At 61.3% G+C, this 50,047-nt stretch carries 47 protein-coding genes, 2 tRNA genes and 1 riboswitch; of the genes, 24 read left to right on the top strand and 25 right to left on the bottom strand.

The annotated features are described in order from the left end of the window. Together BUE21_RS10355 and BUE21_RS10350 are read left to right on the top strand one after the other, a co-directional pair. The coding region (locus BUE21_RS10355) for a transposase (RefSeq protein WP_200796724.1) at positions 1-296 on the top strand (296 nt) is incomplete at its 5' end. Continuing rightward, entirely contained in the window at positions 293-634 is a 342-nt protein-coding gene (locus tag BUE21_RS10350) for a conjugal transfer nickase/helicase domain-containing protein (RefSeq protein ID WP_073356593.1), read from the top strand. The genes BUE21_RS10355 and BUE21_RS10350, both read left to right, overlap by 4 nt. Positions 635-908: 274 nt before the next feature. On the opposite strand, the gene BUE21_RS10345 is transcribed toward BUE21_RS10350, so the two are convergent. From BUE21_RS10345 to BUE21_RS10335, 3 genes are all read right to left on the bottom strand, one after another. Further along, positions 909-985 (bottom strand) — tRNA-Met (locus BUE21_RS10345). Positions 986-1,037: 52 nt separating this feature from the next. Next, entirely contained in the window at positions 1,038-2,060 is a 1,023-nt protein-coding gene (gene galE / locus BUE21_RS10340; RefSeq protein WP_073356601.1) for a UDP-glucose 4-epimerase GalE, read from the bottom strand. Between the two features lie 29 nt (positions 2,061-2,089). Beyond that, positions 2,090-3,970 carry an extracellular solute-binding protein gene (locus tag BUE21_RS10335; protein ID WP_084523166.1) on the bottom strand — a complete coding sequence of 627 codons (1,881 nt, stop codon included), beginning with the start codon at positions 3,968-3,970 and terminating at the stop codon, positions 2,090-2,092. 124 nt (positions 3,971-4,094) lie between these two features. On the opposite strand from BUE21_RS10335, the gene fabI reads away from it, so the two are divergent. Then, a complete protein-coding gene (gene fabI / locus BUE21_RS10330; RefSeq protein ID WP_073356592.1) occupies positions 4,095-4,877 on the top strand; it encodes an enoyl-ACP reductase FabI in 783 nt (260 codons plus the stop codon). An 18-nt stretch (positions 4,878-4,895) separates the two neighbouring features. Continuing rightward, on the top strand, positions 4,896-5,441 hold the full coding sequence (locus BUE21_RS10325) for an AAA family ATPase (RefSeq protein ID WP_073356591.1): 546 nt from the start codon (positions 4,896-4,898) through the stop codon (positions 5,439-5,441). Here BUE21_RS10325 and phaR read toward each other — a convergent pair. The 4 genes from phaR to BUE21_RS10305 form a co-directional block, all read right to left on the bottom strand. Further along, the gene (phaR, locus tag BUE21_RS15185; protein ID WP_084523164.1) at positions 5,410-6,321 is read right to left on the bottom strand and encodes a polyhydroxyalkanoate synthesis repressor PhaR; all 912 of its coding nucleotides are present in this window, start codon (positions 6,319-6,321) and stop codon (positions 5,410-5,412) included. The genes BUE21_RS10325 and phaR overlap by 32 nt on opposite strands. A gap of 33 nt (positions 6,322-6,354) precedes the next feature. After that, a complete protein-coding gene (locus tag BUE21_RS10310; protein WP_234971121.1) occupies positions 6,355-6,753 on the bottom strand; it encodes an HIT family protein in 399 nt (132 codons plus the stop codon). Between the two features lie 30 nt (positions 6,754-6,783). After that, positions 6,784-6,887, bottom strand: a tRNA-Val gene (locus BUE21_RS14710). Between the two features lie 85 nt (positions 6,888-6,972). Then, a complete protein-coding gene (locus BUE21_RS10305; RefSeq protein WP_073356589.1) occupies positions 6,973-7,719 on the bottom strand; it encodes a helix-turn-helix domain-containing protein in 747 nt (248 codons plus the stop codon). A gap of 169 nt (positions 7,720-7,888) precedes the next feature. Here BUE21_RS10305 and BUE21_RS10300 point away from each other — a divergent pair, with 169 nt between their 5' ends. From BUE21_RS10300 to BUE21_RS10290, 3 genes are all read left to right on the top strand, one after another. After that, positions 7,889-9,859, top strand: a complete 1,971-nt coding sequence (locus BUE21_RS10300) for an MFS transporter (protein ID WP_073356588.1) — start codon at positions 7,889-7,891, stop codon at positions 9,857-9,859. A gap of 122 nt (positions 9,860-9,981) precedes the next feature. Next, positions 9,982-10,692, top strand: a complete 711-nt coding sequence (locus BUE21_RS10295; protein WP_073356587.1) for an SIR2 family NAD-dependent protein deacylase — start codon at positions 9,982-9,984, stop codon at positions 10,690-10,692. After that, positions 10,689-11,072, top strand: coding sequence for an MAPEG family protein (locus BUE21_RS10290; protein ID WP_073356586.1), 384 nt, complete (start codon positions 10,689-10,691; stop codon positions 11,070-11,072). Before BUE21_RS10295 ends, BUE21_RS10290 begins: the two co-directional genes overlap by 4 nt. Here BUE21_RS10290 and BUE21_RS10285 read toward each other — a convergent pair. After that, entirely contained in the window at positions 11,044-12,396 is a 1,353-nt protein-coding gene (locus tag BUE21_RS10285; protein WP_073356585.1) for a sensor histidine kinase, read from the bottom strand. The genes BUE21_RS10290 and BUE21_RS10285 overlap by 29 nt on opposite strands. Then, positions 12,393-13,121 (bottom strand): response regulator transcription factor, encoded by a 729-nt coding sequence (locus tag BUE21_RS10280; protein ID WP_073356598.1) that lies wholly within the window; start codon positions 13,119-13,121, stop codon positions 12,393-12,395. The genes BUE21_RS10285 and BUE21_RS10280 overlap by 4 nt, the downstream gene beginning before the upstream one ends. A 182-nt stretch (positions 13,122-13,303) precedes the next feature. On the opposite strand from BUE21_RS10280, the gene BUE21_RS10275 reads away from it, so the two are divergent. From BUE21_RS10275 to BUE21_RS10260, 5 genes are read left to right on the top strand one after another with little or no spacing between them, the layout of a single operon-like run. After that, positions 13,304-14,158, top strand: coding sequence for a TonB-dependent receptor (locus tag BUE21_RS10275; protein ID WP_084523160.1), 855 nt, complete (start codon positions 13,304-13,306; stop codon positions 14,156-14,158). A gap of 38 nt (positions 14,159-14,196) precedes the next feature. After that, entirely contained in the window at positions 14,197-14,877 is a 681-nt protein-coding gene (locus BUE21_RS10270) for a Fe2+-dependent dioxygenase (RefSeq protein WP_073356584.1), read from the top strand. 10 nt (positions 14,878-14,887) lie between these two features. After that, entirely contained in the window at positions 14,888-15,325 is a 438-nt protein-coding gene (locus BUE21_RS15015) for an alpha-hydroxy-acid oxidizing protein (RefSeq protein ID WP_234971120.1), read from the top strand. After that, the gene (locus BUE21_RS15010) at positions 15,270-15,818 is read left to right on the top strand and encodes an alpha-hydroxy-acid oxidizing protein (protein ID WP_234971119.1); all 549 of its coding nucleotides are present in this window, start codon (positions 15,270-15,272) and stop codon (positions 15,816-15,818) included. Before BUE21_RS15015 ends, BUE21_RS15010 begins: the two co-directional genes overlap by 56 nt. Then, on the top strand, positions 15,815-16,333 hold the full coding sequence (locus BUE21_RS10260) for a Fur family transcriptional regulator (RefSeq protein WP_073356583.1): 519 nt from the start codon (positions 15,815-15,817) through the stop codon (positions 16,331-16,333). Before BUE21_RS15010 ends, BUE21_RS10260 begins: the two co-directional genes overlap by 4 nt. 10 nt (positions 16,334-16,343) lie before the next feature. Here the strand turns inward: BUE21_RS10260 and BUE21_RS10255 are convergent, their stop codons facing one another. The 3 genes from BUE21_RS10255 to BUE21_RS10245 all read right to left on the bottom strand — a co-directional run bounded on the left by BUE21_RS10255 (position 16,344) and on the right by BUE21_RS10245 (position 18,459). Continuing rightward, complete coding sequence (locus tag BUE21_RS10255) at positions 16,344-17,213, bottom strand: porin (protein ID WP_327068959.1); 870 nt, start codon at positions 17,211-17,213, stop codon at positions 16,344-16,346. Positions 17,214-17,246: 33 nt separating this feature from the next. After that, entirely contained in the window at positions 17,247-17,585 is a 339-nt protein-coding gene (locus BUE21_RS14535) for a hypothetical protein (protein WP_234971118.1), read from the bottom strand. Positions 17,586-18,003: 418 nt separating this feature from the next. After that, complete coding sequence (locus tag BUE21_RS10245) at positions 18,004-18,459, bottom strand: type II toxin-antitoxin system RatA family toxin (protein ID WP_073356597.1); 456 nt, start codon at positions 18,457-18,459, stop codon at positions 18,004-18,006. 294 nt (positions 18,460-18,753) lie between these two features. On the opposite strand from BUE21_RS10245, the gene smpB reads away from it, so the two are divergent. The 5 genes from smpB (at position 18,754) to pnuC (ending at position 24,998) form a co-directional block, all read left to right on the top strand. Continuing rightward, complete coding sequence (smpB, locus tag BUE21_RS10235; RefSeq protein WP_073356579.1) at positions 18,754-19,236, top strand: SsrA-binding protein SmpB; 483 nt, start codon at positions 18,754-18,756, stop codon at positions 19,234-19,236. Between the two features lie 39 nt (positions 19,237-19,275). Beyond that, positions 19,276-19,725 (top strand): GatB/YqeY domain-containing protein, encoded by a 450-nt coding sequence (locus tag BUE21_RS10230; RefSeq protein ID WP_073356578.1) that lies wholly within the window; start codon positions 19,276-19,278, stop codon positions 19,723-19,725. Between the two features lie 70 nt (positions 19,726-19,795). Next, positions 19,796-21,883 carry a heavy metal translocating P-type ATPase gene (locus BUE21_RS10225; protein WP_073356577.1) on the top strand — a complete coding sequence of 696 codons (2,088 nt, stop codon included), beginning with the start codon at positions 19,796-19,798 and terminating at the stop codon, positions 21,881-21,883. Positions 21,884-21,943: 60 nt separating this feature from the next. Next, a riboswitch (TPP riboswitch) is annotated at positions 21,944-22,060 on the top strand. 89 nt (positions 22,061-22,149) lie between these two features. Further along, positions 22,150-24,357, top strand: coding sequence for a TonB-dependent siderophore receptor (locus BUE21_RS10220; protein ID WP_073356576.1), 2,208 nt, complete (start codon positions 22,150-22,152; stop codon positions 24,355-24,357). 2 nt (positions 24,358-24,359) lie between these two features. Next, complete coding sequence (gene pnuC, locus BUE21_RS10215; protein WP_073356575.1) at positions 24,360-24,998, top strand: nicotinamide riboside transporter PnuC; 639 nt, start codon at positions 24,360-24,362, stop codon at positions 24,996-24,998. A 136-nt stretch (positions 24,999-25,134) separates the two neighbouring features. Here pnuC and BUE21_RS10210 read toward each other — a convergent pair whose 3' ends face one another. The 7 genes from BUE21_RS10210 to BUE21_RS10180 form a co-directional block, all read right to left on the bottom strand. Beyond that, positions 25,135-26,988, bottom strand: a complete 1,854-nt coding sequence (locus BUE21_RS10210; protein WP_073356574.1) for a hypothetical protein — start codon at positions 26,986-26,988, stop codon at positions 25,135-25,137. Further along, positions 26,985-28,157, bottom strand: a complete 1,173-nt coding sequence (gene dapE, locus BUE21_RS10205; protein WP_073356573.1) for a succinyl-diaminopimelate desuccinylase — start codon at positions 28,155-28,157, stop codon at positions 26,985-26,987. The genes BUE21_RS10210 and dapE overlap by 4 nt, the downstream gene beginning before the upstream one ends. Further along, the gene (locus BUE21_RS10200) at positions 28,154-29,323 is read right to left on the bottom strand and encodes a PilT/PilU family type 4a pilus ATPase (RefSeq protein ID WP_073356572.1); all 1,170 of its coding nucleotides are present in this window, start codon (positions 29,321-29,323) and stop codon (positions 28,154-28,156) included. Before BUE21_RS10200 ends, dapE begins: the two co-directional genes overlap by 4 nt. Before the next feature lie 103 nt (positions 29,324-29,426). After that, positions 29,427-30,260, bottom strand: a complete 834-nt coding sequence (gene dapD, locus BUE21_RS10195; protein ID WP_073356571.1) for a 2,3,4,5-tetrahydropyridine-2,6-dicarboxylate N-succinyltransferase — start codon at positions 30,258-30,260, stop codon at positions 29,427-29,429. Positions 30,261-30,314: 54 nt separating this feature from the next. Beyond that, on the bottom strand, positions 30,315-31,529 hold the full coding sequence (gene dapC, locus BUE21_RS10190; protein WP_073356570.1) for a succinyldiaminopimelate transaminase: 1,215 nt from the start codon (positions 31,527-31,529) through the stop codon (positions 30,315-30,317). 34 nt (positions 31,530-31,563) lie between these two features. After that, positions 31,564-32,454, bottom strand: coding sequence for a UTP--glucose-1-phosphate uridylyltransferase GalU (gene galU, locus BUE21_RS10185; protein WP_073356569.1), 891 nt, complete (start codon positions 32,452-32,454; stop codon positions 31,564-31,566). A 93-nt stretch (positions 32,455-32,547) separates the two neighbouring features. Beyond that, positions 32,548-35,487: a valine--tRNA ligase gene (locus tag BUE21_RS10180; RefSeq protein ID WP_073356568.1), complete on the bottom strand. Its 2,940-nt coding sequence runs from the start codon at positions 35,485-35,487 to the stop codon at positions 32,548-32,550. Positions 35,488-35,621: 134 nt separating this feature from the next. Here BUE21_RS10180 and nth point away from each other — a divergent pair, with 134 nt between their 5' ends. After that, the gene (nth, locus tag BUE21_RS10175; protein WP_073356595.1) at positions 35,622-36,308 is read left to right on the top strand and encodes an endonuclease III; all 687 of its coding nucleotides are present in this window, start codon (positions 35,622-35,624) and stop codon (positions 36,306-36,308) included. On the opposite strand, the gene gltS is transcribed toward nth, so the two are convergent. Together gltS and BUE21_RS10165 are read right to left on the bottom strand one after the other, a co-directional pair. Beyond that, positions 36,262-37,488: a sodium/glutamate symporter gene (gltS, locus tag BUE21_RS10170; RefSeq protein ID WP_234971117.1), complete on the bottom strand. Its 1,227-nt coding sequence runs from the start codon at positions 37,486-37,488 to the stop codon at positions 36,262-36,264. The genes nth and gltS overlap by 47 nt on opposite strands. A 58-nt stretch (positions 37,489-37,546) precedes the next feature. Then, the gene (locus BUE21_RS10165; RefSeq protein ID WP_073356567.1) at positions 37,547-38,245 is read right to left on the bottom strand and encodes a TetR/AcrR family transcriptional regulator; all 699 of its coding nucleotides are present in this window, start codon (positions 38,243-38,245) and stop codon (positions 37,547-37,549) included. 193 nt (positions 38,246-38,438) lie between these two features. On the opposite strand from BUE21_RS10165, the gene BUE21_RS10160 reads away from it, so the two are divergent. Genes BUE21_RS10160 through BUE21_RS10140 form a run of 5 tightly spaced genes read left to right on the top strand, consistent with a single transcriptional unit; the run spans position 38,439 to position 45,639 of the window. Next, entirely contained in the window at positions 38,439-39,905 is a 1,467-nt protein-coding gene (locus tag BUE21_RS10160) for an efflux transporter outer membrane subunit (protein ID WP_084523170.1), read from the top strand. Between the two features lie 13 nt (positions 39,906-39,918). Continuing rightward, a complete protein-coding gene (locus BUE21_RS10155) occupies positions 39,919-40,992 on the top strand; it encodes an HlyD family secretion protein (RefSeq protein ID WP_073356565.1) in 1,074 nt (357 codons plus the stop codon). A 26-nt stretch (positions 40,993-41,018) separates the two neighbouring features. Beyond that, positions 41,019-43,778: a ribosome-associated ATPase/putative transporter RbbA gene (rbbA, locus tag BUE21_RS10150; protein ID WP_407656061.1), complete on the top strand. Its 2,760-nt coding sequence runs from the start codon at positions 41,019-41,021 to the stop codon at positions 43,776-43,778. Positions 43,779-43,781: 3 nt separating this feature from the next. After that, positions 43,782-44,480, top strand: coding sequence for a hypothetical protein (locus BUE21_RS10145; protein ID WP_143164496.1), 699 nt, complete (start codon positions 43,782-43,784; stop codon positions 44,478-44,480). A 25-nt stretch (positions 44,481-44,505) separates the two neighbouring features. Further along, a complete protein-coding gene (locus tag BUE21_RS10140) occupies positions 44,506-45,639 on the top strand; it encodes an ABC transporter permease (RefSeq protein ID WP_073356563.1) in 1,134 nt (377 codons plus the stop codon). Between the two features lie 108 nt (positions 45,640-45,747). Here the strand turns inward: BUE21_RS10140 and BUE21_RS10135 are convergent, their stop codons facing one another. Beyond that, on the bottom strand, positions 45,748-46,491 hold the full coding sequence (locus BUE21_RS10135; RefSeq protein WP_073356562.1) for a hypothetical protein: 744 nt from the start codon (positions 46,489-46,491) through the stop codon (positions 45,748-45,750). 193 nt (positions 46,492-46,684) lie between these two features. Continuing rightward, positions 46,685-47,789 (bottom strand): peptide chain release factor 2 gene (prfB, locus tag BUE21_RS10130; protein WP_143164495.1). Its coding sequence is split into 2 segments (ribosomal slippage): positions 46,685-47,707 and positions 47,709-47,789, totalling 1,104 coding nucleotides; the frame shifts between segments, so codons are not numbered across the junction. A gap of 143 nt (positions 47,790-47,932) precedes the next feature. Here prfB and BUE21_RS10125 point away from each other — a divergent pair. Then, positions 47,933-48,964 carry a metal-dependent hydrolase gene (locus tag BUE21_RS10125; protein ID WP_073356561.1) on the top strand — a complete coding sequence of 344 codons (1,032 nt, stop codon included), beginning with the start codon at positions 47,933-47,935 and terminating at the stop codon, positions 48,962-48,964. Between the two features lie 31 nt (positions 48,965-48,995). Here BUE21_RS10125 and BUE21_RS10120 read toward each other — a convergent pair whose 3' ends face one another. Continuing rightward, on the bottom strand, positions 48,996-49,535 hold the full coding sequence (locus BUE21_RS10120; RefSeq protein ID WP_073356560.1) for a YaeQ family protein: 540 nt from the start codon (positions 49,533-49,535) through the stop codon (positions 48,996-48,998). A 244-nt stretch (positions 49,536-49,779) separates the two neighbouring features. Further along, positions 49,780-50,047 (bottom strand): integrase core domain-containing protein (locus tag BUE21_RS10115; protein WP_234971116.1); only part of this gene is annotated, 268 nt, incomplete at its 5' end.

Below are 50,047 nucleotides of genomic sequence, written 5' to 3'. Positions count from 1 at the left end.
GCAAGGTGTTTCTGATCCTGGACAACCTGGGTGTGCATCACTGCAAGCCGGTCAAGGCGTGGCTGGCCGAGCACGTTGATGCAATCGAGGTGTTCTACCTGCCCAGCTACAGCCCGGAGCTCAACCCCGACGAGCGCTTGAATGCAGAGCTCAAGCACGTGATCGCCAGCAAGGTGCCCGCACGCACCAAGGCCAAACTGCGCGTTGTCACCAACGAGCACATGTCCCAACTGGAGCAGCAGCCCGAGCGCGTCAAAGCTTACTTCCGAGACCCACGAATCAAATACGCGGCTTGAGACTATTTGAGGGCCGGATCAATAAGTACAACGAAACCGGGGCACTGGTGCATTTTGTGCCCGAGGGAATGGCTTTGGTGTCGCCAGTGGTTTTCAAGCATTACGCTTCGACGCTGACAGTGGATGCGCAGCGCATCAACGAGTTAGGTATGCAGGTGCAGAAAGCGGTCATCAAAGCTGGCTGGCATCTGGAGGGGGCGAACAGGCAAAACATTGTGAAGTATGCGGTGCGCAAAGGCGAGCAGGAAGTCAGCAGGCTGTCAGCGGTAGTGCTGGAGATGCCATCAAGGTGGGTGCAGCCGGTGCCGCCAAGCAACCCGGTGCTGAAGTTGTTGTGAGGGCAGGTGTTTTGGTGGGCTGAAAGTTGACACCACAGTATTCCGTGGTAAATTCGGGGCGTGTGTAAACGGATAGGCACAATTAACAGGCTCATTAAAACCATCTCAATGTCATAGAAATCAAGCAGTTCAATGTCATAGAAATCAAGCAGTTGCGGCTGCTTTTTGCCGCCGTCAATTGCTAGATACGATGTATATTATGTTTAATAATTTATATACCTTCAAATTCACTGCTAAAAAAAGCCCTGTAAAATTTGCAGGGCTTTTTTATATTTGGTGGCGCATCAGGGATTCGAACCCCGGACCTGCGGATTATGATTCCGTCGCTCTAACCAGCTGAGCTAATGCGCCAAAGAGAAGATTATATGATGTTTCTTAATGGCTGAAAGTAAAAATGGTTATTTCAGGAAATTTTTTTCACAAAACCATCAGGATGGAGTGACTGCCAGTGCCAAGCATCGCGCAGCATATCTTCCAGGGATCGAGCAGCCTGCCAACCCAATGTTTGAGCTGCTTTGCTGGCATCGGCCCAGAAGGCTGGCAAATCGCCCGCACGCCGAGATGCAATGATGCAGGGAATGGTCTGTCCGGTAACGCGCTCAAAGGTCTGCACTATTTGCAAGACTGAAACTCCCTGCCCTGTCCCAAGGTTGAATGCCTGCAAGCCTGGCTGGGTCAATACATCCAGTGCCTTGAGGTGTCCCAGTGCCAGGTCACTGACGTGCAGGTAATCGCGCACGCAACTGCCGTCTCGGGTGGGATAGTCGTTACCAAATATCGACAGGGCATCACGTCGTCCGACGGCCACCTGGGTAATGAAAGGCAGCAGATTGTTGGGAATGCCGCTGGGGTCTTCGCCAATCAGGCCACTGGGGTGTGCGCCTATCGGGTTGAAGTAACGCAATGCCGCCACCGCCCAGCGGCTATCACTGTGGCAAAGGTCGGCCAGCAGTTGCTCCACCATGATCTTGCTGGTTCCGTAGGGATTGGCAGCACGCCCCAATGGCATGGTTTCGCGGTAAGGCACTGGTGCATCCAGTCCATAGACGGTCGCCGAGGAGCTGAACACCAGCCGGAATACACCCGCACGCTGCATGGCCTGCAACAACTGGATGGAACCGCTGACATTCGTGTCGTAGTATGCCAACGGTTTCTGGACGCTTTCGGCCACGGCTTTGAGGCCCGCGAAATGGATGACGGCATCGATGCTATGAGCTGCAAACAGCGCGTCAAGTGCAGCAGCATCACGCACATCGGCCTGTATGAAACGGGGTGTGCGTTGTGTGATCTGTGCAACCCGCTCCAGTGCCACAGGACTGCTGTTGCAGAGGTTGTCGAGTACCACGACTTCATGGCCTGCTTGCAGCAGCTCCACAACGGTATGCGAGCCGATATAGCCCGCGCCTCCAGTGACCAGTATTTGCATGGCGCGATTGTAGAACAGCAGATTGCGTTTCAGGGCCGGGCATCGGCAGACCACCAATACGACATGACCCAGTTCTCCACATGGCGGCCTACCGGCGTGTACGGTGGCATGGGTGACTGGTGACGCAAGCGGTGGGCGTTGTAGGCAATGCGGTAAGTGCTGGCGTACCACTGGGGAATCAGCACCCGTTCACTCACGATGACGCGCTCCAGCGCGCGGCAGGCTGTGTTGAAGTCATCTACGGTGTTGGCTTGCACCATCTGCTCGATCAAGGCATCGACCGCCGGGTTTTTCAGGCCCGTATAGTTGCTGGAATCGGGCTGGTCGGCCGCCGCACTGCCGAATAGCTGGGCGTATTCCTGACCGGGGTTGTGGGTTCCCTGAAGGTTGAGGCTGATGATGTCAAACTCGAAGTTGCGCATGCGTTGCAGATAGACAGCGAAATCCACCGAACGAAAACGCAGGTCAATGCCGAGTTTTTCCAGATTGCGCATCCACGGCGAGACGGTGCGGATGCTGGCCTCGCCACTGGTGAGGTATTCCAGCACCATGCGCTGGCCCTGGGCATTGCGCAGCTGGCCGTTCTGCACCTGCCAACCGGCTTCGGCGAGCAATGCGCTGGCCTGGCGCAGATTGTCGCGCAGGCTGTGTGTGCCATCGGTGCGTGGAGGTGCTTCAATGGGGGCGAAAACCGCAGGCTGAACCTGTTCGCGCCACGGCTCCAGCAAGGCCCGCTCCTTTTCTGACGGTGCTCCCTCTGCATGACAGGCGGTGTTGCCGAAAATGCCCTGCACACGCCGGTAGGCGTTGTAGAACAATCGCTGGTTCATCCACTCATAGTCCATTGCCAGCGACAAGGCCTGGCGCACCCGGACATCCTGCAACAGCGGGTTGCGTACATTGAGCAGGTAGCTCTGGAAGCCTGTGGGGTTGCTGTGTTCGAATTCGGTTTTCACCAGTTCCCCGCTGTCGAATCTGCGCCCCTTGACGCGACGTGCCCAATCGCCTGCGCTATGGAACTGCATGAGGTCGAATTCACCGGCCTTCAGGGCTTCCAGTCTGGCCGTGTGGTCCTGGTAGATGGGAATGTGGATGCGGTCGAAGTTATGACTGCCTCGATTGACGTTCAGGTCTGCGCCCCAGTAGTCCGGGTCGCGTACATAGGTGACATCGCGGCCAAAGACCACCGGGCCGATGCGGTAGGGGCCGCTGCCAATCGGAATATCGGTGATGACGGCATCAAATGGTTTGGCCTTGCCATCCACCACGCCCCAGTCGCGGCTGAAGATCGGCAGACTGCCGACCAGCAAAGGCAGTTCACGATTGGGCTGGCGAAAGTGAAAGCGAATGGTGCGTTCGTCCACTACGACGGCACTTTCCACATCGGCCAGCACGGTAGCATAGGCGGGCATGGCCTGGGGGCTTATCAGGGTTTCGTAGCTGTGACGCACGTCTTCGGCCAGCACGGGTTTTCCGTGGTGAAAACGTGCTTGCGGGCGCAGGCGGAAAGTGGCTGACAGGCCATCGGGTGCGACTTCCACGGATTCGGCCAGCAGTCCGTAGCCGGTGGCCGTTTCGTCCAGACTGCCGGTGAGCAGGCTCTCGAACAGCAGGCTTTCCAGATAGGCGGGTGCCGAGCCGCGTATGGTGAACGGGTTGTATTTGTCGAACGTGGAACTGCGCAGGTTGCTGACCAGCCGCAATTCGCCTCCCTTGGGTGCGTCGGGGTTGGCGTAGTCGAAATGGCTGAAGTCTGCCGGGTATTTGGCCTCTCCCCACAGTGCATAGGCGTGGCGCACTCCAGAATCTGCCCACGCCGGAAGGCTGGCAAGCAAACCGAATGCCAGACGGATGCAAAGCTGCTTCAGGATGGCAGGTTGTGGCTGGCGGGATGGCTGTGGGTGTGGCATGGGAGGTGGCAGAGACATGCGACAATTGTCGCACCAGTGTGAGACAGGCACAGGCATGAGGATATGACCTGTGTGGCTGTTCGCCCGCAGTATCGATCAACCAAAATTCCAACAGGAGTCCAGAATGGGTTTTCTCAACGGCAAAAAATTGCTGATTACCGGTGTGCTTTCCAACCGTTCCATTGCCTATGGCATTGCCAAGGCCTGCCATGAGCAAGGAGCTGAACTGGCGTTCAGTTATGTCGGGGAGCGTTTCAAGGGGCGCATCAGCGAGTTTGCCGCCGAGTTCAATTCCCAACTGGTGTTCGACTGCGATGTGTCGGACGATGCCCAGATCGAGAGGTTGTTTGCTGATTTGTCGGCCCACTGGCCGCAGTTCGATGGCTTTGTCCACAGCATCGGCTTTGCCCCGCGCGAGGCGATTGCCGGCAATTTTCTCGATGGTCTGAGCCGCGAGAATTTCCGCGTGGCACACGACATCAGTGCCTACAGCTTCCCGGCACTGGCCAAGGCCGCCCTGCCCTTGCTGCGCCCGAATGCCGCACTGCTGACACTCTCCTATCTGGGCGCGGTGCGCTCCGTGCCCAACTACAACACCATGGGCCTGGCCAAGGCGAGCCTGGAAGCGAGTGTGCGCTATCTGGCCGAGGCCGTGGGGCCACAGGGCATTCGCGTCAATGGCATCAGTGCCGGCCCGATCAAGACACTGGCAGCCAGCGGCATCAAGGACTTCGGCAAGCTGCTGTCGAATTTTGCCGAAACCTCGCCATTGCGCCGCAACGTGACCATCGAGGATGTCGGCAATGCCGCCGCCTTCCTGCTGTCCGATCTGGCAGCGGGTGTGACATCAGAGATCATGTACGTCGATGGTGGCTTCAGCCAGACCATCGGCATGCCTGCTCCCTGATTGCTTCGCGCCGCAGTCATGGCCACTTCGCCGCGTCTGGTCGCCATCCTGGGAGCCGAAAGCAGCGGCAAGACCACGCTGGCACAGGCTTTGGCGCGGCATTTCGATTGCCCCTGGGTTCCTGAATACCTGCGTGCATTCACGCAGTTGCAGGGGCGCACTCCGCAGAGGCAGGAACAGCATTCCATTCTGCAAACCCAGGTTGCCAATGAAGATGCCGCGCTGGAGCGGGCGCGGCAAAATGGCAGTGCATGGGTTTTCTGCGACACTGCTCCACTGCTGACGGCTGTGTACAGCGAACTGGTGTTTGGTGACCGCAGCTTGTACGCGATGGCAGCCTCATTGCAGCAGCGTTATGCGCAGACGCTGCTGCTCAACAACGATGTGCCCTGGCAGGCCGATGGACTGCAACGCGATGGCGCGCATGTGCGAGGGCCGGTGCTGGCCTTGCTCCAGCAGCATCTGACGGCATTCCACGCGCCTTTCGCGCTGATTGCTGGCCAAGGCCCACAGCGCATGGCCCACGCGCTGGCTATTTTGTGCCCCGAAAGCCAAACAGGTTGAGAAACTGCTCGGTCTGGAGCCGTACCTGTTCCTGCATCTGCTCCTGCATGGCCTGAACGGTCTGGCGGGATTGCTCGGTGTAGTCTTCCATCACATTCGGCAGAATCGGTGTGCTCAGGCCGGGAAACTGCTGCCAGAATTCCGGTGGCATGTGCTTGGTCTGCTCGACCCACTGCGTCTGCATTTCCGACATGGCCTGGATGTTCTTCTCGATGTAGGCTCCCATGAAACCCTGCATCGTGTGGCCATAGAAGCGGATGATGTTGGCCAGAACCGCTTCGGAAAAAATCGGTGAACCGCCCACCTCCTCTTCCAGAATGATTTGCAGGAAGATGCTGCGGGTGAGGTCTTCGCCGGTCTTGGCATCGATCACCTGCACCGGTTCGCGCTCCAATACCAGTTGCTTGACATCGGTCAGGGTGATGTAGCTGGAGCTGACCATGTCGTAGAGGCGACGATTGGGGTATTTCTTGATGACCCGCCCTGTCGGCTGGACGGGTTTGGTGGTTTTTGTCGCCTTGGTGGACTTCGCTGTTTCAGACCCGGTTTTTTGGGGGCTTGTCGTCATTGCCAGATGGAACAGGTACTGCCAACTGAAGATGCCGCTGGCATGGCCATCGTCGAAAACCGGTTTGATGCCATAGTGGCCTACCGGCTCCAGGCTGACAATATCCACCCCGCGCTTGCCGGTCTGGAGCACTTCCTGCCCTGCACCATGCCCCTGCACTTCGGCAGAAGGCGAATGCACCCGCAGAAACTCGAATGGCAGGCGGAACTGTTCGCCGGTCGCAAAGTGGATTTCCAGCACCCGAGACTGGCCATGCAGCACGATCTGCGTGGGCACGACCTCGGCACCGGCCAGTGAATGACGAAACTCCATGAACACCGCCCTTTCAGAAACAAGAAAACCTGCTCAAAAACCCGCCGCCTGTAAAGCCTGGCGCAGACGATCATGCAAGGCCGGAAGCTGCTGTTCCAGAGCCTGAAGCCGAACGTTGTTCTGTGACTCTTGTGCGTCTGCACGGGATTGTGCCCAGACTGGCGCGGGGAAATGGCTGTCCCAGTCGAAACGGGCAATCACATGCCAATGCAGGTGCGCCACCATATTGCCCAGACTGGCCAGATTGATTTTCTGCGGTTGCAGGCACTCGCGCAGCACCCGCTCGACCACTACCACAGCATCCATGCAGTATGCCCGATCCTGTGCCGACAGGTCTGACCATTCGGCCACATGGGCATTCCAGATCACCCGGTAAAATGCCGGAAATCCTGCTTCATGGGCGTGAATCACCCGCAGTTGCGCATTGCGCAAGACCAGTTCTCCGCCATCGTGCTGGCACAGCGGGCAATCAGACTGGAACGCTGGGCTGGCAGCCTCGCACACATGTGTCATCTAAAAAAACCCTGCCGTGTGAAGGCAGTGCTCTACCACTGAGCTAACTGCCCAAATTTGGTTTGCTTTGTGCAGAAAGCGAAAGTATAGCATTTTCTTCAGGGCGTTTTGGATTGGCAAATGTTTTTTTATCCAAAATCATGGGCGGGCCGTGGTGCGGCGCAGTGCTGCAAACGCGGCGAACTCCCAGCGGCGCAGCCCGAGCACCAGCGTATAGCCCTCGCGTTCAGTGGCGGGCAAGTGCTGGTCGGTCAGGTGCTGGCGGGCAAAATCCTGGCCGGTTTTCTGCAAGCGTTCCAGCAATTGTGTGGCGGCGGCCCGGCTGACCGAGCCATGTACCAGAAACAGGCCTTCATCGTCATAGGCGAATGAGCCACCGAAATAGTCCAGCACTACGTTATCGCGGAAGAACTGCATGACCGGGCCATTGGGTCGCCAGCGGAAGGTCTTGGCCAGCTTGAGGTGGTAGCGGTTGAGCGGGCGCAACTCCAGGATGCCGATGCGGTCGAGTTGTGCCAGATAGCGGATGCACTCGGCTTCGCTGAGGCGGTAGGTCTGGGTCATCTGCTCCACCGTCCACAGGCTCATGGCATTGATGGCCACCAACAGCAATTTGGGGTCGGCCACCACGGCACTTTCCTGCGCTGCGGTCAATTGCGTGAGCATGGGGCGTTCGTCGGCCACGCGCCGCGCCATCTCGGCAAAGTCCGTGCCCAAGGCCTGGCAGATGGCATCGACGCGCGAGAGCGGCATATCGCCCTTGGCCAGCATGCGCTTCACGCTGGATTCTGCCATGTCCAGGGCACTGGCCAGATCGGCGTAGGTTTTGTGCTGAACTTTCAGTTCTTTCTTGATGGCCTGAACCAGTTCCTTGGTCGTCGTCATGGGTGTCCTCTGCAAGGGAAGGTCTGCAAAACACATGATAACGGTATCGTCTGTAGATACCATTCAGGCATCATCCATAGACCCGACATTCATATCATGCCGGTGTCGCGGTTTTCCCCGCACACTGCACACATTCGCTATTCGTTCGCACTGTTGTTCCTTTTCCATCATGAATGAACTCCACTCTCCTTCTCACGCCACCCGTGACCCGCAGCTTGCCACGGCACAGGTCAATCAGTTCCGCCTGCTGGGGCAACAGCGTTTTGCCTGGTTCTTCTGGACGCAGTTCAGCGGTGCGGCCAACGACAACCTGTTCAAGTTTGCCCTCACCGTGATGGTGACCTACCAGTTGCAAAGCGGCTGGCTGCCCGCCGAACTGGCCGGGCTGGTCATCGGCGCGGTGTTCATCCTGCCTTTTCTGCTGTTCTCGGCCACCGCCGGGCAACTGGCCGACAAGTTCGAGAAACGCCGCATCATCACGCGCCTGAAATGGCTGGAGGTTGCCATCATGGCCGTGGCGGCACTGGCCTTCTGGAAACAGCAGGTGGCGGTGCTGCTGGGCTGCATCTTCTTCATGGGGCTGCAATCGACGCTGTTCGGGCCGGTCAAATACTCATACCTGCCCCAGCACCTGCACCCAGCGGAACTGACCGGCGGCAATGGCATGGTGGAAATGGGCACTTTTGTGGCGATTCTGCTGGGCAGCCTGGCCGGTGGCGCGCTCATCAGCGTACCAGAGGTAGGGCGGCTGCACGTCGCGCTGGCCTGCCTGGTGGTGGCCGTGCTGGGGCTGTGGGTCAGCCACCGCATTCCCGTCTCGCCTGCCATCGACCGCCACCTGCGCATCAACTGGAACCCCGCCAGCGAGACCTGGAAGAACCTGAAGCTGGCACACCGCAACCCGGTGGTGTTTCGCTCGCTGCTGGGCATCAGCTGGATGTGGTTCGTCGGCTCGGTCATGATGAGCCAGTTTCCCAGCATCGCCAAGGATGTACTGCACGGCAACGAACAGGTCGCCAGCCTGCTGCTGGTGATCTTTGCGGTGGGCGTGGGCACGGGTTCGCTGCTGTGCGAGGTGCTCTCGCGCAAGCAGGTGGAAATCGGCCTCGTGCCAGTGGGAGCCATCGGCATGAGTGTGTTCCTGTTCGACTTGTTCCTGGCCACCCGCGCCCTGCCCGCCCCGGCCGGTTTGCTGGGCGTGGCCGAGTTCACGGCGGCCCCTGCGCATTGGCGCGTCATGGCCGACCTGGGGCTGCTGTGCCTGTTCATCGGCCTCTACAGCGTGCCCATGTATGCACTGGTGCAGATGCGCTCCCAGCCCACGCACCGTGCCCGCATCATTGCCGCCAACAATATTCTCAACGCCCTGTTCATGATCGTCAGTGCCGTGCTGGCCGGTGCGTTGCTGCAACTGGGGGTGAGCATTGCGCAACTGTTCCTGCTGCTGGCGGTGGCCAACGCGCTGGTGGCAGGCTACATCTTCCTGCTGGTGCCCGAATACCTGCTGCGCTTCATTGCCTTCATCATGACGCATCTGGTCTATCGCTTCCGGGTGCGTGGGCGTGAGCACATTCCCGCCAGTGGCCCCGCCGTGCTGGTGTGCAACCACGTCAGCTTCATCGATGCCATTTTGCTGATGGCTGCCAGCCCGCGCCCCATTTACTTCATCATGGACGCTCGCATCTTCCGCACGCCGCTGCTGGGGCTGGTGTTCCGGCTGGCCAAGGCCATTCCGATTGCGCCGCAGAAAGAGCAGCCCGAAGTCTTCGATGCCGCATTCGCCCGCGCCGCCCAGGTGCTGCGCGACGGTGATCTGCTGGGCATCTTCCCCGAAGGCGGCATCACCCGTGACGGCCAGTTGCAGCGGTTCCGTCGGGGCGTGCAGAAAATCGTGGACGATGCGGGCCGTGAAGGCATTGCCGTGCCCGTGGTGCCGATGGCTTTGACGCGGCTGTGGGGGTCGTTTTTCTCGCGCATCGAAACCCGCAACGGCGAAAATGTCGCCATGACCAAGCCCTTCAGGCGTGGTCTGTTCAACCGCGTCGGGCTGGAAATCGGCTCCCCCCTGCCCCCGCAGGACACCAGCCCGCAAGCCTTGCAGGCGCGTGTGCAGGCCTTGCTGAACCAGGACGGGAACTGACCACAGGTGGTTTTCCGCGCAATCAGGTAAACTGGCTGCCGGTCGCGCCGACGTGCCCCCAGAAAACCGTCATACTGCTCTATGGAAGAAGTACCCGCCATATTTTTGATTGCCATGAAAAAATGAGACATCAACGTGATGAACGAAAGCCCAAGATCGTCGTCTTCACCGGCGCGGGCATCAGTGCTGAAAGTGGTATCCAGACTTTCCGCGACAGCAATGGACTGTGGCACGAGCACCGCATCGAGGATGTGGCCACGCCCGAGGGCTTTGCCGCTGATCCTGCACTGGTGCTGGAGTTCTACAACCAGCGTCGCCAGAATGTGTTGAATGCCCGGCCCAATGCCGCACACCTGGCACTGGCGCGCCTCGAAGCCTGTTTTGAGGTGGTCATCGTCACCCAGAATATCGATGATCTGCATGAACGTGCCGGTTCCAGCCAGGTGATTCATCTGCACGGTGAAATCCTCAAGGGCCAAAGCTCTGCGGATGCAGACCTGGTGGTGCCGCTGCGCAGGCCCACCATTGAGCTGGGTGAGGCGGCCCCCGATGGCAGTCAGTTGCGCCCGCACGTCGTCTGGTTTGGTGAGCAGGTGCTGCATCTGGATGCGGCTGCCCACCACTTCACGCAGGCGCACAAGGTGCTGACCATTGGCACGTCGCTGTCGGTTTTTCCGGCGGCCGCGCTGGTGGAATACAGCCCCATCGAGGCCGAAAAGCTGCTGATCGCCTTCGAGGTGCAGCGGGTTCCTGCCGAGTTTCAGTACCTGCAAGGCAAGGCCACCGAACTGGTTCCGCCGATTGTGTCCCACTGGATGGAGGGCTGCGCATGACCATCGCTTACTGGTGCATTCTGTTGGGTGTGTTCATTCCGCTGGGCTGTGCCTACTATGGCAAGTTGCGTGGTGGCTTCCAGCGGCGTGACAACGCCAATCCACGCGCTTTCTGGGCCAGCACCGAGGGTGTGGCTGCGCGTGCCAATGCAGCACAGGCCAACAGCCATGAGATTTTCGCGCCGTTTGCCGCTGCGGTGCTGATCGCACACGCCACGGGCCAGGCCAGCCAGGGCTGGGTGGATGCGCTGGCCGTGCTGTTCGTGCTCAGTCGTATCGGCTACTGCTTGGCCTATGTGGCCGACCAGTCCAGCCTGCGTTCGCTGCTCTGGGTGGTGGGGCTGCTGTGCATCATGGGGCTGTTTGTGGCGGCAGCGTAGCCTGCCGGAACAGCAGCGTAAAGCGCGTGCCCCGGCCTTCGGCCACGGGCGAGGCCACTTCCAGGCTCCAGCCCTGCATGACGCAGACGCGCTTGGCAATCGCCAGTCCCAGCCCCGTCTGGTTGGCTTCTGCCGGGGTGTGGCCATCCCGTTCCCTGCGCTGGAGCTGGTCGGCACGTCGGTTGCTGAAGTAGCGGTCGAAGATGTTCGAGAGTTCTGCCGGAGCAATGCCCGCGCCTGAATCGGTAAAGCTCAGCCCGTGGGGTACGGATTCGATCACCAGTTCTGCCGGAGCTGCGTGCAGCACGGCATTGCGCATGATGTTGCGCATCACCGTCAGCAGTGCGTGGTGGCTGAGGTCTTCCTGCTGGGTGGGAGGGACTGCATTCACGAAGTGCAGCCCGGCCTTGCCCGCTTCCAGTTCCAGGCTTTCGATGATGTCGTCCACGCACGCATGCAGGGAGACGGGGGTTTTGTCCTCGAAGCGCGCGCAGGCAATGCTGAAGGTGCTTTCCAGCGACTGGTCGATTTCCTGCACGCAACGGACGATGCGTTCCAGCCGCAGGTTCACGGCCGCCGGGTCGCTCACGCAGTGCGTCAGCATGAGTTCGGCATCGCTGCGGATGACGGTCAGGGGCGTGCGAATCTCGTGGTGCAGGTTGGCGGAGAATTCGCGCTGGTCGGCAATCGAGGCATCCACCTGGTGTTGCACGCGGTTGAAGGCATCCATAAGACGGTCGGCCTCGTTGGCATGGGGCGACAGGGCGGCGTCCGGGGCACTGGGTGCCCAGCGTTCCAGCCGTTCGGCCAGTACGTTCAGCGGTGTGGTCAGCCAGCGTGCCACGGTGCGACTGACCAGCAGCGACAGCACCGAGCAGCCCAGCACAATGCCCATCAGTGCGTAGGTGAATTCACGCATCTGCTGGCGCACAACCACGGAATCGTAGAGCACATAGAGGTTGCCATCCATCGCTTCGGCCACGGCCACATGCCAGATGCTGTCGCCCTGGTCCAGTTCGTGCAGGCCCACTGGCAGTTCGCGCAGCACGGGGGGCATGCTTTCGGCCCTGACGTGATCCGACTCGGCCCAGGCGTACATGGATGGCCCCATGTCCCGCTCGAATGGATGTTCCCAATGGCCACCAAAGCGCGTGACGCGCGAGACCAGCCGGGCCGATTCGGTCTGCACCAGCTTCTTCATCATGCTTTTTTCCATGTGCAGATAAACGCCATAGGTCAGTATGGCCGCCAGGCACACGGCAAGGCTGATGAGGCAGGTCAGCACCAGGGTGATGCGCCAGCGCAGGGATTTTCTGGTTTTCATGGCTCGGGTGGTGTAGCCATGGCATCGGCGGGCTTGAGCCGCCAGCCAATGCCGTGTACGGTTTCGATGCCGTCATAGCCTTGCGCATGCAGGGCCTTGCGCAGCAGGTGAAGCTGGCTGCGCACTGCCTCGGTGGAGGGCGGCTCACCCTGCCACAGGTAGTCTTCCAGCCGCTGCCGGGGCACCACCCGGCCTGCATAGCGCAGCAGCAGCTCCAGAATCATCAGGCTTTTGCGCGAGAGCCGCAGCACGCGGCCTTCCACAGTCACCAGTTGCTCGGCCACCACATAGCGCAACGGGCCGTGGTGCAGTTCAAAGGCGGTGTCGGAGAGTTGCCGGGAGCGGCGTATCAGTGCCCGCGTGCGCATCACCACTTCTTCCAGCGCGAATGGCTTGGTAAGGTAATCGTCGGCCCCATCGGTAAAGCCTTGCAGCTTGTCTTCCAGCGTGGTGCGGGCGGTCAGCAGCAGCACGGGGGTGGACAGCCGCAGTTCCTGGCGCATGGTGCGCAGCATCTGGTAGCCGTCCATGCCGGGCAGGCCAATGTCCAGCAGCACCAGATCGTAGAGGCCGTGCTCCAGTTCATACAGGGCGGCATGGGCATTGGGCGCGATATCGGCCACGAATCCTTCACGCTCCAGCACCAGCAGGATGTTTTCGGCAATCACGCGCTCGTCTTCCACGATCAGCACGGTATAGGGAATCGGCGGTTTGTTATACGGCATTTTGGTTTCGGGCATCCGCGAACAGATTAACGAATCCGATGTGAAAAAAACATCGAATCAAATAAAAAGCCATTCGCGTTTTCATTCTTTATTCTGTTTTTTATCAGGTTCCACGGAAATTCAACGCCTCATTTTCTAAAGTCCGACCGCTTTCACTCCATCAACCTGCTCCAAGGATTCCTATGACCCAAAGCCATGCCGATGCACCCGCCATTACCCTGCTTCCGCCAGAGAGTTTTCAGAGCGCGTTTGAACCCGCATTCAAACGCTCCGTGTTCATGGGGGCCATGATTGGCAGCGCGGTGGCCATGGCCCCGGCATCTTACGCGCAAAGTACCGATGCGCCGCAGGCGAACACATTGGCCGAAGTGGTGGTGACCGGTGAAGCTGACAGCAGCTATCAGACACCGGCAGTTAGCAGCAACCCGAAATTCACCGCACCACTGCTGGATACACCGCGTTCCGTGACCATCATTACCGAAGAACTCATCAAGGATCGCGGCGCAGCCTCTTTGGCGGATGTGCTGCGCACCACACCCGGCATCACACTGGGTTCCGGTGAAGGTGGCACTCCCACCGGTGACCGCCCGTTCGTGCGTGGCTACGAAGCCAGTACCGACATTTTCATTGACGGTGTGCGCGACTATGCCCGTGGCTCACATGAAACCTTCAACCTGGAAGCAGTGGAAGTCATCAAGGGGCCAAGCTCCGCCTACACAGGCCGTGGCGGCACGGGTGGCAGCATCAACCTGAGCACCAAATCACCCCAACTGGCCCGTTTTGCTGAGGTCAGTGCAGGCGTTGGCAATGCCAGCCAATGGCGCACCACAGCCGACGTGAACATGCAGTTCTCGGAAACAGGTGCTGCACGTCTGAACGTCATGAAAATGGGCGGTGAAATTGCCGGGCGCGGTGGCGTGACCGTTGATCGCTGGGGTGTGGCTCCATCGGTTGCATTCGGACTGGGCACTCCCACACGGGCCACCCTGTCTTACTCGCACCTCGAGAACAACGACATGCCTGATCTGGGCGACTGACCGGCTCCCAGGCCATTCAACCCACAGGAGGCGCAGCCATGATGCTGGTGATCGAAAACGTGCTGAACCGGCAGGAACTGGAACACATGCGCACCCTGCTGGCACAGGCGCGGTGGCATGACGGCCGTGAAACGGCTGGCTACGCTGCCATGCGCCAGAAAAGCAACGAGCAATTGCGGGCACAGGACGAAGTGGCAGTGCGAATGGGACAGGTGATTCTGCATGCCCTCTCGGGCAATGCGCGTTTCATCTCGTTCGCGCTGCCGCTGAAAATCCTCTCGCCGATGTTCAACTGCTACCGGGGCGGGGGCGAGTATGGCTTTCACATCGACAACGCCATCCGCGTCGATCCGCTCTCGGGTCAGCGCGTCCGCACCGATGTATCCACCACCGTGTTCCTGAACGACCCGCAGGAATACGAAGGGGGGGAACTCATCATCAACGATACCTATGGCATCGAACGCGTCAAGCTGCCTGCCGGACATGCCGTGGTGTACCCCGGCTCCAGCCTGCACCGCGTCAGCCCCGTCACCAGCGGACAGCGCGTGGCCTCTTTCTTCTGGACGCAAAGCATGGTGCAGGACGACGCACAGCGGGCCATCCTGTTCGATCTGGACCAGACCATCCAGCAACTGGCACAAAAACCCGACAACGCCCAGGACGTGACGCGCCTGACCGGCACCTACCACAACCTCATCCGCCAGTGGGCGCAGACCTGAATGCCATTCCATGCCAACCCATGATGCCACGACCACCGCCAGCCTCGCCAGGCTGGCCTGCCTGCGCGATTACGAAACCTGCGCCCGCCAGCGGCTGCCTGCCGATGTCTGGGCCTATCTGCACGGTGGCAGTGCCGATGGCGTGACCCAGGCATGGAACGAGCAGGCATTCCAGCGGCTGGCCCTGCTGCCCCAGGTGCTGGGACAGGTGGCCGGGGGTCATACCGCCCTCGAACTGTTCGGTTTTCGCTACGAACACCCTGTTTTCATTGCCCCCACCGCCTACCACGCATTGGCCCACCCCGATGGCGAATACGCCACCGCCCTTGCGTCAAGGGCTGCGCAACGCCGAGCAGCGGCATGGCTTTCAATTGCCCGCGCACATTCGCCCGGTGAATCTGTTGCCCTACGCCCAGGCCGGTGGGCAAGCCAGCCTGTCCGCGGGTGAATCGCTGCTGCACCATCCTCTGGTCGCACGGCTGCCCGACTGGGACGATATGGCATGGCTGATTCAGCAGACCCGCCTGCCGGTGCTGCTCAAGGGCATTCTGCATCCGCTGGATGTCGCCCCTGCGCTCCAGGCGGGAGCAGCGGGCATCATCGTCTCGAACCACGGTGGCCGGGTGCTGGATACCGTACCCGCCACGCTGGAGGTGCTGCCCCGCATCGTTGCGGCAGTGGATGGCCGCATTCCCGTGCTGGTCGATGGTGGCATTCGCCGTGGCACCGACATACTCAAGGCATTGGCACTGGGTGCGTCGGCCATCATGGTGGGGCGGCCCATTCTGCATGGTCTGGCTGTGGCAGGGGCTGCCGGAGTTGCCCATGTGCTGAACCTGTTGCGCAGTGAACTGGAAGCTGCCATGGTACTGACCGGGTGCCGCACACTCGCCGATATCCACACCAGCCTGCTGATGCCATGCAGGGAGGACACCGCATGACTGCCACTTCTACCTTTTCTTCCTTTCACGATGCCAAGGCTGCCATAGTCGAACACCTGCGCGCTGCCGGCCTGCGCCCCACCACGGCCCGCATTGGCGTGTGGCAGATACTGGAAGCACGCGCACCCGAACGCCTTGATGCCGAAACCGTGTTCCGCGACATGCTGTCCAGCGGACTGGTCGCCAGCCAGGGGACGGTGTACCGCGCCCTCAAGGACTTCGTCGAACACGGCTTCGCGCTTCAGGAGTGGCGCGCCAGCCTCTGCGGCGGCAAGGCCGTGTACACCCGCAGCCAGCCACAGGCCAGCGTGTGCGACACCCGCATTGTGTGCGAACACTGCGGCTGTGCCACCCAGGTTCATGACCCGGCCCTTCAGGAACGCTTGCAGCAACTGGCACAGGCCCAGGGGTTGGATGTGGCCGCCCAGCCCATGACCATTCTGGTCGTATGCACCCAGTGCGCCAAACACCAGCATATCCGCCGACGAGCCTGGCCCGGCTACCGGGGTCACTGAGATTCACAACTCAGAAACGGTGGCGCAGGCCGAAGCCGAATTGGCGGCTGTGGCTGTCGCGCTCGAAACCGTAGAGATCACCATCGAAGTAGCTCGCCACCACATAGAAGTTGGTTCGTTTGGAGAAATCGTAGGTGTAACCGGCATTGAATACATGAACGGCTTCGCCTGCCTGGAATGCCTTGCGCTCGGGATCGACATATTGCAGGGTGCCAAACCACTGGTGACGCTGGGCTGTCAGTTTTGCGCCCAACAGCCAGGCATCGACACTGCCATCGAAGTAGCCGCTTTGTCCCAGATGGTTGGAACCGGTGGCCGCGCCATCGGAGCTTTTGATCCAGCCATCCTTTTGCTGGCTCCAGCCTGCATAAATATGCACGGCCCCCAGCCGGTGATTGCCTCCCAGTTGAATGGCCGAGGGACGATGGCCATGTGCATTCGGATCACTGTTGGCAGGCGATACGCGGTCATACGTTGCCACCAGCGTGGTTTTGTCTCCCTGGTAACGCAGGGAAACACTCGTGGACTGGGTGTTTTCGCTGCGCTGCTGCTGCTCTCCCCTGGTATTGAATGAATAACTGGCTCCCAGATCGAAACCCTGAAACTTGGGAGAAATGTATTTGACGACCCGATCCTGGAAAACGGTATTGGATGCACGGAAGCCCGATTTTCCAATCCCTGCCTGAGAAAAGGCATTGCCGAACGGGCTGGCCGCTGGTGCAAAGAAATCAGACGATGAAGTGGTCTGCCGCCCCAGTTGCAAGTCCCCCAGACGGCCGCCAATGCCCAGCCAGGCACTGCGCCCAAAATGCCGGTTCTGGTTCAGGACATCGCCTGTGGTGGCATTGATTCCGCCCTCGAATTGAAATTTGGCTTGCAGGCCATTGCCCAGGTCTTCCGTGCCACGCAGACCTCAGCGTGAGGCGGCCTGTCCACCGCTCACCAATCCGGTGGTGCGTTCCTGAACGCCGGCAATTTTCTGCTGGGTACTGAACAGGCCCACATCGGCCACACCATAAAGGGTCACATTGGCCCATACCGCAGGCGATGCGACCATGGCCGTGACCAGCAATGCTGGTGGAATCATGGAAAGGTATTTTTCTTTTTTCATAAGCTCCTCGTGCTTGAATGGATCAGAAAGTTGATAGGGAAAAACTTCGGATTTGGCGATACTGCCGACGAGAAAAAAGCAATCCTTATTCAAAACGCCATCATTGAATGAAGGTGTTTGTATATGAATTGGGTTTTGCATTTTTCTCGATCGCGGCATTCTGCCACCGTGGAAAATCACCATCAAAATACTGATTTTTTATTTATTTATTGTTGATTCAGAAAATTAACAAATAAAAAATTTTTATTTCATATGTTGAATATTTGTTTGGATCGTGAATTCATAAAAATCAATTTGAATATTTTTATTCCGATAAACATATTCCAGCAATGTTCACGGAAATGGATATGGCACGGGCGTGCCAGCCCCAGGCTTGCGTGATCGGACGAAGCCAGGGGCAAAGACTCGCTGGAAGGGAGGGATTGATCTGGGCCAGACCACGCAAGACGGTGGTTGGCCCTGCCATGCCCACGGCAGGGCGTGGTTTTATGGCCAGAACGGTTTATGGGCCGATCTTTTCATGGCTTGACATAGCTCCAAGCCATGGGGCGGTGCGCATTCAGGATTCGTAAAGGGCGTGGGCGCGTTTGACGAAAGCCTCGACCATCGAATTGGCAATCTTGTCAAACACCGGCCCCACCAGCATGCGCAGGGCCAGATTGTCGAAGTCGTAGCTCAGCCGCAGCCCCACCTTGCAGGCCTTGGGCGGCTCATCGGAGCCAGCCGCTCCCAGCGGCGAAAAAGTCCATTCCCCGTGCAGGCTGGAAAACGGCCCCTTGACCAGCCGCATCAGCACTTTCTCGATGCCCACATGGGTGTTGCGGGTCACGAAGGACTGGCGGATGCGCGAGAAGGCAATGCCCACTTCGGCGGTCATGCCCTGTTCGTCCTGCTCCAGCACCTTGCTGTGATCGCACCAGGGCAGGAATTCCGGGTAACGCGCCACATCCGTGACCAGATGGAACATCTGCGTCGGACTGAACCACACCAGGGCGGACTTCTCCACATGTTTCATGCCTGCCATTCATCCTCCACCCGCCGGGATTGCCTTGTGACGTGAATTCTCATCATTGTTTCGTATTCTGCCGTGTTGGCTGGTACTGGCGGCGCACCGTCTGGACGGTGCGCCATGTGTGCGCGAACGCGTGGAAGTGGCACAATCTTGCCCTCTGCGTGCGCCAATGCGACAATGGCCGTTTGCGCCCGATGCGCAGCCCGGCCAAACCGCCGATTTTAATCGCGCTGGCGTGTGGTTTCGCCCAGCATCCCGGCGACCACTGCCGCACCTCCACGCGCACCCCTTGCATCTATGGTCACATCCAAAAATAAAAACAACCCTTCATCGCGCATTGCCGAAAACAAGCGTGCCTTCTTCAACTACTTTCTGGAAGAGCGGCACGAGGCCGGTATCGTGCTCTACGGCTGGGAGGTCAAGGCCCTGCGCTCCGGCAAGGCCCAGCTCACCGATGGCTATGTGGTCATCCGCGAAGGCGAGCTGTTCCTGATCGGCGGGCAGATCAATCCGCTCAAGTCCGCCTCCACACACGTCCAACCCGAACCCGACCGCACCAAGAAGCTGCTGCTGCACCGCGAGGAAATCCGCCGCCTCATCGGCAAGGTCGAGCAAAAGGGCTACACGCTCGTGCCGCTGTCGCTGTACTGGAAGAACGGCCTGGTCAAGTGTGAGATTGCGCTGGCCAAGGGCAAGGCCGAGTACGACAAGCGCAGCACCATCAAGGAGCGCGAAGGCAAGCGCGAAGTCGAGCGCGCCATGAAGAACCGTAGCCGCTGACCCCTCTTTTTTTGAAACCACCCTACCCCCATCATTGCCATGAGCCTGAAAGCCCAAATCACCGAAGACATGAAATCCGCCATGCGTGCCAAGGAAAGCCAACGCCTGGGCACCATCCGCCTGTTGCAGGCCGCCATCAAGCAAAAGGAGGTGGATGAGCGCGTGGAACTGGACGATGCCGCCATCGTCGCTATCGTGGACAAGCTGGTGAAGCAGCGCAAGGACTCCATCACGGCCTTCGCCCAGGCCAATCGTCAGGACCTGGTCGATCAGGAGCAAGCCGAGCTGGACATCCTGCAACACTATCTGCCGCAACGCCTGTCCGAAGCCGAAGTGGCTGCTGCCGTGGCGCAGATCGTTGCCGCCCTGGGAGCCAGCGGCCCCGGCGACATGGGCAAAGTGATGGGCGCGGCCAAGAAAGAACTGGCCGGCAAGGCCGACATGGCAGCGGTATCGGCCGCCGTCAAGGCCGCATTGAGCGGTCAGTGAGTTTCCACGCAGACACTGGCAAAACCTTACGCCTTGACCTTGTAGCGGCTTGAAGGTTTCCAATGTCTGCATGACACACTCACACCCCTCTTCCTCGCACGGCCCATCGGGCCACGATCACTCCTCCCACCGCGCTCCCGCACCGGCTGCCTCCTGCTGCTCATCGTGCGGATGCGGTAGCAGCCCGCCCGACAGCAGTGGCGACGATGGCCACGATCACGGCACCTTGCCCGCTTGGTGGCGGGTTGCCGTGGCCCTGGGGCTGGCCCTGGGCGCGGAATTGCTGGGCTACCTCTGGCCCGATGCCGCATGGAGCCGCTGGGGTGGCATGGCACTGGCTCTGGCTGCCATCGGCATGGCCGGAACCGGCGTGTACTGGAGTGGCATGCGCGCGCTGTTCCGGGGCCAACTGGGCATTCTCGCGCTGATGGCCGTCGCTGTGACCGGGGCCTTCCTGATCGGGCACTGGGCCGAAGCGGCCATGGTGATGGCCCTGTTCGTTGCCGCCGAGAAACTCGAAGATGCCGCCATGCACAAGGCCCGCAATGCCGTGCGCGACCTGATGCTGCAACTGCCCGACACCGCCACCGTCGTCCAGCCCGGTGGCACGCCACGCACAACCGCACTGCGCGACATCGTGCCCGGCACCCTGCTGCGCATTGCCCCCGGCGAGCGCATCGCGCTGGATGGCGTGATCGTCCACGGCGCAAGTGCCATCAACCAGGCTCCCGTCACCGGCGAAAGCACACCCGTGCTCAAGACTGTGGACGAACCGGTGTTTGCAGGCACCATCAACACCAGCGCGGAACTGACGGTGCGCGTCAGCCACGCACTGGGAACCACCACACTGGATCGCATGGTGGAACTGGTGGAGCAATCACAGAACGCCCGTGCGCCGGTGCAGCGCAATATCGACCGCTTTGCCGCCATCTATACCCCGGCGGTGATGGTGATCGCCCTGCTGCTGGCCATTCTGCTGCCCTGGCTGCCCGGCTGGAGCTGGCAGGAGGCCGTGTACCGCGCCCTCGCGCTGCTGGTGATTGCCTGCCCCTGCGCGCTGGTGATTGCCACGCCGGTGGCCGTGGTCAGCGCACTGGGCAATGCCGCCCGTCAGGGCGTGCTGTTCAAGGGCGGAGCGGCCCTGGAGAAAGCCCATGCCATTCGTGCCGTGGCCTTCGACAAGACCGGTACCCTGACCGAAGGCAATACCCGTCTCGAAGCCTGGCAGTCCGCCCACGCGACCGATGGTGAAGCTCAGGTGCAGATTCCCGCGCTGGCTGCCGCACTGGCCGCACGTTCCGCGCACCCGGTATCGAAGGCGATTGCACAGGGCTTGCAAGCCAGTCTGGCAGAGCCGTTGCCCACACCGGCACTGGCAAACGTCCACGAGAACCCCGGTGCGGGCTTGCAGGCCGACGCACAGGAGGGCATCTGGCAGGGCCAGCGCGTGCGCATGGGCAACCTGGACTGGCTGGCCGCCGATGGCATCGTGCCCACACCGGCCTTGCAGTCACAGATACAGGCATGGCGCAATGCCGGATTTGCCCTCACTGCACTGGAGTGTGCCGGCACCATTCAGGCCGTGTTCGCGGTCACCGACACCGTGCGCGGCGAAGCCGCCGATGTCGTGGCCCAACTGCACGGCATGGGACTGCGCACCGCCCTGTTCAGCGGCGACAACGTGCTGGCCGCCCGCCACATTGCCCAGCGCGTGGGCATTACCGATGCGCACGGAGGCCTGCTGCCTGCGCAGAAACTGCAAGCCATCGATGCACTGCGCCAGCAGGCTGGAGCCACGGCCATGGTGGGTGACGGCATCAACGACGCACCCGCACTGGCCGGTTCCGACCTGGGCATTGCCATTGGCGGTGCGCAAGGCACCGACATTGCCGCCGAAGCCGCCGATGTCGTGCTGATGGACAGCCGCATCACCGCCCTGCCCCAGGCGTTCGCGCTGGCACGCCAGACCCACGCCATCGTCTGGCAGAACATGCTGCTGGCCTTGCTGGGCAAGGCCGTGTTCATGGCCCTGGCCGTGGCGGGCTACGCCAGCATGTGGATGGCTGTGGCCGCCGACCTGGGCATCACTCTGCTGGTGATCGCCAACGGCATGCGTCTGCGCCAGTGGCATTGGGGCAAAAGCCGAAAACCCCTTTGAGAACCTGCCTATAATTGCGCCGCGCCGGTCATATCCCTGTCATGGGATGCTGACTGGCGCAACACACGCTAGGGGTGCTGGTGGATTTTTCGTGCAAGCGAACAAGCCACCGGCTGAGATGACACCCTGGAACTTGATCAAGGTAATACTTGCGCAGGGAAGCGTTGTGGAAGCACCATTGGCCTGCACGCCCTGGCATCTGCCTGCGTGTGGGCCTTGCGCATTTCCATATCCATGCCCTGCCGTCGAATGCAAAGGACGTTTCGATGGCAATTCACCATTCGCCACATTCCCGCCGTGGGCGCATTCCCGCCCGCTTCTCCCTCTCGCGCTCCTGTGCCTGGTGGCTGGCCGTCTGCGCTGCCACACCCGCGTGGGCACAGGCCCAGGACAGCCAGAGCCTGGACGAAGTCACCATCAGCACCAAGGCCGGGCCGGTGTTCGACGTGGAGCAGGCTGCCGTGGGCGACTTCGATGTACCCCTCGCGCAGACCCCGCAAAGCATCACCGTGCTGGGTTCCGACCTGATCGCCGCCACCGGCATGCAGACCCTCTCGCAGGCACTGCGGCTGGATGCCTCCATGAGCGACAACTACAACACCCCCGGTTATGTGGAGAACCTCAATGTGCGCGGCTTCATGCTCAGTCACTTGGGCAACTACCAGCGCAACGGGCTGGTGGTGAACAACTTTGCGCCCGTGGCCTTCGAGAACAAGGACAGCATCGAAGTGCTCAAGGGCGTGGCCGGGCTGCAAAGCGGCGTATCTGCGCCGGGTGGGCTGGTGAACTACGTCACCAAAAAGCCCCAGCCCTACGACTTCACCGCCGTGTCCCTGCATGGCAATGAATACGGCGGCAGCAAACTGCACCTGGACACCAGCCGCCACCTGGGCACGGTGGGCGTGCGCCTGAACCTGGCCGCAGAAAACTTGCACAGCCACTACGATGGGGCCGATGGCTCACGCCGCTTCGCCTCCCTGGCCGTGGATGCCCCATTGACCCGCGACACGCGCCTGACGGCCGATCTGGAATACCACCGCAAGTCGCAACCCTCCGTGCCCGGACTCGGGCTGCTGGACGCGGATGGCGACGGCGTGGCCGAAAGCCTGCCCACTGGCCCCATCAACCCACGCCGCAACCTCAACAGCCAGCCGTGGTCATTGCCCTATCAGACCGAAGCAGGCACGCTGCAACTGGGGCTGGAACATCGGTTCTCTGACGACTGGCAGGCCAAGCTGGCCGTGGGCCACAGCCGCACCCGCATCAACGACCGCATAGCCTTCCCCGATGGCTGCGGGGCCATCTACCCCGGCCTGTGTGCCAATGGCGACGTGGACGTGTACGACTACCGCAACGATGGCATCCGCCGCCACCTCACCAGTTGGGAGGCCGCACTGGACGGCAAACTGACGCTGGCCGGACTCTCGCACCAGCTCAAGCTGGGCGTTTCCGGCTACGACTCGCGCCACCGCGAACCTGCCCTGCAAGCCTACAACTGGGTGGGAACCAGCAACATCTACCAACCCGTGGTGCTGCCCGCCGACCCGCAACTGACCACGCCCAACACGAATACCGACGAGGAATCGCTCGCCGCCTTCGCCTCGCTGCACACACACTGGAATGCGCAGTGGCAGAGCTTTGTGGGACTGCGGCTTACGCGGCTGGATCGGCGCAGCATCCGTACCGATGGCAGCCGTGGTGTTGCGCTGGAGCAGACCGTCAGCACTCCCTGGCTGGGCCTGACCTGGCAACCCGCCACCGACTGGACGCTGTACGCCTCCTGGGGCAAGGGCGTGGAACTGGATGTGGCCCCCAACCGCCCCAGCCGCTATGTGAATGCGGGCGAAGTCTTGCCCGCGCTCAAGAGCACACAGAAGGAAGTGGGCGTGAAGTGGCAGGCCGGTGATCGGCTGCTGCTGTCGGCAGCGGTGTTCGAGATCGACAAGCCTTCAGCCGAAACCGTCACCCTGCCCGGCGAAAGCCTGCCGCGCTACCTGGGCGGTGCGCGTCAAGCCCGGCACCGGGGGCTGGAGCTGAATGCCGCCGGGCGCGTCTCGCCGCAATGGTCGCTGCAAGCCAGCACCGCCTGGCTGGATGCGCGCTATACCCACTCGCACAACCCGGCATTGCAGGGGCAGCGCGTCACCAACATCCCGCTGTTCACTGCCTCGCTGTTCAGCGACTACCGGCTGCAAGCCCTGCCCGGCCTGTCGCTCAACGCCCTGGCCTGGGTACAGGACGGCAAGCGTGCCACCAGCGATGGCCGGGCCGTGCTGCCACGCGGCTGGCAGATCGACGCAGGCGCGCGCTATGAGCATGTGGTGGGCGAACGGCTGGTGCAGTGGACGCTGAACGTGGAAAACCTCAGCGACCATATTTACTGGCGCGAAGCCGCCCCCACCGACTGGGACGGCGTGTACCTGTTCCCCTCCGCGCCGCGCACCATTCGCGCCTCGGTGCGGGTGGAGTGGTGAGCATGGGCAGCGCGAACGAACTGTGGCTGCTGCAAGGCGCGTTCACGGTGCTGAACGTACCCGTCACCTGGCTGGAGCTGATCGCCTTCACACTGGCCCTGGCCAACATCGTCTGCAATGTGCTGGAAATCCACTGGGGCTTTGCCCTCTCGCTGCTGGCCAGCGGGCTGTATGCCTGGTTCTTCGCGCACAGCGGCATCTGGGGCGAGGCCAGCGTGAACGTGTTTTTCGCACTGATCGCGCTGTGGGGTTGGTGGCAATGGTTGTATGGCCGCCGCAACCGCGACCCTTATTCGGGCCGCTCGCGCCAGCCACTGCGGGTCGCCTCGCTGGCCACACGGGGACGGCTGGCACTGGTGGCCGTCTGGGCCGTGCTGTGGCTGCTGTGCGCCTGGGCACTGCAACACATTGCGCACAGCACCGTGCCCTGGTGGGATGGTTTCGTCACCGCAGGCAGCATCGTCGGCGCAGTGCTGCTGGGGCGCAAGTTCATCGAGAACTGGCCGGTGTGGGTGGTTGTGAACACCGTCAGCATCGGTCTGTTCTGGTACAAGGAACTGCTGCTGACCACCGTGCTGTACGCCATCCTGTGGACACTGGCCTGGATTGGCTGGAGCCGTTGGCATCGCATCCGCATATGAATCGGAACCAGGGAAGGTTTGCGAAACCCTTGCGGCAAGTTCGCGCCCAGTGGCGAGATGCAGGCGGCGTAACGGGTTTTTCAGACTCTCCCTGAATTTGAAACGGCATTGAATTTTCAGGTTTTCAAGTGCCGTATCAATAGCTGAATGTAATTTCCAATATTTCCACTCTGGATGAACCATTCCAGTTGGTACGGAATTCGATGAAATCTTTTCCTGCTTGATCTACACGGAATTTCATTGTTAATTTTTTCTCGACCCCCTGGGTTCCATTCATCACCTCCTGATTGATGATGCTGTGGCTTTTCTGGCTATACACGTCAAATCGACCCACTTCATCGGAATCGTCGGCAGAGCTTTTATAACTTAAGGTTACCTCGTATGACCCGTTTCTTATCAAAAGAGGTGGTCCATAATGAATGAATCCAGATAGATCATACCCTTCTTCAGCCAATCGCCCAGAGCCATTCACTCTTCCGGTTTCATGGGGCATTTCCTTTGGATAAAAAACAAGCTTCTTGTCTTTTGATGATTCCAATATCCCACATGAAAAAACAAATATCAAGAAGAGATAAAAAACTTTCTTGTTGAAATGAAAAAATCCAGAAATCAACAAAAATACAAAGAATAAAGAAAATCCAATATTGGGAAGGTATTCAAAAGCCCATCGGGAATTGTACAGTGCAGGCATCCACAGATCAAATGGGAAATGGAATATGGAATAATTTCCAATCCAGACATCAGCACTTTTGTTGTAGGTATCGACTGATATCAATGCGTATAGAATAAAGAAATAGAATTGCAGAATGACTCCCAAAGAAGTCAGGAGCAAGAATAAATTGTTTTTTTGGTTGGCGATTTTCAATAATCCAAAAATGGTTGGAATAGTAAAAACCACGGATGCGGCCCATGCAAAACGGCCTGAGAAACTCAGTCCTCCGTACCAGTTGGGATGAAGTGAATTAGGAACCAGCAAAGAAAGAAAAACACCACCCCAGAGCAATGCAAAAATACGATTGGATTTAAACATCCAGCCAATTGCAATCACCCCAATAAAGTTCACTGGATTGGCAAGGACGAAACCATGGTTCTGATCCAGAAAAAGGCCCAGCAGAACCATGAGGCTGGTTTTACTTAATTCCAATGCGCCGTCGGAATAAGGGCCTGATATTTTTCCAAAAGCATGGTTGTTATAAAATGCTAACAACAACAGAGATGCTGCCATGGAGAATATAATCAAAGATATTTTTTTGAAGTTTTTTGTTTCTATGTAAATTTTCAAAACCAGTGAGCAAACAATCAAGGCGCAAGTGGCTGCAAATTTTATCTGCAACCATGGCATGAAGACTATTGCTGCAATGAACAGGAATTCAATTGCAGCCGGTCTATTGTATTTTATGGTCAAGAACCAGTATAGTCCAGTGAGTGCGGCAATTCCGGCAATAATATCAGGAAATACTTGGTTGGATGCTGGTATGAATGGCAAGGCGATGGTAGATGCAGCTACCGCCAAAATTCGGTTTCTCTTGTTGCTGGAGTAAATTCCAGAGATTTTCCATGCAATCAATACTATCAGTGAACTGAATATTATTAAAAATATTTTTGCACCTAAAATTCCACCGAAGACAAATGGCAGTCCAACCAAAATAGGCAGACCAATGTTGTGAATATTAAAAAGGCCATTGTTTTCCATGACGGAGTGGGCATTGTCTCCGGATGGTTCTGCATCCCATGGAGCCAAGCCAAACTCATACACATCTCTGGTTCTGAATTCTTCTCTGTATGGTTTGGTTTGCTCCAGGGTTTTGTATTTATAAATACCATTGGCCATGATAAGGTAATGCGGTTCGTCACCTGTCACCTTTTTTTCGCCTTTGTAACTCCAAAGCAAGACGGTCGATAATGAAAAAAACAAATAAATAATCAACAGACAGTAAAGACCATCTATTTTTTTAATAAAATTCATAAAATAATAGGTAATCTGCTTCAATCAGCAATCAATTTTTCCAGCACCCGGCGGTAGATATTTTTCAGCGGCTCCAGATCGCGCAGGGCAATGTTTTCATCGACCTTGTGGATGCTGTCGTTGGGGGGGCCGAGTTCCACCACCTGGGGGCAGATGCGGGCGATGAAGCGGCCGTCGCTGGTGCCACCGGAGGTGGAGAGTTCGGTGTTCAGGCCGGTTTCGTCGGCAATCGCCTGCTGCACGGCTTCCAGCAGGGTGCCGGGCTGGGTGAGGAATGGCTGGCCACCCAGCACCCAGTCGATGCGGTATTGCAGTGCGTGGGCATCGAGCACGCGGTGGACTTGCTCCTGAAGACCCTCCGGCGTGGATTCGGTGCTGAAGCGGAAGTTGAAGTCGATGACGACTTCGCCGGGAATGACGTTGGTCGCTCCGGTGCCGCCGTGGATGTTGCTGATCTGCCAACTGGTGGGCGGAAAGTAGGTGTTGCCCTGGTCCCACTCGATACCAGCGAGTTGCGTCAGCGCGGGCAGGGTCTGGTGAATGGGGTTGCGGGCCAGATGCGGGTAGGCAATGTGCCCCTGAATGCCCTGTACCGTGAGGCGGCCGCTGAGGCTGCCGCGTCGGCCATTTTTCACCATGTCACCGGTCTGCCGCACCGCTGTGGGTTCGCCCACGATGCAGTAATCCAGCCGTTCGCCACGCTGTTGCAGGGTCTGGACCACATGCACCGTGCCGTGGGTGGCCGGGCCTTCCTCGTCGCTGGTCAGCAGCAGGGCGATGCGCAGGGCTGGGTCAGGCTGGGCCTGCAAGAACTCCTGCACGGCCACGACGAAGGCGGCAATCGAGGATTTCATGTCGCTGGCCCCGCGTCCGTAGAGGCGGCCGTCGCGCAGGGTCGGCTCGAATGGCGGGGATGTCCACGCTTGCACCGGGCCGGTGGGTACGACATCGGTGTGGCCGGCAAAGACCAGCAGTGGGGCGTTCGGGTCGCTGGCCGGTCGCACGAGCCAGAGGTTCTCCACCCACTGCGCGCCCTCGCCTGCGGGTAGCCATTCGGGCTGGAAACCCAGTGGCTCCAGTTGCTGGACGATGAGGGGCAGGCAGCCCGCATCGTCGGGGGTGATGGAGGCGCGGGCAATCAGGGCCTGCGCCAGAGTCAGGGATGGGGTGGCGGTGGCAATAGGGGCAGTCATGGTTTGTCGTGGCGCACGTCCAGCGTGAATTCGGTGAAGGATGGCTCGTCGGTTTCCGGCTCCTGGGCGGCTTCGACCCGGGCCTTGGCGGCCTTGGAAGCCTGGTCGAAGTCGTTCTGCAAACGCCACATCAGGTTGGTGGGCGAGTCGGCGTAGGCGAAGGCTTCCTTGCGATCGACGCGGTTGTCGATAATCAGCTCGGCAAGGTTCTGCTCGAAGGTCTGGGAGCCTTCGCTCATGGACTGCTGCATGGCATCGCGGATGCCGGAGAAGTCGCCTTTTTCGATCATTTCGGCGATCAGCTTGGTGTTGAGCAGCACTTCGACGGCGGCGACGCGCTCGCCGTCGAGGCCACGCAGCAGGCGTTGCGAGACGATGGCCTTGAGGGTGGCGGCCATGTCGCCCAGCATGGTGGGGCGCACTTCCACCGGGTAGAAGCTGAGAATCCGGTTGAGCGCGTGGTAGCTGTTGTTGGCGTGCAGTGTGGAGATGCACAGGTGACCGGACTGGGCATAGGCCAGCGCGGCCGACATGGTTTCGCGGTCGCGGATTTCGCCGATCTGGATGACATCGGGGGCCTGGCGCAGGGCGTTTTTCAGGCCGACGGCCAGCGATTCGGTGTCACTGCCGACTTCGCGCTGGTTCACGATGCTCTTGCGGTTGCGAAACTGGTATTCGATGGGGTCTTCGATGGTGAGAATGTGGCCGGACATGAGTTCGTTGCGCCGGTCCACCATCGAGGCAATCGTGGTGCTCTTGCCGGAGCCGGTCTGTCCGACCAGCAGCAGCAGGCCGCGCTTTTCCAGAGCCAGCGATTCCAGCACCGGCGGCAGGCGCAGCCCCGCCAGCGACGGAATCTGGCTGGGGATGAAGCGGATCACCACCGCATAGCTGCCGCGCTGGCGCATGGCACTGACGCGAAACCGCCCCACGCCGTCCAGCGGCACGCCCACGTTCAGCTCGCCCGTGGTCAGCAGTTCGTCGCGCTGCTGGGGGCTGATGATTTCGGACAGCAGGGCCAGCGGCGTATCGACCGACAGCACCTGCTGGTTCACCGGGATGGCCTCGCCCTTGATCTTGATGAGCACCGGCGCGTGCGCCGAGATGAAGATGTCCGAGGCCTTGTTGTCGGCCATCAGGCGCAGTAAACGCTCCATTGCTGCCATTGCCGGGATTCCTTGGGCTTAGGGTCGGGATGAAGGGAAAAGATGCCGAAAGCCGTGCCAGCGCAGCACACGCGGGCACGGCATGGGGGCGGTGCAGCGGCGATCAGTCGCGCAGCAGGTCGTTCAGGCTGGTCTTGGAGCGGGTCTGCGCATCCACGGTCTTGACGATGATGGCCGCGTAGGTGCTGTAGTCCTGGCCCGCCTTGGTCTTCTTGGGCAGGTTGCCGCTGATGACCACGCTGCCGCTGGGCACGCGGCCATAGCTGATTTCGCCGGTGTCACGGTTGAAGATGGGGGTGCTCTGGCCGATGTATACGCCCATGCCCAGCACGGAGTTTTCTTCCACGATCACGCCTTCGACGACTTCGGAGCGCGCGCCGATGAAGCAGTTGTCCTCGATGATGGTGGGGTTGGCTTGCAGCGGCTCCAGCACGCCACCCAGGCCCACGCCACCGGAGAGGTGTACGTTCTTGCCCACCTGTGCGCAGGAGCCGACGGTGGCCCAGGTATCGACCATCGTGCCTTCGTCCACATACGCGCCGATGTTCACATAGGAGGGCATCAGGATCGCGCCCTTGGCAATGAAGCTGCCGCGCCGGGCCACGGCAGGAGGCACCACGCGCACGCCGGTGGCGGCGAGTTGTTCGGCATTCAGGCCGGAAAACTTGGTGGGAACCTTGTCGTAGAAGCCCAGTTGCCCGGCTTCGATGAATTCGTTGTCATGCAGGCGAAACGAGAGCAGCACGGCTTTCTTGATCCACTGATGTACTGTCCACTGGCCCACGGCTTCGCGGGTGGCCACGCGCAGAGTGCCGCTGTCCAGGTCGGACAGGACGCTCTGGACGGCATCGCGCACGTCCTGCGGTGCGGAGGCTGGCGAGAATTGGGCGCGTTCTTCCCAGGCGTTTTCGATCAGGGATTGCAGTGGATGGCTCATGGTGAAAAAGTCCTCAAGGAGTCATTGAAAAACAGGAGTGTGCGGGCCAGTCAGTCAGGCCGACTGGCGGATGAACCGGGCGATGCGCCGGGCCGCTTCCAGGCATTCTTCGGTGGAGGCGACCAGGGCCATGCGCACCCGGCCTGCGCCCGGATTGCCCGCTGGCGTCTGGCGTGCCAGATAGCTGCCGGGCAACACCGTCACATTGTATTGGGCATGGAGTTGCTGCGCGAACCGCGTATCATCCTGCCCCCAGTGCGCCGGGATGCCTGCCCAGAGGTAGAAACCGGCATCGGGCAGCGACACGTCCATCACCTCGGCGAGCACCGGCGTGACTTGGGCGAATTTCTGGCGGTACAGGTCGCGGTTGTGCTGCACATGGGCCTCGTCGCCCCAGGCGGCGACGCTGGCGGCCTGCACCGGTGGGGCCATGGCGCAACCGTGGTAGGTGCGGTAGAGCAGGAATTTTTGCAGGATGGCTGCATCTCCCGCCACAAAGCCGCTGCGCATACCCGGCACATTGCTGCGTTTGGACAGGCTGGTGAAGGTCACCAGGTTCCTGAAATCCGTGCGGCCCAGTTGCTGTGCGGCTTGCAGGCCGCCCAGCGGGGCATCGTAGCGGAAATAAATCTCGCTGTAGCACTCGTCGGAGGCGATCACGAAGCCGTGCGCGTCGCTGAGCGCGAACAGCTTGCGCCATTCTTCCAGCGGCATGACCGCGCCGGTGGGATTGCCCGGCGAACAGACGTACAGCAGGCGGGTGCGTTGCCAGATGCTCTCGGGCACGCTGTCCCAATCGACGGCAAAGTTGCGGGCCGGGTCGCTGTTGGCATAGAACGGCGTGGCCCCAGCCAGAATCGCCGCGCCTTCGTAGATTTGGTAGAACGGATTGGGGCAGACCACCACGGCATCCCCGGCCGAGGCATCGACCACCGCCTGCGCAAAGGCAAACAGGGCTTCGCGCGAACCGTTCACCGGCAGGGTCTGCGTCAGTGCATCCACGGCCACGCCATAGCGTTGCTGCAACCAGCGGGCAAATGCCTCACGCAGTGCCGGTGTGCCCGCCGTGGCCGGGTAGGCCGCCAGTCCGGTGGCCGGGTCTTGCAGGGCCTGCGCATAGGCTTGCAGAATGAAGGCGGGCGTGGCGTGCTTGGGTTCGCCAATGCCCAGGCTGATGGGCGCGAGGGCCGGGTTGGGTTGCGTGCCGGCCAAAAGCTGGCGCAAACGCTCGAACGGATAGGGGTGCAGGTCTTGCAGCAGGAGGTTCATGGGGCAGGTTCCGCCTGGGTGGTGGCAGTGGGGGTCAGAGTTCCAGCGTCTTCAGGTAGTTGCGGAAGGTCGCGCCCACGCCGGGGTGCTGCAAGGCCAGTTCCACGGTGGCCTGCAAAAAGCCTTCCTTGCTGCCGCAGTCGTACCGCTTGCCTTCGTAGGCGTAGGCAAAGATGGCCTCGTATTGCAGCAGGCTGGCAATCGCATCGGTGAGCTGGATTTCACCACCCACGCCCTTGGGCAGATTGCGAATTTCGTCGAAGATGCGCGGTTTGAGAATGTAGCGGCCAGCCACGCCCAGTTGCGAAGGAGCATTTTCCGGCTTGGGTTTCTCGACGATGCGTGCCACCTTGGTCAGCGCGCCCTGCACTTCCGTGCCTGCCACGATGCCGTAGCGCGAAACCTGCTCCAGCGGCACTTCCTGCACGGCCAGAATGGAGCTTTGGGTCTGCTCGAAGGCCTTGACCATCTGGGTCAGCACGTTCGGGCCGCCGTTGTGGCCCACCATCAGGTCATCGGCCAGCAGCACGGCAAAGGGTTCGTTGCCCACCAGCGGCTGCGCGCACAGCACGGCATGGCCCAGCCCGAGGGCGCGGGGCTGGCGCACGAAGCTGCACACCATGTCATCGGGCTTGATGGAACGGATCACCTCCAGCAACTCCAGCTTGCCTGCGGTTTCCAGCTCGTGCTCCAGCTCGAAGGAGGTGTCGAAATGGTCTTCGATGGAGCGTTTGCTGCGCCCCGTGACGAACACCATGTGGCGAATGCCAGCGGCATAGGCTTCTTCGACGGCGTACTGGATGATGGGCTTGTCCACCACATTGAGCATTTCCTTGGGGGCGGCCTTGGTGGCGGGCAGGAAACGGGTTCCCAGTCCGGCAACGGGAAATACGGCTTTCTGGATGGTGGGGCGGGTCTGGCTCATGGTGGGCTACAGAGAAAATTGAGGACGAACCAAAGGGTTCAAATAAAAAATGGGGCAAGGGCCTGTGCCCTTGCCTTCAAGCACATCGGGGCATCAGCCCAGGCGGATGAGTTGTTCGCGCAGTTTGCCCAGTGTGGCAGAGAAGTCGGCCAGACGCTGGCGTTCCTGTGCGATCACGGCAGGCGGGGCCTTGGCCACGAAAGCCTCGTTGGCCAGTTTACCTTCTGCCTTGCGCACTTCGCCCTCGATGCGGGCGATTTCCTTGGCAAGGCGTGCTTTTTCGGCGGCCACGTCGATTTCCACGAACAGGCACAGGCGCGCTTCGCCCACCACGGCCACCGGTGCGGCAGCGGCGGCGTGCGTCCAGGCGGCTTCGTCGGCGAAGATGTTCACCTCGCTGAGTTTGGCCAGTGCCTGGAGTGCGGGTGTGGCTGCCCGCAACAGTTGCAGGTCGCTGGCATGGCTTGCCGTGGCCAGCAGCGGCACGCGCTGGGCGGGCGAGATCGCCATTTCGCCGCGCAGATTGCGGCAGGCATCCACCAGGGCCTTGAGGCGGGCGATTTCGGCCACGGCCGCCTCGTCGATTTTTTCCGGCTGGCTTTGCGGGTAGTCGGCAATCGCTACCGAATCGCCTGCCTTGCCTGCCACCGGGGCGACCACCTGCCACAGACTTTCGGTGACGAACGGAATCAGCGGGTGCGCCAGCCGCAGAATGGCTTCAAGCACGCGAATCAGCGTGAAGCGGGTGGCGCGTTGCTGGGCTTCGTTGCCGGTTTGCAACTGGGTCTTGGCGATTTCCAGATACCAGTCGCAGAACTCGTTCCAGACGAATTCATAGAGGGCGTTGGCCACGTTGTCCAGCCGGTAGTCGGCAAAGCCCTGGGCCATGTCGGCTTCGAGCTTTTGCAGCAGCGAGACGATCCAGCGATCGGCCGCGCTGGTTTCGCGTGGCAGAGCCTGGGTCTCGGGCGTGGTGCCGCAGTCGTGGCCTTCGCAGTTCATCAGCACGAAGCGGCTGGCATTCCAGAGCTTGTTGCAGAAGTTGCGGTAGCCCTCGCAGCGTTTGCTGTCGAAGTTGATGTTGCGCCCCAGCGAGGCCAGCGCGGCAAAGGTAAAGCGCAGCGCGTCCGCGCCATAGGCGGGAATGCCATCGGGGAATTCCTTCTGCGTGTTCTTCTTCACCTGGGGCGCGGTTTCCGGGCGGCGCAGGCCGGTGGTGCGCTTTTCCAGCAGGGACTCGAGCGCGATGCCGTCGATCAGATCGACTGGGTCGAGCACGTTGCCCTCAGACTTGCTCATTTTCTTGCCCTGTGCATCGCGCACCAGCCCGTGCATATAGACATGGCGGAAGGGCGTGCGGTCGGTGAAGTGGCGGGTCATCATGACCATGCGCGCCACCCAGAAGAAGATGATGTCGTAGCCGGTCACCAGCACGCTGGAAGGCAGGTACAACTCGTAGTCCTTGAGCGGATTGGCATCTTGCGCGGCATCGGGCCAGCCGGTGGACGAGAACGGCACCAGCGCGGAGGAATACCAGGTATCGAGCACGTCGGGGTCGCGCCGCAGGGCCTTGCCCCCGGCCTGCTGGCGGGCATCGGCCTCATTGCGGGCCACATACACGTTGCCGTCTTCGTCGTACCAGGCGGGAATCTGGTGCCCCCACCAGAGCTGGCGGCTGATGCACCAGTCCTGAATGTGGTTCATCCACTGGTTGTAGGTGTTCACCCAGTTTTCCGGCACAAAGCCGACCTGGCCGGACTGCACGGCATCGATGGCTTTTTGCGTGATGGACTGGCCGCTGGCATCGGGCTTGCTCATGGCCACAAACCATTGGTCGGTCAGCATCGGCTCCACGACCTGACCGGTGCGGGTGCAGATGGGCACCATCAGCTTGTGCTTCTTGGTTTCGACCAGCAGCCCGGCAGCGTCCAGATCGGCCACCACGCGCTTGCGGGCGACGAAGCGATCCTGTCCCTGGTAGGCGGCTGGAATGGCAGCAATGGCTGCTGCATCGGCTGTGCCTTGGGCATCGGCGGCGTTGCGCACCTTGGCATCGAGCGTGAGTACGCCAATCACCGGCAACTGGTGGCGCAGACCCACGGCATAGTCATTGTGGTCGTGTGCGGGTGTGACCTTGACGACTCCGGTGCCGAATGCACGGTCCACATAATCATCGGCGATGATGGGGATGGTGCGCCCCACCAGCGGCAGCACCACGTTCTGGCCGATCAGGTGCTGGTAGCGTTCGTCTTCTGGGTGCACCATCACCGCCACGTCGCCCAGCATGGTTTCGGGGCGGGTGGTGGCAACGACCAGTTGGCCACTGCCGTTTTCCAGCGGATAGGCGATGTGCCAGAGCGAGCCGTCCTTCTCCTCGTTTTCCACTTCCAGGTCGGACACCGCCGATTGCAGCACCGGGTCCCAGTTCACCAGCCGCTTGCCCCGGTAGATCAGCCCTTCTTCGTACAGGCGCACGAAGGTATCGACCACCACGCGGGAGAGCTTTTCGTCCATCGTGAAGTATTCGCGGCTCCAGTCCACCGACGCGCCCAGGCGGCGCATCTGCGTGGTGATGGTGTGGCCGGACTGCTGTTTCCACTCCCAGACGCGGGCGACGAAGTTCTTGCGGGCTTCCTCCGGCGTAGGCCCCATGTCGTGGCGGCTCTGGCCCTCCCCCTGCAACTGGCGTTCCACCACGATCTGCGTGGCAATGCCGGCGTGGTCGGTGCCGGGAATCCACACGGTGTTGAAGCCGCGCATGCGGTGGTAGCGCGTGAGCGCGTCCATCACCGTCTGGTTGAAGGCGTGGCCCATGTGCAGCGTGCCGGTGACATTGGGCGGCGGCAGTTGAATCGAGAAGTTGCGGCCTGCAGCAGCGGCAGCGGCATCGGGCTGGCCGGTGCCGCGATACCCGGCACGGCCATAGCCGCGCCGCTCCCACTCCGGCCCCCATTGCGCCTCGATGGCAGCGGGTTCAAACGATTTGGCAAGGCTCTCAAGGCCGGGTTGTGCGGGGGTGTGGTTCTGGCTCATGGTATGAAACAATAGGACGGCATGCTGTGGTATGCGCACAGCCCATGCCGCCCGAAAAATACAATCGCGCCATTCTAGCGTTTCCCGAAGGCCTCGACCGGCAGGCCGTGGGAGGCCACCACCACTGCCCCACCATGAAAAAACGCGACATCCCGCTGTTCTTTGCCGCCTTGCAGGCGGCCAATCCCGAACCGAAAACCGAGCTGGAATACCAGAGCCACTTCGAGCTGCTGGCCGCCGTGCTGCTGTCGGCGCAGGCCACCGATGTGAGTGTGAACAAGGCCACGCGCGTGCTGTTTCCGCAAGCACGCACGCCCCAGGCCATGCTGGAGCTGGGGCTGGATCGCTTGCAGGAGGCCATCCAGTCCATCGGGCTGTATCGCACCAAGGCCCGCAACCTGCTGGCCACCTGCCAGATTCTGGTTGATCGGTATGGCGGCGACATTCCGCGCACCCGCGAGGAACTGGAGCAACTGCCCGGCGTGGGGCGCAAGACCGCCAATGTGGTGCTGAACGTGGCATTTGGCGAGCCGACGATGGCGGTGGACACGCATATTTTCCGCGTAGGCAACCGCACCGGACTGGCTCCCGGCAAAACGCCGCTGGAAGTGGAACGCGGCCTGCTGGCGCGGGTTCCCAACGAGTACGCCGTCCATGCCCACCACTGGCTGATTCTGCTGGGCCGCTATGTCTGCCAGGCGCGCAAGCCGCGCTGCGAGGAATGCCTGGTCAGCCAGTGGTGCGATTGGGGCCAGCAGCAACGGCATCCCAAGGTCAGCGCGCCATCAACCCAATCACCAGCGCATTCACCAGATCGATGAAGAAGCCGCAGACCAGCGGCACGACGATGAAGGCGCGCGGGGCGTTGCCGTGGGCCTTGGTGACGGCCGTCATGTTGGCAATGGCCGTGGCGGTGGAACCCAGCGCGATGCCGCCAAAGCCCGAGCAGATCACGGCCGCTTCGTAGTCGCGCCCCATCAGGCGAAAAACCACGAACACGGTGAACAGCAGCACCAGCACGATCTGCACCAGCATCACCGCGCTGATGAAGCCCAGCACCGATTGCAATTCCCACAGGCGCAGCCCCATCAGGGCCATCATCAGGAACAGCCCCAGACAGATGTCGGAAATCAGCGCGATGCCGGGCTGCATGCGCGGGTAGTCCCACAGGGTGCGCCGGAAGAAGCGTTTTTGCAGGGGCGTGAAGGTATCGCCCAGCCCCCGGATGGCAATGCCCGCCATCAGGCAGCCGACGAAAGCGGGCAGGTTCAGCCCGGTGAGGGCAATCAGCTCGCTGAGGATGCGCCCCAGCATCAGGCTGAGGTTCAGCCAGAAGATCGCCAGCAGCACGCCGTAGTAATTGAGTTGCAGAAACGGCTCTTTCTTGTGCAGCGTGGCGATTTCCAGCGCGGTATCTGCCGAGGGCTGCACCTGGTGGCGGCGCATCAGCCAGCTGGCCACTGGCCCGCCAATCAGACAGGCGGAGATCATGCCCAGCATGTTGGCGGCCAGCCCCAGCTCCTGTGCGTTGCCGATGCCCAGCGTGTCGGTGAAGTAGGGAGTCCAGGCCAGCGTCGTGCCCACGCCGCCGGTCAGGGCGATGGAGCCGGTCATCAGCCCCGCCAGTGGCTCCAGGCCGAAAACGGCGGCCATCCCCATGCCCACGGCGTTCTGCAACACGATGAAGCCGCTGGCCAGTGCCAGCAGCATCACCATGGGCCTGCCCCCTTCGCGCAGGGTGCGCACGTCTGTGCCCAGACCGATGGCAGCGAAGAAGTACAGCAGCAGGGTATCGCGGGCATCCAGCGTGAGGCTGATCTGCACGTCCAGCAGCGCGTGGGCCAGAAACACCAGCGCGCTGCAACAGATGCCACCGATCACGGCATCGGGAATGCTGAAGCGTTGCAGCGCGGCAAAGCGCGCGGTCATGGCCTTGCCGACGAACAGCAGCAGAATCGCCAGCGTGAAGCTGAACATGGCATCGAGGTGAATGGTGTGCATGGGAACGAAACGGGAACGCAGAACAGCAGAAAGAACAACAGCAAGACAGGGGCAGGCACTATCCGAGTGCCCGGCCCGCTGCATCTTCACCGGGTGGGCACTGCGCAGGCTTGAGCAGGGCGTGCAGCAGTTGTCGGTGGGCGCGGCGCATGTCCTGCACCAGTTCCTCGGGCAGGTGATTGCCCGTGGCCATCTTGACCAGTGCCAGCATGACGACCGGGGTGTTCAGCAGTTCCGGGTATTCGGTGAGCACACAGGGTTGCAGCAGTCCCTGGGCAATGCAGTGCTCGAAAATCGCTTTCTGGCGTTCCAGAAACCGCTGGCGGTGTGCCATCAGCCAGTTGGTGATTAATTCTGGCATCCGCGCACCTTCGGTCACCAGCAGGCGCACGGTGGCGATGGCATCGGGGGCTTGCAGGCGGCCGTAGATGTCTTCGAGAAACCGCTCGATCATGGTGTCCACGTCTTTCTGCTCGCCGGGCATGATGAGCGATTCGCTGATGAGCGTTGGCTCCAGACGCTGGCTCAACAGCATTTCCAGCAATTGTTCCTTGCTGGCAAAGTGGGCATACAGGCCGCCCTTGGACATGCCCGCACGCTGGGCAATGTCGTCCATGCGGGTGGCGGCAAAGCCCCGTGCAGAGAACTCCAGCAGCGCGGCATCCAGGATTTCCTCGATGCGCGCCTCAGGCTTGAGGCGGCGGCGGCGCGAGGGTGGAGTGTCCGTGGCAGTAGGGGCAGCGGTGGCAATTGGCATGGGCAAACAATCGGGGGGCAATGTAATCAGGGTGTGGGCAGGCTGGCCATTTTACGGGATGCCTCGCCATAAACGACTGATGGGTCGTTTATACTTCCCCACTATCGACCCATCGGTCGTTATCCACCGATTCACCCACAGGAACAGGCAAGTGAGCAGATACGCCCAGCAGTGCATTCGCGCCACCACCGGCATGGGAGTCGGCAGCCTTCTGGTGCTGCTGGCAGGCTGTGCGTCGCTGGCTCCGGCCACACCGGACAGCAATGCCGGGCTTCCCGCGCAGTACCTGAACCAGACCGCTGACGATGCCGCCGATGCGCAAGCCGTTGCCGGCCTGCACTGGCAGCAGTTCTTTGCCGATGCACGTCTGCGCCAACTCATTGGCGTGGCCCTGGAGAACAACCGCGACCTGCGTCTGGCCGCCTTGCGCGTGCAGGAGGCCCAGGCGGCCTACGGCATCCAGCGCAGCCAGTCCCTACCCACGCTGGCGGCCAGTGCACAGGCCAGCCGCTCGCGCACCCCGGCGGATCTGTCGCTCACCGGCCAGGCCATCACCAGCAGCCAGTGGCAGGCCGGGTTGGGCATCAGCAGTTGGGAAATCGACTTCTGGGGCCGCGTGGCCAGCCTGAACGAGGCGGCCCTGCAAACCTTTCTGGCCACCGATGCCGCGCGGCAGGCCGCCACTCTGGGGCTGATCGGGCAGGTGGCGCAGGCCTATCTGGGACTGCGCGAACTGGACGAACGCCTGCAACTGGCACAGGCCAGCGAGGCCAGCCAGCGTGAATCCCTGCGCATCTTCACACGCCGCTTCGAGGTGGGCGCGGCCTCGCGGCTGGAGCTGACCCAGGTGCAGACCCTGCTGGCCCAGGCGCAATCGCTGGTGGTGCAGTTGCAGCAGCAACGCGCCGCGCAACTGCACACGCTGGGCATTCTGCTGGGTTCGGTGGTGGATGTCGCCGCCCTGCCTCCTGCCCCGCTGCTGGCCGATGAAGCATGGCTGGTTCCGCTACAGGCCGGACTGCCTGCCGCGCTGCTGCAACACCGCCCGGACATCGTCGCGGCCGAGCACCGCTTGCAGGCGGCCCGCGCCAATATCGGCGCGGCGCGTGCCGCGTTCTACCCCAGCATCCGCCTCACTGCGACGGGTGGCACGGCCAGCCAGGAGCTGGAGGGGCTGTTCAAGGGCGCAGGACGTGCCTGGAGCTTCGCCCCCAGCCTGTCGCTGCCAATTTTCGATGCCGGGCGCAACCGCGCCAACCTGAATCTGACGCAGGTGCGCCAGCACATGGCAGTGGCGGAATACGAGAACGCCATCCAGAATGCCTTCCGCGATGTCTCCGACGCACTGGCCGCGCGGCAATGGCTGACGCAGCAGGTGGCCGTGCAGCAGCAGGCATTGACCGTGCAGCGCGAACGGGTGCGCCTGTCGCGGCTGAGTTACGAGCACGGCGCGTCCACGTTCCTGGAAGTGCTGGATGCCGAGCGCAGCCTGCTGAACGTGGAGCAGCAACTGGTGCAGACGCGCCGTGCGCTGCTGGCCAGCCAGGTGTCGCTGTACACCGCGCTGGGCGGCGGCTCGCAGCAGGTGGCTCCCGCACCGCTGCTGAACGAACCGGCCCTGCCCGACACCGCGACCCAGGCATTCCCTTTGGCGAACTGAAGATATTTTCATCATGGCACGCACCCTCACCCAAAAACTGTTTCCCCTTGCCGTCGTGGCGGCTCTGGCCGTGGGCGGCTGGTTTGCCTGGCAGGCCTCCCGCCCCGATGCCGACGCTGGCGCATTTCTGGGCAGCAATGGCCGCATCGAAGCCACCGAGGTGGACGTTTCCACCAAGCTGGGCGGGCGCGTGCAGGACATTCTGGTCGATGAAGGCGCGTTCGTGCAGGGCGGGCAGGTACTGGCCACCATGCAGGTGCTGACGCTGGACGCGCAGTTGCGCGAAGCCCAGGCGCAACGCCAGCAGGCCATCAACACCGTCGCCAGTGCCCAGGCCCAGGTGGCCATGCGCCGCAGCGACAAGCTGGCCTTGCAGGCGCAGGTGCGCCAGGCCGAAGCCGAGCAGGATGCCGCCCGCCGCCGCCTCGCCCGCTCCGAAACACTGGCACGCGAAGGAGCCACCTCCCAGCAGACACTGGACGATGACCGCACCCGCCACCGCAGTGCCCAGGCTGCCATTGCCGCTGCACGCGCGCAGGTGGTGGCTGCCGATGCCGCCATCGTCGCCGCACAGGCACAGGTGACCGGAGCGCAGTCTGCCGTGGCCGCCATCGATGCCACCATCGAGCGCATTCAGGTGGAAATCGACGACAGCCAGCTCAAGGCCCCGCGCGACGGGCGCGTGCAGTTCCGGGTGGCACAGCCCGGCGAGGTGCTGGGCGCAGGCGGCCGGGTGCTGAACCTGATCGACCTCTCCGACGTGTACATGACATTCTTCCTGCCCACCGAAGCCGCAGGCCGCGTGGCGGTGGGCACGGAAGTGCGCATCGTGCTGGATACCGCGCCGCAATGGCCGATTCCAGCCAAGGTCTCCTACGTCGCCAGCAACGCCCAGTTCACCCCCAAGACCGTGGAAACTGCCAGCGAACGGCAAAAACTGATGTTCCGCGTGCGCGCGCAGATTGACCGCGAACTGCTGCAACGGCATCTGGAATACGTCAAGACCGGCCTGCCCGGCATGGCCTGGGTGCGGCTCGATCCGCAGGCCCAATGGCCCGCCCACCTCGCACTCAAGGCCGCCGAATGAGCCTGCCCGGTATGGCCCACGCACCGATGGAGCCGGTTGTGCCGGTTGCGCCAGTGGTGCGGCTGCACGATGTGCGCCTGCACTACGGTCAGACCGAGGCCCTGGCAGGCATCACCCAGGACATTCCTGCCCACTGCATGGTCGGGCTGATCGGGCCGGATGGCGTGGGCAAGTCCAGCCTGCTGTCGCTGGTGGCCGGGGCGCGTGCCGTGCAACAGGGGCGAGTGGAGGTGCTGGGCGGTGACATGGCCGACAAACACCACCGCAGTGCCACCTGTCCGCGCATTGCCTACATGCCGCAGGGGCTGGGCAAGAACCTCTACCCCACGCTGTCGGTGGAAGAAAACCTGCAATTCTTCGCCCGCCTGTTCGGCCACGATGCCGCCGAACGCCGCCGCCGCATCGATGACCTGACCCACGCCACCGGCCTGCACCGCTTCCTCGACCGCCCGGCGGGCAAGCTCTCCGGCGGCATGAAGCAGAAACTCAGCCTGTGCTGCGCCCTCATCCACGACCCCGATCTGCTGATTCTGGATGAACCCACCACCGGCGTGGATCCGCTGGCCCGCGCCCAGTTCTGGGAGCTGATCGACCGCATTCGCACCCAACGCCACGGCATGAGCGTGATGGTCGCCACCGCCTACATGGACGAGGCACAGGGCTTCGACTGGCTGGTGATGATGGACGAAGGCCGCATCCTGGCCACCGGCACGCCCGACGCGCTGCTGGAACGCACGGGTTCCGACTCGCTGGAAAACGCCTTCATCGCACTGCTGCCGGAAGAAAAGAAGCGCGGCCACACTGCCGTGGAAATTCCGCCGCTGCAAACCGATGCCAATGACATTGCCATCGAGGCGCAGGGCCTGACCATGCGCTTCGGGGATTTCGTGGCCGTCGATCACGTCAGCTTTCGCATCCAGCGCGGCGAGATTTTCGGTTTTCTCGGCTCGAACGGCTGCGGCAAATCCACCACCATGAAAATGCTCACCGGCCTGCTGCCCGCCAGCGAAGGCCGAGCCTGGCTGTTCGGGCAGGAAGTGAACCCGCACGACATTGCCACGCGCCGCCGCGTGGGCTATATGTCACAGGCGTTCTCGCTGTACAACGAGCTGACCGTGCAGCAGAACCTGGTGCTGCATGCGCGACTGTTCCATGTGCCCGAGGCCGACATTCCGGCACGGGTGGACGAAATGGCCACGCGTTTTGGCCTTCAGGAAGCCCTGCACAGCTTGCCCGCCAGCATGCCGCTGGGTATGCGCCAGCGGCTCTCGCTGGCAGTGGCGATGGTGCACCGGCCCGATCTGCTGATTCTGGACGAACCCACCTCCGGGGTCGATCCGGTGGCCCGCGATGCCTTCTGGCGGCTGCTGGTGGAACTCTCGCGCCGCGACCGCGTGACCATCTTCATCTCCACCCATTTCATGAACGAAGCGGAACGCTGCGACCGCATGTCCATGATGCACGCGGGCAAGGTGCTCGACAGCGACACCCCGGCGCGGCTGGTGGAAAAACGCGGTGCGGCCACGCTGGAGCAGGCATTCATCGGCTATCTGGTGGAGGCCGGCGGTGGCCCGGAAGCGGCCAGCGATGCACCTGCCCCCACTGCGCCCGCTCTCTCCGGCACGACGGGTGCGGCTGGAACGCCATCTGCCGCCCCACGCGGCTTCAGCCTGCAACGCCTGCTGAGCTATATGTGGCGCGAATCCCTGGAGCTGCGGCGCGACCCTGTGCGCGCCACGCTGGCCCTGCTGGGGTCGCTGATCCTGATGTTCGTCATCGGCTTTGGCATCACGATGGACGTGGAAGACCTGCGCTACGCGGTGCTGGACGGCGACCAGTCCAGCCTGAGCCAGAGCTACACGCTGGGGCTGTCGGGTTCGCGCTACTTCATCGAGCAGCCGCCGATTGCCAGCCATGCCGAGCTGGATCGCCGCATGACCAGCGGCGAACTCTCGCTGGCCATTGAGATTCCGCCCGGCTTTGGCCGCGACCTGCTGCGCGGCCATGACGTGCAGATTGGCGCGTGGGTGGATGGAGCCATGCCCATGCGGGCCGAAACCATCCAGGGCTATGTGCAGGGCATCCACCAGCACTGGCTGGCGCAACAGGCTGCCGAACGCCTGGGCACGTCCAGCACCAGTGGAGCCAGTATCCAGACGCGCTTTCGCTACAACCCCGACGTAAAAAGCCTGCCCGCCATCGTGCCCGCCGTCATTCCGCTGCTGCTGCTGATGCTGCCCGCCATGCTGACCGCGCTGGCCGTGGTGCGCGAGAAGGAAACCGGCTCCATCATCAACCTCTACGTCACCCCGGTGACGCGCACCGAATTCATGCTGGGCAAGCAACTGCCCTATGTCGCCCTTGCCTTGCTGAATTTTCTGCTGATGACACTGCTGGCGGTGACGCTGTTCGGTGTACCCCTGACTGGCAGCTTCCCCACACTGCTATTGGCCGCACTGGTCTATTCCTTTACTGCCACCGGCATGGGGCTGCTGGCCTCGGCCATCACCAAAAGCCAGATTGCCGCCATGTTCTTCGCGATGATCGGCACGCTGATTCCGGCCACGCAATTTTCCGGGCTGACCGATCCGGTGTCGTCGCTGGAAGGCATGGGCCGCATCATCGGTGAGGTGTATCCGGCCAGCCACATGATCGCCATCAGCCGGGGCGTGTTCAGCAAGGCACTCGATTTTGGCGATCTGAGCGGCTCGTTCTGGCCGCTGCTGCTGTCGGTACCGGTCATCATCGGCCTGGCCATCGCGCTGCTGAAAAAACAGGAGCGATAGGCCATGCACCATCCACACGCTACCCAGACCCTGTGGGGCTTGCGCCTGCTGCTGTTGCTCGGGCTGGTCACAATCCACCCGCTGAGCCGACTGTTGCCCACCTCCCACGGTTGGGAAAACGGCATTTTCGAGAATGCGCAAATCATGGTGCTGCTGACCGCCGGGCTGTGCGCTGCCTTCTGGGCCTGGCACGCCAGCCACATGCCATTGCGCTGGTTCTGGTGCATGGTCACGCCCCTCTGGTTCATCATGGCCCTGCGGGAGCTGAGCTGGGGGGCGGCACTGCTGGATCCGATTTTCTTCAGTTTCGAGACCGGGCCGGAATACCCCTCCTCTCGCACCATGCCGGCGCGGAACTTCATCATCGGCACAGCAGCGGCTGCGCTGTTGGGCAGTGTGCTGATATTCATCCTGACCCGCCAGTACCGCACGCTTGCGCGGCTGTGGCAGCAAAAATCCATTCCCGTGCTGGAACTGACATTCGCCCTGCTGGCCACTGCCCTGGTGGTCGCCGCAGAAAACCGGCTACGGCTCGAACAGATTCTGCTGCTGAGCCACAGCCAGGGGCAACTCATGGAAGAAATTGCAGAATTCTGGGTCTATTCTTCGCTGGCAGTGGCCCAGTGGTATGTCTTTCTGACCGATCTGACCACCCAGCCAGCCGGATCATTCGACCTGCTGCACCCACGCGCCGGATCATGACCATGCCGCCAAGGAGACTGACCCAATGAGCACCCGCCAGTCGTTTCTGAACATCTACCGCCTGGGCATCAAGGAGCTGTGGAGCCTGTGGCGCGATCCGGTCATGCTGGTGCTGATCGTGTACGTGTTCACGGTGGCCGTGTACACCGCCGCCAGTGCCATGCCCGAAACGCTGCACAACGCGCCGATTGCCATCGTGGACGAAGACCAGTCCCCGCTGTCGCAGCGCATCACCTCGGCGTTCTATCCGCCCCAGTTCACTCCGCCGCAGATGATCGGCCAGCACCAGATGGACACCGGCATGGATGCCGGGGATTACACGTTCGCGCTGGTCATACCGCCCAACTTCCAGCGCGACCTGCTGGCCGGGCGTAGCCCGGAACTGCAACTCAATGTCGATGCCACGCGGATGAGCCAGGCATTCACCGGCAGCAGCTATGTGCAGCAGATCACCGCAGGCGAAATCTCGGAGTTCGCACAGCATTACCGGGGCAATGCCGCCGCGCCCGTCGATCTGGCCCTGCGCACGCGCTTCAACCCTGCGCTGGACAAGTCCTGGTTCGGCGGGCTGATCCAGGTCATCAACCAGATCACCATGCTCTCCATCATCCTCACCGGGGCCGCGCTGATCCGTGAGCGCGAACACGGCACCATCGAACACCTGCTGGTCATGCCCATCACCCCCACCGAAATCATGTTGGCCAAGGTCTGGTCGATGGGGCTGGTGGTGCTGGTAGCAGCCTGGCTGTCACTGCAACTGGTGGTGCGCGGCCTGCTGGGCGTGCCGGTGCAAGGCTCCCTGCCGCTGTTCTTTGCCGGTGCCGCACTGTGCCTGTTCGCCACCACCTCGATGGGGATTTTCATGGCCACCGTGGCACGCAACATGCCGCAGTTCGGCATGCTGTCGGTGCTGGTGCTCTTGCCACTGCAAATGCTCTCTGGCGGCACCACCCCGCGCGAGAGCATGCCTGAACTCGTGCAGAACATCATGCTGATCGCCCCCACCACCCACTTCGTGCAACTGGGGCAGGCCATCCTGTTCCGGGGAGCCGGGTTTTCCGTGGTCTGGCCACAGTTTCTGGCCCTGGTGCTGATTGGCGCACTGATGTTCGCGCTGTCACTGCGCCGCTTCCGCCAGACCATCAGCCAGATGGCATGAATGCCACACCATAGATAAATAAATAAAAAAAGGAGGTGGATGGCCACATTGGTTGGCCATCCACCCCCTTCACGCCAATGCCGTCATTCAGAACGGCACGCCACTCACTCAGCCACCCGCCGCACCGGTACCACCTGGCGTGGGAGCAGGCAATTCTTCCCCGGCTTGCGCAGCCGCTTCGATCACCGATGCGCTGATGGCACCGCTGGCACTGACCACGCCTGCCACGGTCAGTTGCTCCAGAGCCGCATCGTAAGGGCTGGCACCGGGATCGGCTGTGAAGGCCACCGAGTCAAACGAACTGCCAAAACTGTTCACGATGGCCTGGGCCGCTGCTTCGCCCAGCACCGCGACCAGTTGGGTACGCACCAGTTCCACCGTGGCCTCGCGGTATTCATTCGCTTTGGTCACCACCGATTGCGCCAGACCGGAGTTGGCCCGCAGCGCGGCCATGAAGTTCGTGCCAGCACCGCCGCCGGAAGCCTGTTGCACGTTCGTCTCGATCACCTTGACCAGCAATTCGGTCATGGGGGTGATGTTGAAACGCCCACCTTCAAAAAGCGCACCACGGTAGGAAATAGCACCCAGCGTAGCCTGACCAATGCAGGGATATGCCAGATTCACCGCTTCGATACTGAAGCTGCCGCTGGCATCCGAGAGGACATTGCTGGCACCGCCATCGGCACATTGCAGCGAAATCTCTGCACCCACCAGCGGTGCGCCACGGGCTGCCGTACCGTTGATCTGTGTGATTGTGGCATCGCCGCCACCACCACCGCCACAGGCTGCCAGCAACGAGACGGCCGCAGCACTACCCAACCAGAACGTGATTTTTTTCAAGGAACTCACCATTGATATCTCTCCCCAAGTATTTCGTCAAAACCATTGGATACAAAGCCCTTGAAATTCTATCGGCATTGCCCCTGCTGTGACCAGCAAGAATTCCATATCGGGCGAAGATTGCGCGAGGAATGGTGCATTCATCCTTCACAGCCCCAGCCTGCCGGACTTGCTCTGGCAGGCTGGGGGCTTTTGAGGCCCATCGTCAAACGCCCTGCTTCAGGGCCGCCTCGATGAAGGCATCCAGATCACCGTCCAGCACCTTCTGCGTTGCCGAGATTTCCACGTTGGTACGCAAGTCCTTGATGCGGCTATTGTCCAGCACATAGCTGCGAATCTGGTGACCCCAGCCCACATCGGTCTTGCTGTCCTCCAGCTTCTGTTGCTCCTCCATGCGCTTGCGCATCTCGAAGTCGTACAGGCGCGAACGCAGACGCTGCCAGGCCACATCGCGGTTGCTGTGCTGGCTGCGACCATCCTGGCACTGCACCACAATGCCCGTGGGAATGTGGGTCAGGCGCACTGCCGAATCGGTCTTGTTGATGTGCTGGCCACCGGCTCCGCTGGCACGGTAGGTGTCGGTGCGCACATCGGCAGGGTTGATGTTGATCTCGATGGAATCATCAATCTCGGGATACACGAACACGCTGGCAAAGCTGGTGTGCCGCCCGCCAGAACTGTCGAACGGCGATTTGCGCACCAGACGGTGCACACCTGTTTCGGTGCGCAGCAGGCCAAACGCATATTCGCCTTCCACCTTGATGGTGGCTCCCTTGATACCAGCCACATCGCCGGGCGTTTCTTCCTCGACGGTCGCCTTGAAGCCCTTGCGTTCGGCATAGCGCACATACTGGCGCAATAACATGCTGGCCCAGTCGCAGGCCTCCGTGCCACCGGCTCCGGCCTGAATGTCGAGGAAACAGTTCAGCGGATCGGCCTCGTTGCTGAACATGCGGCGGAATTCCAGTTGCTCGATATCGGGCTGGAGCTTGTGGATTTCGGCCTCGATGGTTTCCAGCCCGGCATCATCGCCCTCCTCGCGCGACATCTCGAACAGCTCGCTGTTGTCAGCCAGCTCATTGCCCAGCCGTTCCAGCGTCAGCACCACGCCATCGAGCAGCTTCTTCTCCTTGCCCAGCTCCTGTGCCTTTTTCGGGTCATTCCAGACCGCCGGGTCTTCCAGGGCGGCATTGACGGTTCTCAGACGTTCGTACTTGGCATCGAAGTCAAAGATACCTCCGTAAATCCTGGGTGCGCGCACTCAGGTCGGCAAGATTGGCTTCGATTTGGTTGATACGTTCTGCTTCCATGGGATTCACTTCCTATTGTTCGGTCAAAACCGGCATTTTCGCACGAGTGGACTGCCGGCCCCCAGTGAACCCACCTGCACCATCCGGAATCGAGGCTCTTCTATACTGGCAAGCCCGATTTTCACCTCAAGGTTCAAGACTTCATGGATTCCCTCTCGCAAGCGGTGCTGGGTGCCAGCCTCATGGCAGCCGTACTGCCCGCATCGCAACGCCGCAAGGCCCTGCTGGCCGGAGCCGCACTGGGCACGCTGCCCGATCTGGACACCTTCATCGTGCCATGGTTCACGCAGACCCCCGTCAATCTGTTCACCTGGCATCGTGGCCCCAGCCATGCCCTGTGGGTGCTGGCCTTGCTGGCATGGCTGCTGTGGTGGTTGTGGAAACCACGCTCACAGGCCATTCGGGCCGCCCCGTGGCAATGGCTGCTGGGCATCGAACTCGTGCTGCTCACGCACACCTTGCTTGATGCACTGACCATCTACGGCACACAACTGTGGTGGCCCTGGCCTGGCAACCCGGTCATGTGGGGATCGCTGTTCATCATCGACCCACTTTACACCGTCCCCTTGTTGCTGGGTGTGCTGGCAGCGGTAGCTGGCGGTGCGCGCCGTTGGGCGGGCGTGGCTGTGAGCCTGGGGCTGCTGCTCAGCACTGCCTACATCGGCTGGTCGCTGGGGGCCAAGCACTGGGCCACCCAGGCCATTCGCCAGAGTGCCGTGGCACAGGGTCTGGGAGACATGCCGCTGCTGGTGACACCCACGCCGCTGAACACTGTGCTGTGGCGCGCCATTCTGATGACCCCCGATGGCTATGCGATTGGCTACCGTTCGCTGCTGGACGGCCCCGCTCCGGTGTCATTCACGCATTACCCGAACGACTCCCATCTGCTGGATGGACTGGCGAACACCAGCGAGGACATTGCACGCCTGCGCTGGTTCACCAGTGGATTCGTCAGTGCCCGCGTGGACGGCAATCGCCTGCTGCTGCAAGACCTGCGCATGGGCACCGAGGGCAGCTACACGTTCACGTTTGCCGTAGCCGAGCAATCCGGCACCACCAGCCATGCGCAGACCGACTGGCAAGTGTTGCAACCGGCCATCCAGGTGGACATTCCCATGAATGCCAAGGAGCAATGGCAGCAGACCTGGCAGCGTTTGCAAAACCCTGCCCGCTGAACTGGCACTGGGGCGGTGACGTGAATGCCGCTCAGCGCAGAGCTTCGAGCGTAACGGCCACATCCCCCTTGCCGCTGCTGACATAGGCCACGCCATCCTGCACATTGAAGTGCAGCTCCATATTCCGCTCTGCCAGACGTGCCAGATTCTGGCTGGCCTCCAGATCGATGGCCATCACATGCAGGTTGCGTGCCTTGGCCGTCTTGCCCTCCACGGTCTTCCACCAGACCGAGTGGGTACGGCCATACGCATAAACCCACACCCCAGCGGCCTTGCCGCACGCCTTGAGGATGCGGCGTTCATCGGGCAGGCCCAACTCAATCCACTGGTCGATGGCCCCGGTCAGGTCTTTTTCCCAGAGATCGGGTTCATCGGTATCGCTCAGGCCCCTGGTCAATGCCAGACGCTCATCGCCATCGGCATGCAGGGCAAAGGCCAGCAGACGCAACATCAGGCGTTCGTCGGTCTCCGAAGGGTGCTTGGCCACCGTGAGGGAATGGCTGCCGTAGTAATGGCGATCGTTGTCGGCAATGTGCAAAGTGGCTTTGTGAATGGTGGCGTTGAGTGCCATGGCAGGTGATATACGGTATGTAAGATTGAATGGTGACTGATTCTGGTACAGCATACAAGTATACGTTGCTGAAGTTATTTCCCGGTCTATCCCGCTGATCAGCTCGCTGTTCATCCCCGCTGACGCAGGGAACAGTAGTTGATGCAGATGATCCTGCATGATGCTGTCTTCGATTTCGATTGAAGGGGGCATGATGATTCCATTTACAGATACGGGCAGTACATGAAGTTGAAGTTCCCCCACATTACCGGAGGGTATAGAACACTGGATCGGCCATTTCTGGCGTTGGTTTGGAAACAGATTTCTTGCTGCCTTTCCTCCTTTTTTCAAACTCTACAGGCGACAGGTAACCGATGCCTGAATGCAGCCGGTGCGGGTTGTACCAGCCCTCGATCCAGCTAAAGATGTCGCGCTTGGCTCCTGCCTTTGTTGGCCAACTTCTCCTGTCAATCAACTCACATTCCAGACTCGCAAAAAAGCTCTCAGCCATGGCGTTGTCGTAGGCATCACCC

It is taken from the genome of Lampropedia hyalina DSM 16112 (genome assembly GCF_900129055.1).
GTDB lineage: Bacteria > Pseudomonadota > Gammaproteobacteria > Burkholderiales > Burkholderiaceae_C > Lampropedia > Lampropedia hyalina.
The sequence above is the reverse complement of the archived record's forward strand: the minus strand, read 5'-3'. Positions and strand labels throughout refer to the sequence as shown.

Coding starts and splice junctions, on each gene's coding strand:
- BUE21_RS10275 (WP_084523160.1), top strand. CDS start 13,304: ATGACCCAAAGCCATGCCGATGCACCCGCCATTACCCTGCTTCCGCCA.
- BUE21_RS10220 (WP_073356576.1), top strand. CDS start 22,150: ATGGCAATTCACCATTCGCCACATTCCCGCCGTGGGCGCATTCCCGCC.
- BUE21_RS10280 (WP_073356598.1), bottom strand. CDS start 13,121: ATGCCGTATAACAAACCGCCGATTCCCTATACCGTGCTGATCGTGGAA.
- BUE21_RS10155 (WP_073356565.1), top strand. CDS start 39,919: ATGGCACGCACCCTCACCCAAAAACTGTTTCCCCTTGCCGTCGTGGCG.
- BUE21_RS10145 (WP_143164496.1), top strand. CDS start 43,782: ATGCACCATCCACACGCTACCCAGACCCTGTGGGGCTTGCGCCTGCTG.
- nth (WP_073356595.1), top strand. CDS start 35,622: ATGAAAAAACGCGACATCCCGCTGTTCTTTGCCGCCTTGCAGGCGGCC.
- dapE (WP_073356573.1), bottom strand. CDS start 28,157: ATGACTGCCCCTATTGCCACCGCCACCCCATCCCTGACTCTGGCGCAG.
- BUE21_RS10245 (WP_073356597.1), bottom strand. CDS start 18,459: ATGAAACATGTGGAGAAGTCCGCCCTGGTGTGGTTCAGTCCGACGCAG.
- BUE21_RS10270 (WP_073356584.1), top strand. CDS start 14,197: ATGATGCTGGTGATCGAAAACGTGCTGAACCGGCAGGAACTGGAACAC.
- BUE21_RS10325 (WP_073356591.1), top strand. CDS start 4,896: ATGGCCACTTCGCCGCGTCTGGTCGCCATCCTGGGAGCCGAAAGCAGC.
- BUE21_RS10300 (WP_073356588.1), top strand. CDS start 7,889: ATGAATGAACTCCACTCTCCTTCTCACGCCACCCGTGACCCGCAGCTT.
- BUE21_RS10260 (WP_073356583.1), top strand. CDS start 15,815: ATGACTGCCACTTCTACCTTTTCTTCCTTTCACGATGCCAAGGCTGCC.
- phaR (WP_084523164.1), bottom strand. CDS start 6,321: ATGGAGTTTCGTCATTCACTGGCCGGTGCCGAGGTCGTGCCCACGCAG.
- BUE21_RS10225 (WP_073356577.1), top strand. CDS start 19,796: ATGACACACTCACACCCCTCTTCCTCGCACGGCCCATCGGGCCACGAT.
- BUE21_RS15015 (WP_234971120.1), top strand. CDS start 14,888: ATGCCAACCCATGATGCCACGACCACCGCCAGCCTCGCCAGGCTGGCC.
- dapC (WP_073356570.1), bottom strand. CDS start 31,529: ATGAACCTCCTGCTGCAAGACCTGCACCCCTATCCGTTCGAGCGTTTG.
- BUE21_RS14535 (WP_234971118.1), bottom strand. CDS start 17,585: ATGCAAAACCCAATTCATATACAAACACCTTCATTCAATGATGGCGTT.
- BUE21_RS10125 (WP_073356561.1), top strand. CDS start 47,933: ATGGATTCCCTCTCGCAAGCGGTGCTGGGTGCCAGCCTCATGGCAGCC.
- fabI (WP_073356592.1), top strand. CDS start 4,095: ATGGGTTTTCTCAACGGCAAAAAATTGCTGATTACCGGTGTGCTTTCC.
- smpB (WP_073356579.1), top strand. CDS start 18,754: ATGGTCACATCCAAAAATAAAAACAACCCTTCATCGCGCATTGCCGAA.
- BUE21_RS10305 (WP_073356589.1), bottom strand. CDS start 7,719: ATGACGACGACCAAGGAACTGGTTCAGGCCATCAAGAAAGAACTGAAA.
- BUE21_RS10200 (WP_073356572.1), bottom strand. CDS start 29,323: ATGGCAGCAATGGAGCGTTTACTGCGCCTGATGGCCGACAACAAGGCC.
- BUE21_RS10180 (WP_073356568.1), bottom strand. CDS start 35,487: ATGAGCCAGAACCACACCCCCGCACAACCCGGCCTTGAGAGCCTTGCC.
- BUE21_RS10160 (WP_084523170.1), top strand. CDS start 38,439: ATGGGAGTCGGCAGCCTTCTGGTGCTGCTGGCAGGCTGTGCGTCGCTG.
- pnuC (WP_073356575.1), top strand. CDS start 24,360: ATGGGCAGCGCGAACGAACTGTGGCTGCTGCAAGGCGCGTTCACGGTG.
- BUE21_RS10165 (WP_073356567.1), bottom strand. CDS start 38,245: ATGCCAATTGCCACCGCTGCCCCTACTGCCACGGACACTCCACCCTCG.
- rbbA (WP_407656061.1), top strand. CDS start 41,019: ATGGAGCCGGTTGTGCCGGTTGCGCCAGTGGTGCGGCTGCACGATGTG.
- BUE21_RS10285 (WP_073356585.1), bottom strand. CDS start 12,396: ATGAAAACCAGAAAATCCCTGCGCTGGCGCATCACCCTGGTGCTGACC.
- BUE21_RS10230 (WP_073356578.1), top strand. CDS start 19,276: ATGAGCCTGAAAGCCCAAATCACCGAAGACATGAAATCCGCCATGCGT.
- BUE21_RS10295 (WP_073356587.1), top strand. CDS start 9,982: ATGAGACATCAACGTGATGAACGAAAGCCCAAGATCGTCGTCTTCACC.
- dapD (WP_073356571.1), bottom strand. CDS start 30,260: ATGAGCCATCCACTGCAATCCCTGATCGAAAACGCCTGGGAAGAACGC.
- galU (WP_073356569.1), bottom strand. CDS start 32,454: ATGAGCCAGACCCGCCCCACCATCCAGAAAGCCGTATTTCCCGTTGCC.
- galE (WP_073356601.1), bottom strand. CDS start 2,060: ATGCAAATACTGGTCACTGGAGGCGCGGGCTATATCGGCTCGCATACC.
- BUE21_RS10140 (WP_073356563.1), top strand. CDS start 44,506: ATGAGCACCCGCCAGTCGTTTCTGAACATCTACCGCCTGGGCATCAAG.
- BUE21_RS10120 (WP_073356560.1), bottom strand. CDS start 49,535: ATGGCACTCAACGCCACCATTCACAAAGCCACTTTGCACATTGCCGAC.
- BUE21_RS10290 (WP_073356586.1), top strand. CDS start 10,689: ATGACCATCGCTTACTGGTGCATTCTGTTGGGTGTGTTCATTCCGCTG.
- BUE21_RS10135 (WP_073356562.1), bottom strand. CDS start 46,491: ATGGTGAGTTCCTTGAAAAAAATCACGTTCTGGTTGGGTAGTGCTGCG.
- BUE21_RS10335 (WP_084523166.1), bottom strand. CDS start 3,970: ATGCCACACCCACAGCCATCCCGCCAGCCACAACCTGCCATCCTGAAG.
- gltS (WP_234971117.1), bottom strand. CDS start 37,488: ATGCACACCATTCACCTCGATGCCATGTTCAGCTTCACGCTGGCGATT.